This is a genomic window from Stenotrophomonas sp. GD03877 (assembly GCF_029840555.1).
Classification (GTDB): Bacteria; Pseudomonadota; Gammaproteobacteria; order Xanthomonadales; family Xanthomonadaceae; genus Stenotrophomonas; species Stenotrophomonas geniculata.
In genome coordinates, this window is the sequence record NZ_JAOCCT010000002.1 from 171,315 (window position 1) to 226,340 (window position 55,026).

Annotated in this window: 56 protein-coding genes and 4 tRNA genes (1 of these 60 cut by a window edge); 47 read left to right on the forward strand and 13 right to left on the reverse strand. The window is 65.7% G+C overall.

Annotated features, from left to right (window positions below; genetic code table 11):
• From trpB to glmM, 5 genes are all read left to right on the forward strand, one after another.
• Positions 1-71, forward strand: the 3' portion of a protein-coding gene (trpB, locus tag N5D20_RS01980; protein WP_019336660.1) for a tryptophan synthase subunit beta. 1,147 nt of this gene lie to the left of the window's left edge; 71 of the gene's 1,218 nt are visible here — the last part of the coding sequence; its start codon lies off the left edge, out of view; the stop codon is at positions 69-71.
• On the forward strand, positions 68-745 hold the full coding sequence (locus tag N5D20_RS01985; protein ID WP_279914706.1) for a hypothetical protein: 678 nt from the start codon (positions 68-70) through the stop codon (positions 743-745). The genes trpB and N5D20_RS01985 overlap by 4 nt, the downstream gene beginning before the upstream one ends.
• A 1-nt stretch (position 746) precedes the next feature.
• The gene (gene trpA / locus N5D20_RS01990; protein ID WP_197578328.1) at positions 747-1,556 is read left to right on the forward strand and encodes a tryptophan synthase subunit alpha; all 810 of its coding nucleotides are present in this window, start codon (positions 747-749) and stop codon (positions 1,554-1,556) included.
• Positions 1,557-1,772: 216 nt separating this feature from the next.
• Positions 1,773-2,648, forward strand: coding sequence for an acetyl-CoA carboxylase, carboxyltransferase subunit beta (gene accD / locus N5D20_RS01995; RefSeq protein WP_005410473.1), 876 nt, complete (start codon positions 1,773-1,775; stop codon positions 2,646-2,648).
• On the forward strand, positions 2,648-4,009 hold the full coding sequence (gene glmM / locus N5D20_RS02000) for a phosphoglucosamine mutase (RefSeq protein WP_010483073.1): 1,362 nt from the start codon (positions 2,648-2,650) through the stop codon (positions 4,007-4,009). The genes accD and glmM overlap by 1 nt, the downstream gene beginning before the upstream one ends.
• Positions 4,010-4,087: 78 nt before the next feature.
• Here glmM and N5D20_RS02005 read toward each other — a convergent pair whose 3' ends face one another.
• Genes N5D20_RS02005 through N5D20_RS02015 form a run of 3 tightly spaced genes read right to left on the reverse strand, consistent with a single transcriptional unit; the run spans position 4,088 to position 7,990 of the window.
• On the reverse strand, positions 4,088-4,945 hold the full coding sequence (locus N5D20_RS02005; RefSeq protein WP_197578329.1) for a polysaccharide deacetylase family protein: 858 nt from the start codon (positions 4,943-4,945) through the stop codon (positions 4,088-4,090).
• Positions 4,938-6,083 carry a glycosyltransferase family 4 protein gene (locus N5D20_RS02010; RefSeq protein ID WP_049436782.1) on the reverse strand — a complete coding sequence of 382 codons (1,146 nt, stop codon included), beginning with the start codon at positions 6,081-6,083 and terminating at the stop codon, positions 4,938-4,940. Before N5D20_RS02010 ends, N5D20_RS02005 begins: the two co-directional genes overlap by 8 nt.
• A 20-nt stretch (positions 6,084-6,103) precedes the next feature.
• Positions 6,104-7,990: a sulfatase-like hydrolase/transferase gene (locus N5D20_RS02015; RefSeq protein WP_197578330.1), complete on the reverse strand. Its 1,887-nt coding sequence runs from the start codon at positions 7,988-7,990 to the stop codon at positions 6,104-6,106.
• A 194-nt stretch (positions 7,991-8,184) separates the two neighbouring features.
• Here N5D20_RS02015 and N5D20_RS02020 point away from each other — a divergent pair, with 194 nt between their 5' ends.
• From N5D20_RS02020 to pnp, 27 genes are all read left to right on the forward strand, one after another.
• Positions 8,185-9,120 carry a 2-oxoglutarate and iron-dependent oxygenase domain-containing protein gene (locus tag N5D20_RS02020; RefSeq protein WP_010483082.1) on the forward strand — a complete coding sequence of 312 codons (936 nt, stop codon included), beginning with the start codon at positions 8,185-8,187 and terminating at the stop codon, positions 9,118-9,120.
• Between the two features lie 701 nt (positions 9,121-9,821).
• Positions 9,822-10,577 (forward strand): triose-phosphate isomerase, encoded by a 756-nt coding sequence (gene tpiA, locus N5D20_RS02025; protein WP_197578331.1) that lies wholly within the window; start codon positions 9,822-9,824, stop codon positions 10,575-10,577.
• A gap of 31 nt (positions 10,578-10,608) precedes the next feature.
• Positions 10,609-11,046, forward strand: coding sequence for a preprotein translocase subunit SecG (gene secG / locus N5D20_RS02030; RefSeq protein ID WP_010486424.1), 438 nt, complete (start codon positions 10,609-10,611; stop codon positions 11,044-11,046).
• A 51-nt stretch (positions 11,047-11,097) separates the two neighbouring features.
• Positions 11,098-11,182: transfer RNA gene (locus N5D20_RS02035), tRNA-Leu, on the forward strand.
• A 111-nt stretch (positions 11,183-11,293) separates the two neighbouring features.
• Positions 11,294-11,650, forward strand: coding sequence for an NADH-quinone oxidoreductase subunit A (locus tag N5D20_RS02040; protein WP_010486426.1), 357 nt, complete (start codon positions 11,294-11,296; stop codon positions 11,648-11,650).
• Complete coding sequence (locus tag N5D20_RS02045) at positions 11,641-12,195, forward strand: NADH-quinone oxidoreductase subunit B (protein ID WP_005410463.1); 555 nt, start codon at positions 11,641-11,643, stop codon at positions 12,193-12,195. The genes N5D20_RS02040 and N5D20_RS02045 overlap by 10 nt, the downstream gene beginning before the upstream one ends.
• A gap of 33 nt (positions 12,196-12,228) precedes the next feature.
• Positions 12,229-12,978, forward strand: coding sequence for an NADH-quinone oxidoreductase subunit C (locus N5D20_RS02050; protein WP_010486428.1), 750 nt, complete (start codon positions 12,229-12,231; stop codon positions 12,976-12,978).
• Positions 12,975-14,282: an NADH-quinone oxidoreductase subunit D gene (locus N5D20_RS02055; protein WP_006458796.1), complete on the forward strand. Its 1,308-nt coding sequence runs from the start codon at positions 12,975-12,977 to the stop codon at positions 14,280-14,282. The genes N5D20_RS02050 and N5D20_RS02055 overlap by 4 nt, the downstream gene beginning before the upstream one ends.
• A 97-nt stretch (positions 14,283-14,379) precedes the next feature.
• A complete protein-coding gene (gene nuoE, locus N5D20_RS02060) occupies positions 14,380-14,907 on the forward strand; it encodes an NADH-quinone oxidoreductase subunit NuoE (protein ID WP_006381132.1) in 528 nt (175 codons plus the stop codon).
• A gap of 4 nt (positions 14,908-14,911) precedes the next feature.
• Positions 14,912-16,252 (forward strand): NADH-quinone oxidoreductase subunit NuoF, encoded by a 1,341-nt coding sequence (nuoF, locus tag N5D20_RS02065; RefSeq protein WP_005410459.1) that lies wholly within the window; start codon positions 14,912-14,914, stop codon positions 16,250-16,252.
• Entirely contained in the window at positions 16,249-18,483 is a 2,235-nt protein-coding gene (nuoG, locus tag N5D20_RS02070; RefSeq protein WP_197578332.1) for an NADH-quinone oxidoreductase subunit NuoG, read from the forward strand. Before nuoF ends, nuoG begins: the two co-directional genes overlap by 4 nt.
• Complete coding sequence (nuoH, locus tag N5D20_RS02075) at positions 18,480-19,574, forward strand: NADH-quinone oxidoreductase subunit NuoH (RefSeq protein WP_005410457.1); 1,095 nt, start codon at positions 18,480-18,482, stop codon at positions 19,572-19,574. Before nuoG ends, nuoH begins: the two co-directional genes overlap by 4 nt.
• A 3-nt stretch (positions 19,575-19,577) precedes the next feature.
• Positions 19,578-20,066: an NADH-quinone oxidoreductase subunit NuoI gene (nuoI, locus tag N5D20_RS02080; protein WP_005410456.1), complete on the forward strand. Its 489-nt coding sequence runs from the start codon at positions 19,578-19,580 to the stop codon at positions 20,064-20,066.
• Between the two features lie 9 nt (positions 20,067-20,075).
• Entirely contained in the window at positions 20,076-20,732 is a 657-nt protein-coding gene (locus N5D20_RS02085) for an NADH-quinone oxidoreductase subunit J (RefSeq protein ID WP_049437083.1), read from the forward strand.
• Positions 20,729-21,034 carry an NADH-quinone oxidoreductase subunit NuoK gene (gene nuoK / locus N5D20_RS02090; RefSeq protein WP_006381125.1) on the forward strand — a complete coding sequence of 102 codons (306 nt, stop codon included), beginning with the start codon at positions 20,729-20,731 and terminating at the stop codon, positions 21,032-21,034. The genes N5D20_RS02085 and nuoK overlap by 4 nt, the downstream gene beginning before the upstream one ends.
• 7 nt (positions 21,035-21,041) lie before the next feature.
• Entirely contained in the window at positions 21,042-23,201 is a 2,160-nt protein-coding gene (gene nuoL / locus N5D20_RS02095; protein WP_197578333.1) for an NADH-quinone oxidoreductase subunit L, read from the forward strand.
• 23 nt (positions 23,202-23,224) lie between these two features.
• A complete protein-coding gene (locus tag N5D20_RS02100) occupies positions 23,225-24,733 on the forward strand; it encodes an NADH-quinone oxidoreductase subunit M (protein WP_049437087.1) in 1,509 nt (502 codons plus the stop codon).
• A gap of 15 nt (positions 24,734-24,748) precedes the next feature.
• Positions 24,749-26,209, forward strand: coding sequence for an NADH-quinone oxidoreductase subunit NuoN (gene nuoN / locus N5D20_RS02105; RefSeq protein ID WP_054172230.1), 1,461 nt, complete (start codon positions 24,749-24,751; stop codon positions 26,207-26,209).
• 127 nt (positions 26,210-26,336) lie between these two features.
• Positions 26,337-26,413, forward strand: a tRNA-Met gene (locus tag N5D20_RS02110).
• An 82-nt stretch (positions 26,414-26,495) separates the two neighbouring features.
• Positions 26,496-26,572: transfer RNA gene (locus N5D20_RS02115), tRNA-Met, on the forward strand.
• A 367-nt stretch (positions 26,573-26,939) separates the two neighbouring features.
• On the forward strand, positions 26,940-27,530 hold the full coding sequence (gene rimP / locus N5D20_RS02120) for a ribosome maturation factor RimP (protein WP_019660578.1): 591 nt from the start codon (positions 26,940-26,942) through the stop codon (positions 27,528-27,530).
• A 4-nt stretch (positions 27,531-27,534) separates the two neighbouring features.
• Positions 27,535-29,046: a transcription termination factor NusA gene (nusA, locus tag N5D20_RS02125; protein WP_006458580.1), complete on the forward strand. Its 1,512-nt coding sequence runs from the start codon at positions 27,535-27,537 to the stop codon at positions 29,044-29,046.
• Between the two features lie 92 nt (positions 29,047-29,138).
• A complete protein-coding gene (infB, locus tag N5D20_RS02130) occupies positions 29,139-31,784 on the forward strand; it encodes a translation initiation factor IF-2 (protein ID WP_171955236.1) in 2,646 nt (881 codons plus the stop codon).
• Positions 31,785-31,876: 92 nt separating this feature from the next.
• Positions 31,877-32,260, forward strand: a complete 384-nt coding sequence (rbfA, locus tag N5D20_RS02135) for a 30S ribosome-binding factor RbfA (RefSeq protein WP_005410447.1) — start codon at positions 31,877-31,879, stop codon at positions 32,258-32,260.
• Positions 32,261-32,365: 105 nt separating this feature from the next.
• Positions 32,366-33,274 (forward strand): tRNA pseudouridine(55) synthase TruB, encoded by a 909-nt coding sequence (gene truB / locus N5D20_RS02140; RefSeq protein WP_010486453.1) that lies wholly within the window; start codon positions 32,366-32,368, stop codon positions 33,272-33,274.
• A 173-nt stretch (positions 33,275-33,447) separates the two neighbouring features.
• Positions 33,448-33,708, forward strand: a complete 261-nt coding sequence (rpsO, locus tag N5D20_RS02145) for a 30S ribosomal protein S15 (RefSeq protein WP_005410445.1) — start codon at positions 33,448-33,450, stop codon at positions 33,706-33,708.
• Between the two features lie 151 nt (positions 33,709-33,859).
• Positions 33,860-35,968 carry a polyribonucleotide nucleotidyltransferase gene (gene pnp / locus N5D20_RS02150; RefSeq protein WP_032128652.1) on the forward strand — a complete coding sequence of 703 codons (2,109 nt, stop codon included), beginning with the start codon at positions 33,860-33,862 and terminating at the stop codon, positions 35,966-35,968.
• Between the two features lie 114 nt (positions 35,969-36,082).
• Here the strand turns inward: pnp and N5D20_RS02155 are convergent, their stop codons facing one another.
• Positions 36,083-37,081 carry a hypothetical protein gene (locus N5D20_RS02155; RefSeq protein WP_235304012.1) on the reverse strand — a complete coding sequence of 333 codons (999 nt, stop codon included), beginning with the start codon at positions 37,079-37,081 and terminating at the stop codon, positions 36,083-36,085.
• A gap of 222 nt (positions 37,082-37,303) precedes the next feature.
• Here N5D20_RS02155 and N5D20_RS02160 point away from each other — a divergent pair, with 222 nt between their 5' ends.
• A complete protein-coding gene (locus N5D20_RS02160; RefSeq protein WP_197578334.1) occupies positions 37,304-38,494 on the forward strand; it encodes a glycoside hydrolase family 18 protein in 1,191 nt (396 codons plus the stop codon).
• A gap of 93 nt (positions 38,495-38,587) precedes the next feature.
• The gene (locus N5D20_RS02165; protein WP_343239055.1) at positions 38,588-38,989 is read left to right on the forward strand and encodes a VOC family protein; all 402 of its coding nucleotides are present in this window, start codon (positions 38,588-38,590) and stop codon (positions 38,987-38,989) included.
• A 24-nt stretch (positions 38,990-39,013) separates the two neighbouring features.
• Here N5D20_RS02165 and N5D20_RS02170 read toward each other — a convergent pair whose 3' ends face one another.
• Genes N5D20_RS02170 through N5D20_RS02180 form a run of 3 tightly spaced genes read right to left on the reverse strand, consistent with a single transcriptional unit; the run spans position 39,014 to position 41,143 of the window.
• Positions 39,014-40,573 (reverse strand): PepSY-associated TM helix domain-containing protein, encoded by a 1,560-nt coding sequence (locus tag N5D20_RS02170; protein WP_197578335.1) that lies wholly within the window; start codon positions 40,571-40,573, stop codon positions 39,014-39,016.
• Between the two features lie 10 nt (positions 40,574-40,583).
• Positions 40,584-40,847, reverse strand: a complete 264-nt coding sequence (locus tag N5D20_RS02175; protein WP_197578336.1) for a hypothetical protein — start codon at positions 40,845-40,847, stop codon at positions 40,584-40,586.
• Positions 40,847-41,143 (reverse strand): hypothetical protein, encoded by a 297-nt coding sequence (locus N5D20_RS02180; protein ID WP_197578337.1) that lies wholly within the window; start codon positions 41,141-41,143, stop codon positions 40,847-40,849. The genes N5D20_RS02175 and N5D20_RS02180 overlap by 1 nt, the downstream gene beginning before the upstream one ends.
• 430 nt (positions 41,144-41,573) lie before the next feature.
• Between N5D20_RS02180 and thrS the strand changes: the two genes are divergently transcribed.
• The 9 genes from thrS (at position 41,574) to N5D20_RS02225 (ending at position 49,402) form a co-directional block, all read left to right on the forward strand.
• Positions 41,574-43,475: a threonine--tRNA ligase gene (thrS, locus tag N5D20_RS02185; protein WP_197578338.1), complete on the forward strand. Its 1,902-nt coding sequence runs from the start codon at positions 41,574-41,576 to the stop codon at positions 43,473-43,475.
• Between the two features lie 63 nt (positions 43,476-43,538).
• Positions 43,539-44,066 (forward strand): translation initiation factor IF-3, encoded by a 528-nt coding sequence (infC, locus tag N5D20_RS02190; protein WP_075076340.1) that lies wholly within the window; start codon positions 43,539-43,541, stop codon positions 44,064-44,066.
• A 266-nt stretch (positions 44,067-44,332) separates the two neighbouring features.
• Positions 44,333-44,530, forward strand: coding sequence for a 50S ribosomal protein L35 (gene rpmI, locus N5D20_RS02195; protein WP_005410436.1), 198 nt, complete (start codon positions 44,333-44,335; stop codon positions 44,528-44,530).
• A gap of 11 nt (positions 44,531-44,541) precedes the next feature.
• A complete protein-coding gene (gene rplT / locus N5D20_RS02200; protein WP_005410435.1) occupies positions 44,542-44,901 on the forward strand; it encodes a 50S ribosomal protein L20 in 360 nt (119 codons plus the stop codon).
• A gap of 193 nt (positions 44,902-45,094) precedes the next feature.
• Positions 45,095-46,090, forward strand: a complete 996-nt coding sequence (locus tag N5D20_RS02205) for a phenylalanine--tRNA ligase subunit alpha (RefSeq protein WP_005417865.1) — start codon at positions 45,095-45,097, stop codon at positions 46,088-46,090.
• A gap of 121 nt (positions 46,091-46,211) precedes the next feature.
• Positions 46,212-48,593 (forward strand): phenylalanine--tRNA ligase subunit beta, encoded by a 2,382-nt coding sequence (gene pheT / locus N5D20_RS02210; protein WP_197578339.1) that lies wholly within the window; start codon positions 46,212-46,214, stop codon positions 48,591-48,593.
• Positions 48,594-48,620: 27 nt separating this feature from the next.
• Complete coding sequence (locus N5D20_RS02215) at positions 48,621-48,920, forward strand: integration host factor subunit alpha (RefSeq protein WP_005410432.1); 300 nt, start codon at positions 48,621-48,623, stop codon at positions 48,918-48,920.
• Positions 48,901-49,257, forward strand: coding sequence for a MerR family transcriptional regulator (locus tag N5D20_RS02220; protein ID WP_005410431.1), 357 nt, complete (start codon positions 48,901-48,903; stop codon positions 49,255-49,257). The genes N5D20_RS02215 and N5D20_RS02220 overlap by 20 nt, the downstream gene beginning before the upstream one ends.
• Positions 49,258-49,325: 68 nt before the next feature.
• Positions 49,326-49,402, forward strand: a tRNA-Pro gene (locus N5D20_RS02225).
• Positions 49,403-49,470: 68 nt separating this feature from the next.
• Here the strand turns inward: N5D20_RS02225 and N5D20_RS02230 are convergent.
• The 3 genes from N5D20_RS02230 to N5D20_RS02240 are packed head-to-tail and all read right to left on the reverse strand — an operon-like array spanning position 49,471 to position 50,857.
• Entirely contained in the window at positions 49,471-49,911 is a 441-nt protein-coding gene (locus N5D20_RS02230) for a GNAT family N-acetyltransferase (RefSeq protein WP_100446306.1), read from the reverse strand.
• A complete protein-coding gene (locus N5D20_RS02235) occupies positions 49,908-50,351 on the reverse strand; it encodes a DUF6713 family protein (RefSeq protein WP_279915004.1) in 444 nt (147 codons plus the stop codon). Before N5D20_RS02235 ends, N5D20_RS02230 begins: the two co-directional genes overlap by 4 nt.
• Positions 50,348-50,857 carry a DUF3011 domain-containing protein gene (locus N5D20_RS02240; RefSeq protein ID WP_197578340.1) on the reverse strand — a complete coding sequence of 170 codons (510 nt, stop codon included), beginning with the start codon at positions 50,855-50,857 and terminating at the stop codon, positions 50,348-50,350. The genes N5D20_RS02235 and N5D20_RS02240 overlap by 4 nt, the downstream gene beginning before the upstream one ends.
• A gap of 242 nt (positions 50,858-51,099) precedes the next feature.
• Here N5D20_RS02240 and N5D20_RS02245 point away from each other — a divergent pair, with 242 nt between their 5' ends.
• The gene (locus N5D20_RS02245; protein WP_012511691.1) at positions 51,100-51,495 is read left to right on the forward strand and encodes a hypothetical protein; all 396 of its coding nucleotides are present in this window, start codon (positions 51,100-51,102) and stop codon (positions 51,493-51,495) included.
• Positions 51,496-51,519: 24 nt separating this feature from the next.
• Here N5D20_RS02245 and N5D20_RS02250 read toward each other — a convergent pair whose 3' ends face one another.
• Positions 51,520-52,212, reverse strand: coding sequence for an aspartate/glutamate racemase family protein (locus tag N5D20_RS02250; protein ID WP_049434133.1), 693 nt, complete (start codon positions 52,210-52,212; stop codon positions 51,520-51,522).
• A gap of 150 nt (positions 52,213-52,362) precedes the next feature.
• Here N5D20_RS02250 and N5D20_RS02255 point away from each other — a divergent pair, with 150 nt between their 5' ends.
• From N5D20_RS02255 to N5D20_RS02265, 3 genes are all read left to right on the forward strand, one after another.
• A complete protein-coding gene (locus N5D20_RS02255; RefSeq protein ID WP_049434135.1) occupies positions 52,363-52,995 on the forward strand; it encodes a cation transporter in 633 nt (210 codons plus the stop codon).
• 97 nt (positions 52,996-53,092) lie between these two features.
• Positions 53,093-53,734 carry a LysE family translocator gene (locus tag N5D20_RS02260; protein ID WP_191849710.1) on the forward strand — a complete coding sequence of 214 codons (642 nt, stop codon included), beginning with the start codon at positions 53,093-53,095 and terminating at the stop codon, positions 53,732-53,734.
• A gap of 94 nt (positions 53,735-53,828) precedes the next feature.
• Positions 53,829-54,002, forward strand: coding sequence for a DUF1328 domain-containing protein (locus tag N5D20_RS02265; protein WP_006380555.1), 174 nt, complete (start codon positions 53,829-53,831; stop codon positions 54,000-54,002).
• Positions 54,003-54,024: 22 nt separating this feature from the next.
• Here N5D20_RS02265 and N5D20_RS02270 read toward each other — a convergent pair whose 3' ends face one another.
• Complete coding sequence (locus N5D20_RS02270) at positions 54,025-54,357, reverse strand: SMR family transporter (RefSeq protein WP_049434138.1); 333 nt, start codon at positions 54,355-54,357, stop codon at positions 54,025-54,027.
• 13 nt (positions 54,358-54,370) lie between these two features.
• Positions 54,371-54,943: a TetR/AcrR family transcriptional regulator gene (locus N5D20_RS02275; RefSeq protein ID WP_049434141.1), complete on the reverse strand. Its 573-nt coding sequence runs from the start codon at positions 54,941-54,943 to the stop codon at positions 54,371-54,373.
• Positions 54,944-55,026 lie beyond the last annotated feature (83 nt).

The window sequence follows — 55,026 nt, forward strand, 5'->3', positions numbered from 1 at the left end:
TCTGCAATCTGTCCGGCCGTGGCGACAAGGACGTGCATACCATCGCCGCGCGCGAAGGGCTGGTGCTGTGAGCGCGCTGCTGCGGAACAGTGGCGTGCTGCTGCTGGCACTGGGGTTGGCCGCGTGCCAGCAGCCGGAGCCGCCGGTGCTGGCACCGGCCGCCAAGGCCACCACGCAGCCTGTGCAGCAGGCCGCCAACGATGATCTTGACCCGATGGCGCGTACGCCCATTGTCGATGCCCCCTCCGAAGAAGGGACCAGCGGCGATGACACGCCCGCGGTGGCTTCGGTGGCGCTGGATCATGCCGGTGACGTGCTGGTTGGCCAGCACATGAGTGACCTGAAGGCACAGGGTCCCTGGAAGGCGCAGGGTGCGAGGGAATTCTTCGAAGGCGACTGCGAGTACTACGACGGCAAGGGGCTGCCGCCGGGCGTGTCGATGATGACCGACGACGACCGCGTGGTCCGTTTTGATCTGAAGCCGGGTGATGAGCCGGAACTGCCGGTTGAACAGCCGGGGCCGTTCGGACTGCGCATCGGCATGACCCGTGCCCAGGCCATGGCCCAGTTCCCGAAACCGCCGGTGTCCAGCCCGCATGCCTACGACGGTGACCAGGGCGAGTACCTCACCTGGCAGGACCCGGGTTCGGACCTGGGCATCCGCCTGGAACTGTTTGAAGGGAAGGTTACCCGGATGTACTGGGGGACCAGCGATGCGATTGAACTGATTGAAGGATGTGCCTGAGATGCCTGTATCCCGACTCGATGCCTGTTTCCAGCGACTGCGCGAGCAGCAGCGCAAGGCGCTGATTCCCTTCATCACTGCCGGTGATCCCTCGCTGGAGGCCACCGTGCCGGTGATGCACGCGCTGGTCGATGCCGGTGCCGACGTGATTGAACTGGGCGTGCCGTTCTCCGACCCGATGGCCGACGGCCCGACCATCCAGCGCAGCTCCGAGCGTGCGCTGGCACGCGGGGCGGGCAGCCGCTACGTGCTGCAGGCCGTGGCGCAGTTCCGCGAGCGTGACGCGCAGACGCCGGTGGTGCTGATGGGCTACCTGAACCCGGTGGAGATCCACGGCTACGCGGCCTTCGCCAAGGCGGCCGTGGAGGCCGGTGTGGATGGTGTGCTGCTGGTCGACCTGCCACCGGAAGAAGCCGGTGAAGCGCAGCAGGCCTTTGATGCAGCGGGCCTGGCACTGGTCCTGCTGGCCTCGCCGACCACCAGCGAAGCGCGGGCCGACAAGCTGTTGGCACTGGCCCGTGGCTACCTCTACTACGTCAGCTTTGCCGGTGTCACCGGCGCGTCCGAGCGGCTGGACAGTGATGCTGCCAGCGCCCGCCTGCAGGCCCTGCGTGCGCGCGCGTCGGTGCCGGTGGTGGCTGGCTTCGGCATCAAGGATGCCGCCAGTGCGGCGGCGATGGCGCGCCAGGCCGATGGCGTGGTGGTCGGCAGCGCTCTGGTGGCGGTGCTGGCCGAAGCGGGCTCGGCTGAAGAGGCCGCGCAGCGCGCGGGAGCCTTCCTGTCCCCGCTGCGGCAGGCGCTGGACGCGTAACGGTGGTGCCGGCCGCTGGCCGGCATCCGCCTGACGGCTCACATGCAAGGGCTGCCGGCCAGCGGCCGGCACGACCCAGCATCTAAACGTACGTCCCAGCATGGTTTTTTTCAGGCTGCCCCGTGGCCGGCAAGGGGGTGCACGGGCGGGGAAAGCGGAGCTAGACTGTCCGCCTTTGCGGCCCTTGGGCCGCCCTGAACGGAAGTGTCCTCCCGCATGAGTTGGCTCAGCAAGTTGATGCCGTCCGGCATCCGCACCGACAACACCCCCAGCAAGAAGCGCAGTGTCCCCGAGGGCCTGTGGGAAAAGTGCAGCAACTGCGGCAGCGCGTTGTACCGTCCGGAACTGGAAGAGAATCTGGAGGTCTGCCCGAAGTGCGGCCACCACATGGCGATCCGCGCGCGTGCGCGCCTGGCCGCCCTGTTCGACGCCGACAGCACCACCGAGATCGGTGCGCGCCTGGGGCCGACCGACCTGCTCAAGTTCAAGGACCAGAAGAAGTACAGCGAGCGCATCAAGATCGCGCAGAAGAACACCGGCGAATATGACGCGCTGATCGCCATGCGCGGCCTGCTCAAGGGCCGTGCGCTGGTGGCCTCGTCGTTCGACTTCGCCTTCATGGGGGGCTCGATGGGCTCGGTGGTGGGTGAGCGTTTCGCGCTGGCCGCCGAAACCGCAGTCGAGATCGGTGCCCCGTACGTGTGCTTCTCGCAGAGTGGCGGCGCGCGCATGCAGGAAGGCCTGTTCTCGCTGATGCAGATGGCCAAGACCTCGGCCGCGCTGGGCAAGCTGCGTGAGGCCGGTCTGCCGTACATCTCGGTGCTGACCCACCCGACCACTGGTGGCGTGTCGGCCTCCTTCGCGATGCTGGGCGACATCAACATCGCCGAGCCGCAGGCGCTGATCGGCTTCGCTGGCCCGCGCGTGATCGAGCAGACCGTGCGCGAAAAGCTGCCGGAAGGCTTCCAGCGTTCGGAGTTCCTGCTGGAGCACGGTGCCATCGACCAGATCTGTGACCGCCGCGAGATGCGTGACCGCCTGTCCGACCTGCTGGCGATGCTGGGCCGTCAGCCGGCGCCGGAGGTGGCTTGATGGGAGGCCGCAAGTACTTCGGTACTGATGGCATCCGTGGGCGGGTCGGCCAGGGCGTGATCTCGGCTGACTTCGTGTTGCGCCTGGGCAACGCCCTGGGCCGTGTCCTGGTCGCCCAGCGCGGCCAGGACGGGCGCAGGCCGATCGTGGTGATCGGCAAGGACACCCGCATTTCCGGTTACATGTTCGAAGCGGCTCTGGAAGCAGGCCTGGTGGCCGCCGGTGCCGACGTGCAGCTGCTCGGCCCGATGCCGACCCCGGCGGTGGCGTTCCTGACCCGCACGCTGGGTGTGGACGCCGGCATCGTCATCAGCGCCTCGCACAACCCGCATTACGACAACGGCATCAAGTTCTTCTCCGCCCAGGGCGAGAAACTCGACGACGCCACCGAACTGGCCCTGGAAGCGGCGCTGGACATTCCGTTCACCACCGCCGAATCGGAGAAGCTGGGCAAGGCGTCGCGCGCGCGCGAAGCGGTCGGCCGCTACATCGAGTTCTGCAAGGCCAGCGTGCCGCGCGCGTTCGACCTGCGTGGCGTGCGCCTGGTACTGGATTGCGCACACGGCGCCACCTACCAGATCGCACCGTTGCTGTTCCGCGAACTGGGTGCCGAAGTGATCGGCATCGGGGCCGAGCCCAATGGCGTCAACATCAACGCCGGCGTGGGCTCCACCCATATCGACAACCTGGCGGCCAAGGTCCGCGAGACCCGCGCCGATCTCGGCATCGCCTTCGATGGTGATGGCGACCGTGTGCTGATGGCCGACGACCAGGGCAACCCGGTCGACGGCGATGACCTGCTGTACATCCTGGCCCGCGCCTGGAAGGACGAAGGCCGCCTGCGCGGCCCGGTGGTCGGCACGCTGATGAGCAACTACGGTGTAGAGAAGGCCTTCGCCGATCTGCAGATCCCGTTCGTGCGCAGCAACGTCGGTGACCGCTACGTGCACCAGGCATTGGTCGAGGGCGGTGGTGTACTCGGTGGCGAAGCCTCGGGCCACTTGCTGTGCCTGGACCGGGCCACCACCGGCGATGGCATAGTCAGCGCCCTGCAGGTGCTGGTCGCGCTGCGCAACAGTGGGCAGACCCTGCGCCAGGCACTGAAGGGCCTGGTACGGGTGCCGCAGAAGACCGTCAACGTGCGCCTGGGCAATGTCTCGGCCAAGGCCACGGTGCAGTCTGAAAGCGTGCAGTCTGCGCTGGCTGTGGCGCAGCAGGCCGTAGCCGGCCGTGGCCGCGCGTTCCTGCGTCCGTCCGGTACCGAGCCGGTGGTGCGGGTCACCGTGGAGGCCGATGACGCCACGCTGATGCAGCAGACGCTGGACCGCTTGTCCGCTGCGGTGCGTGAAGCCGCCAGTTGAGGCGCCTGCCCGTCGGTACAGGAAAAACGCCCCGGAATTCCGGGGCGTTTTCTTTTTGCGGGCAGGGCTGTGTCGCGCCTACGGCCCCGGCACCATCTTTTTCTGGCGTGCCTTGAACCCATTGAACAGCGGCGCGATCAGCGGGTTGTAACTCAGGCGGATGCGCTTGCGCAGCCAGTTGGCCGGCCGGTTGCGGATCGCGAAACGGTAGATGCGTTCCGGGTCGCCGCCGATCACGTTGCGGCCGAACGGGTGGGTGGTGTGCAGGTAGCGGAAGCCCTGCTCGCGCGCCACTTCGATGTGATCCTGGTCGAAATCACCGTACGGCCAGCACAGCGTATCGGACACGTCGCCGAGCTTGTCCTGCAGGACTTCGCGCGAGATCGCCAGATCCCGGCTGAGGCCTGCGCGGCGCTGCGCACGGTCCAGATCGTCGCGGCGCAGCCAGCGGGTATGGGTATGGGTGTGGCAATGCACTTCGAAGGTGCCGGCGGCGATGGCCGCACGTGCTTCGCTCCAGCGCATCATCACATCGTCACTGCGGTCCTGCTCGTAGATCGCCGCTTCGCAGCCACGATGGTCCGGCGTCGGCGGCAGCGTCGCGCCAGCAATGCCGGCGTGCGGACGTTCCGGGCCTTCGCCCATCCAGCCGGTGACCACGAACACCACCGCATGCATGCCGTACTTCTGCAGGATCGGATGGGCATACACCCAGTTGTCGAGGTAGCCATCGTCGAAGGTGATGACGATCGACCTGCGCGGCACCGGCTTGCCGGCCATGAAGCCTGCGTACTGGTCCAGCGTCAGTGAGGTCCAGCCATTGCCTGCCAGCCACGCGATCTGGCTTTCGAAGTTTTCCGGCGACACGGTGATCATGCCCGGCGAGGGGCTGACATGGTGGTGCATCAGCACCGGAACGGTTCGCGCATCAGCCATGTCCCAGCTCCTTCAGCCACTGGTGGTAGTAATGTTCGGTGGCTTCACCGTGGCCGTCCGGCGTGAAGCGATGTGCGCCGTGCATCCAGTCCCAGCCAGCGCGTCCCATCTGCCGCCGCCGTTCCGGGTCGTCCACCAGCAGGCGCAATGCACCTGTCAGGGCGGCATTGTCACCCAAACGGGTGAGGATCGCATTGCTGCCATCGACCACCATCTCCGGCACGCCACCCACTCGCGTGGCTACGATCGGTACGCCCACGTAAGCCGCTTCCAGGAACACGGTGCCGGCTGCTTCTTTGTGCGAGGCCAGTGCGAAGATGTCGAAGCCGGCCATCAGCCGGCAGGCTCCATCGCGGTAGCCGAGCAGGTGCACCTGGCGCTGCAGCCCGTGCTCGGCGCACATCGCCTGCAGTCGTTCCGTCACGGCCTGGCCATCGCCGACGATCACCAGGTGCAGGTTCGGGTTGGCCTTGCACAGCGGCACCATCGCCTGCATCAGGTCGACATGGCCCTTGGGCTCGCGCAGCACCGCCACGCAGCCGACCACGATGTCCTGTTCACCGAAGCCGAGCTCGGCACGTACTTGCGCGCGCACCTCCTGCAGGCACTGCCAGGGATCGGCCTTGCGGATCTCGCTCCAGCGCGGCGGAACTGCGATCGGCGGCACGATGCCGATGCGCTCGGTCGGAATGCCGCGGTCGGCCAGCAGCTGCTTGACGAAGCTGCTGACGGTCAATACCCGGTGTGGAAGGCCGGTATAGGTCAGCAGCGAATTGACCGGGCTCATCAGATGGCGCGAGCGCACCACCAGCGGCGTGCCGCCCAGGCGTGCACCGGCGGCGGCGATCAGTGCATCGCGGCGGCTGGTGGTGTTGACCACGTCGTAATGTTCGCGGCGCACCAGTCGCGATACCCACCACACGCCACGCAGCAGGCGCGCCAGGCCTCCCATGCGCAGCGTATGCACGGTGAAGCCGTCGTCGCGTGCCAGTGTGGCCAGGCGCGCATCGGGCTGGCACAGCAACGACACCTCATGGCCACGCGCGCGCATCACCTGCATGTGCCGGAAGATGTAGATCTCCTGCCCGCCCATTCCCTTGGCGGCTTCGGTATGTAGGATGCGCAGCGGACGGTTCATGCAGGATCGGCCCTTGAAAATCAGCGGTTGCGGAAGCGGGTCAGCGCTTCCCATGCGGAGCGGATGGCGGCGGCGTCCGGAGCCTGCTGCGGCAGCGGGCGGTAGTGCCGGTCGAGCGCGGTGGCGTTGCCGAACTTGTCGAACACGTAGATGGCATCGCCATGGCGTACCGCGCGCTGCGACCAGCTCTCCACCACCAGCGCACGTTTGCTGGTGGTGGGTGCCGCCAGCAGGTCCTGGCCAGTACTGAAGTCGCTCAATGCGTTCTCGCAGCCCAGTGCGTGGCGCATCAACGTCGGCACCCAGTCCTCATGCGAACTGGTGCGCGTCTCATGGCCGCTGGCCTGGCCGGGCCAATGCAGCACAAACGGCACCTGCAGCTGGTAGTCGGAGAAGTTGCCGTTGTGGCCCCAGTAGTTCAGCTTGAGGTCGTTGAACTCTTCGGCATGGTCACCGGTGACCAGCACGATGGTGTCGTCGGCCAGGCCTTGCGCGCGAAGGTCGTCCAGCAGCGAGCCGATCAGGCTGTCGGCGTAGTGCACGGCGGTGTGGTAGCGGTTGAGCTCCGGCGTCGGGTCGTGGTCCGGTCCGAAGGACAGGAAGTCGATCTCCTTGGCCATCGGTGTGGCCACCGGCGGGTAGCCGGTGGGCAGGTGGTAGCCGGCGTGGGTGGAGTCGAGGAACACGAAGCCGAACCACGGGTGCTGCGCGGCCTGGCTGGTGCGGATGCCGGTCTGCAGTGCGGCGACGATGGCTGCGTCACGCTTGTCGGGCGTCAGGGCGGAGGGGCCCTGGTGCAGCTGGTCGCGCACGTCGGCGAAGGCCGTGCGATCGAACTCCGGACTGTACAGCGGTGCACTGCCGTACAGGTGCAGGTCGTAGCCCTGCTGGCCCAGCACCTGGAACAGCTGCGAGCCGCGCTGTTCGTCCAGCATGCTCTGCCAGTAGCCGCCGGGGAGGCCGTAGAGCAGGCCGAACAGGCCGTAGCGGGTGGCATTGCCGGTGCTGAAATGCTGGTCGTACACGCGCGCGGTCTGGGCCAGTGCCGTCGTGTAGGGCATCAACTCGGGGGTCATGGCGTCCTGACGCAGCGACTCCAGCACCACCATCAGCACATTCGGCCGGTGTGGGTTCTGGCAGCGCAGGGGCTGCAGCGGATACAGCAGCTGCGCATGGCGCGGGTCGGGCAGGCCGGCCTGCTGTTCGCTGATGACCCCGAGCCTGCGCATGAAGCTCTTGGCGGTGATCGGTTGTGCCCAGGGCAGGTAGTTCCACTGCGCGATGACGTCGCGGTCGCCGCGGGCATCGTAGTAGACCGTGGCGGCCTGGCCGCCGGCCATCAGCAGTGCAACCACGGCCCAGGCCTGCAGGACCCGGCGGCGGCGCGGCAGGGCAGGCAGCAGCTTCCAGCAGGCCCAGGCCAACAAGCCTTCGGCAGCGAAGATGGCGGCCACCAGCAGTCCGGCCTGCAGCCAGGTTTTCCACGACAGCGCGACCTGGTCCTGCAGCGCGCCGCCGAACACCATGTTCACCACCATCGCATTGAGGTGGAACCGATACAGAGTGAAAACCTTCGCATCAACCAGCAACAGGCACAGCCACAGGCCCTGCAGCAGCACGGCGCTGATGCTCAGCGTGCGTGCGCTGCGCGGCCACACGCCCAGCAGCAGTGGCAGCAGGCCGGCAAGGGCGCCGAAGGCCAGCAGGTGGCCGGGCAGGGCGACGGCCAGATAGGCCAGGCCCACGCTGCCACCAGGGTTGTCGGCCAGCGGCACGTTGCCGAGCGTGATCGCCATGGCCAGCAATGCGTTGCCGGCCACGAACAGCGACCACCAGGCCAGTCGTTGCCAATGGCGTGCCGGGCCGGAGAGCAGGGAGGTGGCGGCAGAAGGAGCAGCAGGGCGCATGAAGGACGGAGGCGGCAGGTGGAACAGGGCGGGAGTCCCGGTTGTGACGGAATCGTTAATCCGCGCGCGGGTTGCGCATTGTATCGGTTTGTTTCTTCGTATCGAGTGGCGTCCCCGGGGCGATCTGTCACAATGTTCAGGTGGGCCATGAATGCGCTGGCCCTCCCAGACCCAACGACAAGCCAGGAACCGCTGTGAGCCAGATCCCCACCCTCGACATCACCCGTTTCGACAGCGACCGCGAGGCCTTCGTGGCCGAGCTGGGCGCGGCCTACCGCCAATGGGGATTCGCGGGCATCCGCAACCACGGCATCCCGCAGGCCGACATCGACGCGGCCTACGATGCCTTCAAGGCCTTCTTCGCCCTGCCGGAGGAGGTCAAGCGCAAGTACCACGTGGCCGGCAGTGGCGGCGCTCGCGGCTATACCCCGTTCGGGGTGGAAACCGCCAAGGGTTCCAAGCACTTCGACCTGAAGGAGTTCTGGCACATCGGTCGTGAGATCGCCGACGACTCCAAGTACCGTGACGTGATGGCGCCGAACCTGTGGCCGACCGAGGTCGAGGGCTTCCGTGAGCGCGGTTACGGCCTGTACCAGGCGCTGGACAACCTGGGTTCGCGCGTGCTGTCGGCGCTGGCCCTGCACATCGGCCTGCCGGAAGACTTCTTCGCCGACAAGACCAACTTCGGCAATTCGATCCTGCGCCCGATCCACTACCCGCCGATCACCACCGACGACATCCCGAACGTGCGTGCCGGTGCCCATGGCGACATCAACTTCATCACCCTGCTGGTCGGTGCCAGCGCCGCGGGCCTGGAAGTGCAGTCGCATGAGGGCGAGTGGGTGCCGTTTACGTCAGACGCGGACACGATCGTGGTCAACATCGGCGACATGCTGCAGCGCCTGACCAACCACGTGTATCCGTCGACGATCCACCGTGTGGTCAATCCTCCGGGTGAGCTGGCGCGCCAGCCGCGCTACTCGGTGCCGTTCTTCCTGCACCCGAACCCGGACTTCCTGATCGACGTGCTGCCGTCCTGCATTACCCCGGAGAACCCGAGCCGGTACCCGGAGGCGATCACCGCCCACGGCTTCCTCGAAGAGCGCCTGCGCGAGATCAAGCTGAAGTAAAGAGAAGTAAGGCCGCCGAAAGGCGGCCTTCTTCTTTGCAGGGTTGCACCCTGCACCCGCAGAGGCCGAAGCCAAAGCCAAGGCCCAAAGCCAAATCGGCTCTGGGTTTCTGCGTGTTGGGCGGGGCGGTGTGGGTTGGCAGGACACGCCGTGAACCCGTCCCTGGGGGCTCGATGGCGCCATCCATGGCGCCAACGGTCCTGCCAACCCACACCGCCCCGCCTTCGACAGTCTCCCGGTGACGGTGGGTAGGTGTCGACCTTGGTCGACACGGTAGATCCACGCCATGCGTGGAGGAGATCTGTCAGATCGAAGTGGGTAAGGGGGTTGGTCCAGCCGGCAGCAACCCGGAATGCAGCTTTTGCCATTGCTCCTGCTCTTCTTTTTTTTTCCGTGGCGGGCGGAGCCGCCGGAATGTGTCAAAGGCCGGGCGGGTGGGGCTGCGCAGGGGCGTGAGCCGCATGGATGCGGCGATCGAGCTTACATGGACGTACTTGCAGCGCCCCCTGCGCAGTCCCACCCGGCCGGCCAAACCCCAGATCTAGCCGGGCTCTCCGCGACCAACCAAACCCCCCCCCCCCCCCCCCCGCCACGAGGGGCTGCGCCGTTGGCTGAAAATCCATGTAACCGCTTACAAGGAAACGGATTTTTGCCGCAACAGGTATCATGACCGGCTGACTTCACACAGGAGCCACCCGCTCATGCGCCGCAAGATCGTCGCCGGAAACTGGAAGCTGCATGGCAGCCGTCAATTCGCCAATGAACTGCTGGGGCAGGTGGCCGCCGGGCTGCCGCTGCAGGGGGTGGATGTAGTGATCCTGCCGCCGCTGCCCTACCTGGGGGAGCTGGTCGAGGACTTCGGCGAGACCGGCCTGGCCTTTGGCGCACAGGACGTGAGCAGCAACGAGAAGGGCGCCTACACCGGCGAAGTCTGCGCGGCCATGCTGGTCGAGGTCGGGGCCCGCTATGGCCTGGTCGGCCATTCCGAGCGTCGCCAGTACCACCATGAAAGCAGCGAGCTGGTCGCACGCAAGTTCGCCGCCGCCCAGCACGCCGGCCTGGTGCCGGTGCTGTGCGTGGGCGAGACCCTGGAGCAGCGCGAGGCCGGGCAGACTGAAGCGGTCATCGCCAGCCAGCTGGCGCCGGTGCTTGAGCTGGTCGGCGCGGCCGGTTTCGCCAAGGCCGTGGTCGCCTACGAGCCGGTCTGGGCCATCGGTACCGGCCGTACCGCCACCAAGGAGCAGGCGCAGCAGGTGCACGCGTTCATCCGTGGCGAAGTCGCGCGCATCGATGCTAGAATCGCTGATTCACTGCCCATTGTTTACGGCGGTAGCGTGAAGCCCGACAATGCCGGGGAACTGTTCGCGCAGCCGGATGTCGATGGTGGGCTGGTCGGCGGCGCCTCCCTGGTGGCCGCGGACTTCCTGGCCATCGCAAGGGCGGCGGCCGCGAACTAATCCTAGAAGTTTTGTCCGAGGGCGGTTTCCAATGCTGATGTTGATCCTCAATGTCGTCTACGTGCTGGTCGCTGTGGCCATGATCGCGCTGATCCTGATGCAGCGTGGTTCGGGTGCGGCGGCGGGTTCGGGCTTTGGTGCCGGTGCCTCGGGTACGGTGTTCGGTGCGCGTGGCGCCTCGAACTTCCTGTCCAAATCGACCAAGTGGCTGGCTGTCGTGTTCTTCGGCATCAGCCTCTTCATGGCCTGGTATGCCGGTCATGGCAGCCGCCCGGCGGCCGACCAGGATCTGGGCCTGATGTCCGCTCCGGCGGCCGTCGCTCCGGCGGCTCCGGCGGGCGAGCTGCCGGCCGTTCCGAAGGCCGATGCGGTCCCGGCCGCCCCGGTTCCGGCCGCGAATGTGCCGGCTCAGGCGGAATCTTCGGTTTCTGGTGAAGAAAAGCCTTCGGAAGGCTCCCAGAAAGACTGAAGCCGGTTACAATACGCGGCGCATCGGGAAGATAGTCTGATGTGATCGTTTGCCCAGGTGGCGGAATTGGTAGACGCACTACCTTGAGGTGGTAGCGACGCAAGTCGTAGGGGTTCGAGTCCCCTCTTGGGCACCATTTGTAAGTAAAGCGGGTTCGTCTGGCGCGCAAGGCGCCAGGCAGATTCCCGTCCACTCCCCCATGCCAAAGCGCCTGCAGGCGCGGCGGCAGAGGCAAGAGAGAATCGCTGTGCTGGCCGAATATTTGCCGTCTCTGCTGTTTCTGATCGTTGCCACCGGTATCGGCGTTACGCTGATGCTGGTTGGTCGATTCCTCGGTCCCCGCCGCCCCGATCTGGAAAAGCTGTCGCCGTACGAGTGCGGCTTCGAGGCCTTCGAAGACGCGCGCATGAAGTTCGACGTGCGCTACTACCTGATCGCGATCCAGTTCATCGTCTTCGACCTGGAAATCATCTTCATCGTGCCGTGGACCCAGGTCTTCATGGAGCTGGGTGCCCGTTCGCTCATCACCATGGGCCTGTTCGTCGGCATGCTGTTCCTCGGTTTCATTTACGTCTGGAAGAAGGGAGCGCTGGAATGGGAGTGATTCAGACTCTCGATGGCCTCATGAACAACCCCACGCCGGAAGGCCGGGTTGATGACATCCTGCGGCCGGAAGGCGACAACCCGCTGCTGGAAAAGGGCTTCGTCACCACCAGCGTCGATGCACTGCTGAACTGGGCGCGCACCGGCTCGATGTGGCCGATGACCTTCGGTCTGGCCTGCTGCGCGGTCGAGATGATGCACGCCGGCGCCGCGCGCCTGGACCTTGACCGCTACGGCGTGGTGTTCCGCCCGTCGCCGCGTCAGTCCGACGTGATGATCGTGGCCGGTACCCTGGTCAACAAGATGGCCCCGGCGCTGCGCAAGGTCTACGACCAGATGCCGGACCCGAAGTGGGTCATCTCGATGGGTAGCTGCGCCAACGGTGGCGGCTATTACCACTACTCCTATTCTGTGGTGCGCGGCTGTGATCGCGTGGTGCCGGTGGACGTCTACGTCCCGGGCTGCCCGCCGACCGCCGAGGCGCTGGTGTACGGGATCCTGCAGCTGCAGAAGAAGATCTGGCGTACACAGACCATCGCCCGCTGACCCCTTCACCTGACAAGAGCGCGCCAAGCCCCCATGGCAGAGCAAGCATCCTTCATCGACCGACTCTCCGCACGTTTCGCTGGTGCGAAAGTCATCGTGGTCGAACCCCGCGGCGAAGTGACGCTGGAAGTGCCTGCCGCCGAGTGGCACGCCACCGCCCTGGCGCTGCGTGACGAGTTTGGTTTCGAACAGGCCGTGGATCTCTGCGGCGTCGACTACCTTGGTTATGGCTCCGACGAATGGGACACCGCCGACGTGTCTTCTCAGGGCTTCAGCCGCGGCGTCGAAGGCAAGGCCCAGGGCCGCTTCGCGTGGGGCGAGTTCCCCACCGAGGAAAACGGCGCCGACGGTGCCCGCCCTCAGCACATGCCGACCCAGCGCTTCGCCGTGGTCGCCCAGCTGCGCTCGTACCAGCACAACCTGATGATGCACCTGCGGTGCTTCGCCCCTGACGAAGCGCTGCCGGTGGTGTCCTCGCTGACCAGCATCTGGCCGGGCCTGAACTGGTTCGAGCGCGAAGCGTTCGACCTGTACGGCGTGATCTTCGAAGGCCACCCGGACCTGCGCCGGATCCTGACCGACTACGGTTTCGTCGGCCATCCGTTCCGCAAGGACTTCCCGCTGATCGGCAATGTCGAAGTCCGCTACGACGAAGAAAAGAAGCGCGTGATCTACGAACCGGTCACCTCGGTGGAGCCGCGCGTCGGCGTGCCGCGCGTGATCCGCGACGACGCCCGTCTGCAGACCGCAGAAGGTGAGCGCGCGCAGGAGGCAGTGAAGTGAGCCACGTACACCAGGCCGGCGAAGCATTCGCCAGCAACGCCGCCGAAAGCCGGCAGGAAATCCGCAACTACACCATGAACTTCGGCCCGCAGCATCCGGCCGCGCACGGTGTGCTGCGCCTGATCCTGGAGATGGACGGCGAAACCATCATGCGCGCCGACCCGCACGTGGGTCTGCTGCACCGTGGTACCGAAAAGCTGGCCGAGTCCAAGCCGTTCAACCAGTCGATCGGCTACATGGATCGCCTGGATTACGTGTCGATGATGTGCAACGAGCACGCCTACGTGCGCGCGATCGAGACCCTGATGGGCATCGAGGCGCCGGAGCGTGCGCAGTACATCCGCACCATGTACGACGAAATCACCCGCATCCTCAACCACCTGATGTGGCTGGGCTCCAATGCGCTCGATCTGGGTGCGATGGCGGTGATGCTGTACGCCTTCCGCGAGCGCGAAGAGCTGATGGACTGCTATGAAGCGGTCTCCGGCGCGCGCATGCACGCGGCGTACTACCGTCCGGGCGGTGTCTACCGCGACCTGCCGGACCACATGCCGAAGTACAAGGAATCGCGCTGGCACAAGGGCAAGGCGCTGAAGCAGCTCAATGCTTCGCGCGAAGGCTCGCTGCTCGACTTCCTGGAGAACTTCACCGTCGAGTTCCCCAAGCGCATCGACGAATACGAAACCCTGCTGACCGACAACCGCATCTGGAAGCAGCGTACCGTCGGCATCGGCGTGGTCACTCCGGAACTGGCCCACCAGTGGGGCATGACCGGCGTGATGCTGCGCGGCTCGGGCATTGCCTGGGACCTGCGCAAGAAGCGTCCATACGCCAAGTACGATGCCGTCGATTTCGACATCCCGCTGGGCAAGGAAGGCGACTGCTACGATCGCTACCTGGTCCGCGTTGCCGAAATGCGCGAGTCCAACCGCATCATCAAGCAGTGCGTGGCGTGGCTGAAGGCCAACCCGGGCCCGGTGATGGTGAAGAACTTCAAGGTCGCTCCGCCCAAGCGCGAGGACATGAAGGACGACATGGAAGCGCTGATCCATCACTTCAAGCTGTTCAGTGAAGGCTATTGCGTGCCGGCCGGCGAGACCTATGCGGCAGTGGAAGCGCCCAAGGGCGAGTTCGGCTGCTATCTGGTCTCCGACGGCGCCAACAAGCCGTTCCGCGTGCACCTGCGCGCACCGGGCTTCGCCCACCTGTCCTCGATCGATTCGATCGTGCGCGGCCACATGCTGGCCGACGTGGTGGCGATGATCGGTACCTACGACCTGGTGTTCGGCGAGGTTGACCGGTAATGCCGTCCGCCACGCCAACGCCCGCTGCAGGCAGCCGGCGCAAGCCGGCGCCGCAGTTTCTGGAATTTCACGTTATGCATTTCGCTGAGGTCGGCCGATGAAGGCGACAGGTAATTTCGAGGCGGCGCGCGACGTCGACCCGATGGTGGTGCTGAGCGACAAGACCCGCGCTCACATCGATCACTGGCTGTCCAAGTTCCCGCCGGACCGCAAGCGCTCTGCCGTGCTGCAGGGCCTGCATGCGGCCCAGGAGCAGAACGAGGGTTGGCTGACCGACGAGCTGATCGCCGGCGTGGCCAAGTACCTTGATCTGCCGCCGGTGTGGGCCTACGAGGTCGCCAGCTTCTACTCGATGTTCGAGACCGAGAAGGTGGGCCGCAACAACGTGGCCATCTGCACCAACATCAGCTGCTGGCTCAATGGCGCCGAGGACATCGTCCGCCATTGCGAGAAGAAGCTGGGCATCAAGCACGGTGAATCGACCCCGGACGGCCGCGTCTACCTCAAGCGCGAGGAAGAGTGCCTGGCCGGCTGCGGTGGCGCGCCGATGATGGTCATCAACGGTCACTACCATGAGCGTCTGACCCTGGAAAAGGTCGACGAGCTGCTGGACGGGCTGGAGTAAGGGCATGGCACATCACCACGAATCCAAGGGTCCGGTCGGCCCCGCGCCGCTGCCGCACCAGGTGGTCTACACCACCCTGCATTACGACACCCCGTGGTCGTACGAAAGCTACCTGAAGACCGGTGGCTACGCCGCCCTGCGCAAGATCCTCGAAGAGAAGATCCCGCCGGAGCAGGTCATCGAGATGGTCAAGGCCTCGGGCCTGCGCGGCCGCGGTGGCGCAGGCTTCCCGACCGGCCTGAAGTGGTCCTTCATGCCCAAGGGCAACATGCAGAAGTACATCCTCTGCAACTCGGACGAATCCGAGCCGGGCACCTGCAAGGATCGCGACATCCTGCGCTACAACCCGCATTCGGTGGTGGAAGGCATGGCGATTGCCTGCTACGCCACCGGTTCGACCGTGGGCTACAACTACCTGCGCGGTGAGTTCCACCACGAGCCGTTCGAGCACTTCGAGCAGGCCCTGGCTGACGCCTATGCGAACGGCTGGCTGGGCAAGAACGTGATGGGCTCGGGCGTGGACATTGACATCTACGGCGCGCTGGGCGCCGGCGCGTACATCTGCGGTGAGGAAACCGCGCTGATGGAATCGCTGGAAGGCAAGAAGGGCCAGCCGCGTTACAAGCCGCCGTTCCCGGCCAATTTTGGCCTGTACGGCAAGCCGTCGACGATCAACAACACCGAAACCTATGGTTCGGTGCCGGCGATCATCCGCAACGGACCGGAGTGGTTCAAGGGCCTGAGCCTGACCGCCAACGGCGGCCCGAAGTGCTTCTCGGTGTCCGGCTGCGTTCAGAACGGCGGCAACTTCGAAGTGCCGCTGGGCACCAAATTCCACGATCTGCTGGAAATGGCCGGTGGCCTGCGTCCGGGCCGCACCCTGAAGGGCGCGATCCCGGGCGGCGTGTCGATGCCGGTGCTGACCGCGGCCGAGCTGAAGGACCTGCCGATGGACTACGACACCATCCGTGCGCTGGGCTCCGGCCTGGGTTCGGGTGCGATCGTGGTGCTCGACGACAGCGTGTGCTGCGTCAAGTTCGCCTGCCGCATCAGCCAGTTCTTCCACAAGGAATCCTGTGGCCAGTGCACCCCGTGCCGTGAAGGTACCGGCTGGATGCACCGCGTGCTGGAGCGCATCGTCGCCGGCAAGGCCACGATGGAAGACCTGCACCAGCTGAAGGCGGTGGCAGGCCAGATCGAAGGCCACACCATCTGTGCGTTCGGTGAAGCGGCTGCATGGCCCATCCAGGGCTTCCTGCGCCAGTTCTGGGACGAATTCGAGTACTACATCGTCAACGGTCATTCGATGGTTGACGGCAAGAAGGTGGAGGCAGCCGCCGCATGAGCGCGCAACCCGTAAACCCGAACGTGCCACCGGATCACGTGACCATCGAAATCGATGGCAAGTCCTTGGTCGTGCCCAAGGGTTCGATGATCATCCAGGCGGCCGACAAGGCCGGCATTTCGATTCCGCGCTTCTGCTACCACGAGAAGCTGCCGATCGCCGCCAACTGCCGCATGTGCCTGGTGGACGTGGAGAAGTCGCCGAAGCCGGCGCCGGCCTGCGCCACCCCGGTGATGGATGGCATGAAGGTCGCCACCCGCAGCGAGAAGGCACTGAAGTTCCAGCGCTCGGTGATGGAGTTCCTGCTCATCAACCACCCGCTGGACTGCCCGATCTGCGATCAGGGCGGCGAGTGCGAACTGCAGGACGTTTCGCTGGGCTATGGCCGTTCGGTCAGCCGCTTCAACGAGCGCAAGCGCGTGGTGCCGGACGAGGACATGGGCCCGCTGGTCGCCACCGAGATGACCCGCTGCATCCAGTGCACCCGCTGCGTCCGCTTCACCGCCGACGTTGCCGGTACCTACGAACTGGGCGGCATGTATCGCGGTGAGAACCTGCAGATCGGTACCTTCGACGGCAAGCCGCTGACCACCGAGCTGTCGGGCAACGTCGTCGACGTGTGCCCGGTCGGTGCGCTGACCAACAAGGTGTTCCAGTTCCGCGCCCGCCCGTGGGAACTGACCGCGCGCGAATCGCTGGGCTACCACGACGCGATGGGTTCGAACCTGTTCCTGCACGTGCGTCGCGGCGAAGTGCTGCGCACCGTGCCGCGCGACAACGAAGCGGTGAACGAGTGCTGGCTGTCCGACCGTGATCGCTACTCGCACCAGGGCCTGTACAGCGAAGACCGTGCGGTCAAGCCGCTGCGCAAGGTCAATGGCGAGTGGAAGGAAGTGAGCTGGGCCGAAGGCCTGGCCGCGGCCGCCGAGATCCTCAAGGCGAACCAGGGCGACAACCTGGGCGTGCTGGTGCATCCCTCCACCTCGAACGAGGAAGGCGCGCTGCTTGCCCGCCTGGCCAAGGGGCTGGGTTCGAGCAACATCGACCACCGCATCAACAACCGCGATTTCTCCGACGCTGCCACCGCCGAAGTGTTCGGCCTGCCGTTGGCCGAGATCGAGGGCGCCGACCGCATCGTCGTTCTGGGCAGCAACATCCGCCACGAACTGCCGCTGCTGCACGCCCGCCTGCGCAAGGCGCAGACCACCAAGGGCGCGAAGATCCACGTCGTCAACCCGGTGGACTTCGACTTTGCTTTCAGTGTCGCCGGCAAGCAGATCGTCGCCCCGTCGAAGTTCGTCGACGCGCTGGCCAGCGCCGAGCTGCGTTCGGCCGTGCAGGGCGGCAACAACACCGTGCTGATCGTCGGTGGCATCGCCGAGAACCACCCGCAGGCTGCCGCGACCCGCGCCGCTGCGCGTGAGTTCGCCGCCGCCACCGGTGCCAAGCTGTGCCGCATCCCGCAGGGCGCCAATGCCGTGGGTCTGACCCGCGCCGGCGTGCTGCCGGCAGGCAAGGACGTGGCCGCGATGCTGGCGCAGCCGCGCCAGGCCTACGTGGTCTACGGCCTGGAGCCGGGCCTGGACTTCGCTGATGCCCCGGCCGCGCGCAAGGCACTGGTCGGTGCCAAGGTGGTGGCCTTCAGCCAGTTCGCCTGCGTGTCCACCCGAGACGTTGCCGACGTCATCCTGCCGATCGGTGCGCTGCCGGAAATCGACGCCACCCTGACCAACCTCGATGGTCGCGAGCAGTCGGCCCGTGCCGGCGGCAAGCTGCCGGGCGAGGCCCGTGAAGGCTGGCGCGTGCTGCGTGCACTGGGCGGCGAAATGGCGCTGACCGGTTTCGACTTCACCGACCTGGCCGGCCTGCGTGCCAGCCTGGCCCCGGTGTCGGTCACCGTCGCGGCTTCGGCGCAGCCGGCGGTTGCCGGTGAAGGCCTGGAAGTGGCTTCGACCGCCGCGATCTACCGCACCGATGCGGTGGTCCGTCGCGCGCCGGCGCTGCAGTCGCATCCGCTGAACAACGCCCCGCGCATCGTGCTGAACGCTGAAGATGCCGCTCGCCTGCAGCTGCAGGAAGGGCAGATGGCCAAGGTCGGCACCGATGCCGGCAAGGCCACCCTGCCGGTGGTGGTCGACGCCCGCGTCGCTGCGGGTTCGGTCTGGATTGAATCGGGCCACGGCGCGACTGCGCCGCTGGGTGCCGCTCGCGTAACGGTGGTGGCTGCATGAACGAATTGCTGTTGAACGCGGTCGACCCGCTGCACCAGTGGCTGCTTGGCCTCGGTGATATCGGCGCGCTGATCTGGATCATCCTGAAGATCCTGGTGATCACCGTTCCGGTGATCATCTCGGTGGCCTTCTACGTGGTCTGGGAACGCAAGCTGATCGGCTGGATGCACGTCCGCCATGGCCCGATGTACGTGGGCATGGGCATCTTCCAGGCCTTCGCCGACGTCTTCAAGCTGCTGTTCAAGGAAGTGGTCCAGCCGAGCAGCGCCAACAAGGCGATCTACCTGCTGGCGCCGCTGATCACCCTGGCCCCGGCCTTCGCGGCCTGGTCGGTGGTGCCCTTCGATTCGCAGATCGTGCTGTCCAACGCCAACGCTGGCCTGCTGTACCTGCTGGCGATGACCTCGCTGGGCATCTACGGCATCATCCTGGCCGGTTGGGCATCCAACTCGAAGTACGCGTTCCTGGGTGCGATGCGCGCCTCGGCGCAGATGATCAGCTACGAAATCGCCATGGGCTTTGCCCTGGTCGGCGTGATGATCGCCGCTGGCAGCCTGAACCTGAGCAACATCGTGATGGCGCAGGCCGGCAGCTCCGGCTTCTTCGACTGGTTCCTGCTGCCGCTGTTCCCGCTGTTCGTCATCTACTGGGTGTCGGGCGTGGCGGAAACCAACCGCGCGCCGTTCGACGTGGTGGAAGGCGAGTCGGAAATCGTTGCCGGCCACATGGTCGAATACTCCGGCGGTGCCTTCGCCCTGTTCTTCCTGGCCGAATACGCGAACATGATCCTGATCAGCTTCCTGATCTCGATCTTCTTCCTCGGCGGCTGGCTGAGCCCGGTCCAGGGCTGGGTCAACTTCGGCGATGTCTCGCCGCTGGTCGACTGGATCTGGAAGGGCGGTGCACCGTGGCTGTTCGTCAAGGTGTTCTTCTTCGCCAGTGCCTACATCTGGTTCCGTGCCAGCTTCCCGCGCTTCCGCTATGACCAGATCATGCGCCTGGGCTGGAAGGTCTTCATCCCGCTGGCCATTCTGTGGATCGCGGTTACCGCCGTCATGGTGTTCTTCGGCGTGATTCAAAAGGGCGTTTAAGTGATGAACAGGATTACCCATTACTTCAAGAGCCTGCTGCTGCTCGAACTGCTGGCCGGTCTTTGGCTGACGCTGAAGTACAGCTTCAAGCCGAAGTACACGATGATGTACCCGATGGAGAAGTTCCCGCAGTCGCCGCGCTTCCGTGGCCTGCACGCACTGCGCCGTTATCCCAACGGCGAAGAGCGCTGCATTGCCTGCAAGCTGTGCGAAGCGGTGTGCCCGGCCCTGGCCATCACCATCGACTCGGCCAAGCGCGAGGACGGCACCCGCCGTACCACCCGCTACGACATCGACCTGTTCAAGTGCATCTTCTGCGGCTTCTGCGAAGAAAGCTGCCCGGTGGACTCGATCGTCGAAACCCACATCCTCGAGTACCACTTCGAGAACCGTGGCGAAAACATCGTTACCAAGCCGCAGCTGCTGGCCCTTGGCGATCGTCTCGAAAACGAGATCGCCGAGCGTCGTGCCGCCGATGCCGCTTACCGCTGAGGTCGAGAGATGGATTGGGTAAATATCGCTTTCTGGGTGTTCGCCATCGCGGCAACGGTTTCGGCCGGTGCGGTGATCAGCGTGCGCAACCCGGTGCATGCAGTGCTGTGCCTGGTGCTGACCTTCTTCTCCATTGCCTGCGTGTGGCTGCTGGTGGGCGCCGAGTTCCTCGGCGTGGCGCTGGTGCTGGTCTACGTCGGCGCGGTGATGGTGCTGTTCCTGTTCGTGGTGATGATGCTGGACATCGACCCCACCAAGATGCGTGAGGGTTGGGTGCGCTACCTGCCGGTCGGCCTGATCGTTGCCGTGGCCATGCTGGTGCAGATGCTGATCCTGATCGGCGTGAAGGGCAGGGCGGTCACCCCGTTCCCGGCCGACAACGCCGCTGCGCTCGCCGCCGACAGCTCCAACGTCACCTGGCTGGCCCGCACGCTGTTCACCGAATACCTGCTGCCGTTCGAGTTTGCTGCGGTCATCCTGACCGTGGCCGTGGTTGCCGCCGTGATGCTGACCCTGCGTCGCCGTACCGGCGTGAAGAGCCAGAACCCGGGCGAGCAGACCATGGTCAAGGCCGGCCAGCGCCTGCGCATGGTCAAGATGGGCGCCGAGGCACCGGTCGTGCACAGCAACAGCAAGCCGGCCGCCGGCGAGGAGACCCAGCCGTGATTACCCTTGGCCACATGCTTGCGCTGGGCGCGGTGCTGTTCGCCATCAGCCTGGCCGGCATCTTCCTCAACCGGAAGAACGTCATCGTCCTGCTGATGTCAATCGAGCTGATGCTGCTGTCGGTGAACGTCAATTTCGTCGCGTTCTCGCGTCAGCTGGGCGATCCGTCCGGCCAGCTGTTCGTGTTCTTCATCCTGACCGTCGCCGCCGCGGAAGCCGCCATCGGCCTGGCGATCCTGGTGACCCTGTTCCGTACCCGCCGCACGATCAATGTCGGCGAAGTCGATTCGTTGAAGGGCTGATCCACAGATGGAAATCACTCTCTCCAAGAGTCTGTTGATCGCAGTGGTGCTTGCACCGCTGTTCGGCAGCATCATCGCCGGCCTGTTCGGTCGCCAGGTCAAGCGCTTCGGCGCGCAGACCATCACCATCCTCGGCGTTGCGGTTGCCTGCGGCCTGTCGATGTACACGCTCTACCAGCTGCTCTGGGGCGGTGCGCAGCCGTTCAACCAGAACATCTACACGTTCTTTGAAGTCGGCCAGTACTCGGCCCACGTCGGCTTCATGGTCGACAAGCTGACCGCGATGATGATGGTGGTGGTGACCTTCGTGTCGCTGCTGGTCCACATCTACACGATCGGCTACATGCAGGACGATCCGGGCTACCAGCGGTTCTTCAGCTACATCTCGCTGTTCACCTTCTCGATGCTCACCCTGGTGATGAGCAACAACTTCCTGCAGCTGTTCTTCGGCTGGGAAGCGGTGGGCCTGGTGTCGTACCTGCTGATCGGCTTCTGGTTCAAGCGTCCGACCGCGATCTTCGCCAACATGAAGGCGTTCCTGGTCAACCGCGTCGGTGACTTCGGCTTCCTGCTGGGCATCGCCGGCGTGCTGTGGGTGTTCGGCACCCTGGACTACTCGCAGGTGTTCTCGCAGGCCGGCATGCTGGCTGACCCGCGTGCCCAGCTGCAGATCTGGGACGGCACGATCCTGGGCATGCAGCTGCTGAACGAGCCGGTGATCTGGTCGATCGCCACCGTCATCTGCATCTGCCTGTTCATCGGTGCCATGGGCAAGTCGGCCCAGGTCCCGCTGCACGTGTGGCTGCCGGACTCGATGGAAGGCCCGACCCCGATCTCGGCACTGATCCACGCCGCGACGATGGTGACCGCCGGTATCTTCATGGTCACCCGCATGTCGCCGCTGTTCGAGCTGTCGCAGACCGCGCTGAACTTCATCCTCTTCATCGGTGCCACCACCGCGTTCTTCACCGGCCTGATCGGCATCGTGCAGAACGACATCAAGCGCGTCGTCGCGTACTCCACGCTGTCGCAGTTGGGCTACATGACCGTGGCGCTGGGCGTGTCGGCCTACTCGGCCGCCGTGTTCCACCTGATGACCCACGCCTTCTTCAAGGCGCTGCTGTTCCTGGGTGCCGGCTCGGTCATCATCGCGATGCACCACGAGCAGGACATGCGCAAGATGGGCGGCCTGCGCAAGTACATGCCGATCACCTTCATCACCATGTGGATCGGTACGCTGGCCCTGGTCGGTACGCCGTTCTTCTCCGGCTTCTATTCGAAGGACACCATCATCGAGGCGGCCGAGATCCACGCCCACATGCAGAGCAGCTGGGTGGCCACCTATGGCTACTGGGCGGTGCTGGGTGGCGTGCTGGTGACCAGCTTCTACAGCTTCCGCCTGCTGTTCATGACCTTCCATGGCAAGGAACGCTTCCGCGACGCGCACGACGATCATGGCCATGGCCATGACGATCACCACGCCGCTGACGCCCACCACGGCGATGCCCATGACGACCACGGCCATGGCCACGGTCCGCATGAGCCGCATGAAACCCCGTGGGTGGTGACCCTGCCGCTGATCCTGCTGGCCATCCCGTCGATCGCCATCGGTTTCTTCAGCATCGGTCCGATGCTGCACGGTACCGACTGGGCCGGCCACCATGCGCACGAGGCGATCAAGGGCCAGGCACAGACGTTCTTCACCGGCATCGTCGACTTCTACGATCCGGCCAAGAACACCGTTGCCTTCCTGGGCGAAGAGTTCCACGGGCCAGTGGCGTTCGCGCTGCACGGCATGATGCTGCCGCCGTTCTGGCTGACCCTGGCGGGCTTCCTGCTGGCCGCGCTGTTCTACCTGTGGAAGCCGGACCTGTCGGGCAAGGCACGCAAGACCTTCGCCCCGATCGTTTCGGTGCTGGAAAACAAGTACGGCTTCGACAAGCTGTGGATCGATGGCTTTGCCGGCGGCAGCGTCAAGCTGGGCAAGGTCTCGCGCTGGATCGACAGCAACATCGTCGACGGCGTGGTCAATCTCTCGGCACGTGTTGTGGACGTTGCAGCCGGCGTGCTGCGTCGTACCCAATCCGGTTTCCTCTATCACTACGCCTTCGCGATGATCATCGGCCTGATTGCCCTGTTGGGCGTGCTGATGCATTACCTGCGTTGATGACCTGTACGGAATAAGAAGACGTGTCGAACTGGCCTCTACTCAGTGTCCTCATCTGGCTGCCGATCATCGGTGGCGCCCTGATCCTTGCGATCCGTGATGCACAGACCGCCCGCTGGGCGTCGCTGGGCGTCGCGGTACTCACCTTCGTTGCAAGCCTCTCGCTGCTGAGCGGCTACAACGCGGGCATCGACGGTCTGCAGTTCGTCGAGACCCATGCCTGGATCCCGGCGTACAAGATCGGCTACAACCTGGGCGTGGACGGCATTGCCGTGGCGCTGATCCTGCTGACCACCCTGGTCAGCGTGCTTGCCCTGATCGGCGCCTGGAGCGCCATCGACAAGCGCGTGAACCAGTATGTGGCGGCCTTCCTGATCCTGGAAGGCGTCACCGTCGGTATCTTCTCGGCCACGGACGCGATGCTGTTCTACGTGTTCTTCGAGGCGATGCTGATCCCGATGTTCCTGATCATCGGTGTCTGGGGTGGTCCGCGCCGCATCTACGCCGCGCTGAAGTTCTTCCTGTACACCTTCCTCGGCTCGGTGCTGATGCTGGTGGCGCTGATCTACCTGTACATGAAGGGCGGCAGCTTCCAGCTGGCCGACCTGTATGCGCTGCCGCTGTCGGCCAAGGAACAGACCTGGATCTTCTTCGCCTTCCTGATCGCCTTCGCGGTCAAGGTGCCGATGTTCCCGGTACACACCTGGCTGCCGGACGCCCACGTGGAAGCGCCGACCGCCGGTTCGGTGATCCTGGCCGCCATCGCGCTGAAGATCGGTGGCTACGGCTTCCTGCGCTTCAACCTGCCGATCGTCCCGGACGCGTCGCAGGAATGGGCCTGGCTGGTGATCGCGCTGTCGCTGATCGCGGTGATCTACGTCGGCCTGGTCGCCCTGGTGCAGGACGACATGAAGAAGCTGATCGCCTATTCGTCGATCGCGCACATGGGCTTCGTCACCCTGGGAACCTTCATCGCCCTGTGGCTGGTGCGTGAGGCCGGCAACGCCGATGCCGCCCGCCTGGGCCTGCAGGGCGCCATGGTGCAGATGATCTCGCACGGCTTCGTGTCCGGTGCGATGTTCTCCTGCGTCGGCGTGCTGTACGACCGCATGCACAGCCGCCGCATCGCCGATTACGGCGGCGTGGTCAACGTGATGCCGTGGTTCGCCACCTTCGCCATGCTGTTCTTCATGGCCAATGCGGGCCTGCCGGGCACCAGCGGTTTCGTCGGCGAGTTCATGGTCATTCTGTCGGCCTTCCAGCGTAATCCGTGGATCGCACTGGGCGCGGCCACCACCCTGATCATCGGCGCCGCCTACACCCTGTGGCTGTACAAGCGCATCTTCTTCGGCGAAGTGGCCAACAGCCACGTGGCCGAACTGAAGGACATCAACGGCCGCGAATGGCTGGTGCTGGGCGTGTTCGCCATCGGCGTGCTGGCCCTGGGCATCTACCCCAAGCCGCTGACCGACCTGATGGAGCCCTCGATCGCGAAGCTGGCGATGCAGATCGCATCCAGCAAGCTGCTGTAATTCCAGGATTTGATGATGACCACCTCGCCGCTGCTGCCATTGACCGCCGCTGACCTGCCACCGCTCGCTCCCGAGCTGGTGCTGATCGGCAGCGCCTTCGCCCTGATGATCCTCGACCTGTTCGTCAGCAACCGGAACAAGATCGTCACCCACCTGTTCTCGCTCGCTGCGCTGGCCGTGGTGCTGTTCATGCTGGCCACCGGCGTGGGCGGGCAGGGGGAGGTCTTCCATGGCATGTTCGTGCGCGATACCGCCGCGGACGTGATGAAGACCGGGATCGTGCTGCTCAGCGGCCTGACCCTGGTCTACGGCTGGCGCTACCTGCGTGACCGCAACCTGTTCCAGGGCGAGATCCCGGTGCTTATCCTGTTCGGCACCGCCGGCATGATGATCCTGGTGTCGGCCGGCAGCCTGCTGATGGTCTACCTGGGCCTGGAACTGCTGGCGCTGTGCTCCTACGCCCTGGTCGCCAGCAACCGCGAGAACGGCCTGGCCTCGGAAGCGGCGATGAAGTACATCGTGCTGGGCTCGCTGGCCTCGGGCCTGCTGCTGTACGGCATGTCGCTGATCTACGGCGCCACCGGCAGCCTGCACCTGGACGTCATCCGCGACGCCATCCCGCACTCGGAAGAGCGCGTGCTGCTGATCACCGGTGCGGTGTTCATGATCGCTGGCGTCGCCTTCAAGCTGGGTGCCGCGCCGTTCCACATGTGGCTGCCGGACGTTTACCAGGGTGCCCCGGCGCCGATCGCGCTGTTCATCAGCTCGGCACCGAAGCTGGCCGCATTCGGCATGGCCTACCGCCTGCTGGAAATGGGCGTGGGCCCGCTGTCGACCGAACTGCAGCTGCTGATTGCTGGCCTGGCCGCCGTCTCGCTGGTGATCGGCAACCTGATGGCCATCGCGCAGAGCAACCTCAAGCGCATGCTGGCGTTCTCCACCGTCTCGCACATCGGCTTCCTGCTGATGGGTATTGCCGGTGGCGGTTCGCAGGGCTATGCCGCCGCGCTGTTCTATGCACTGGCCTACGCCATCATGTCCACCGCCGCCTTCGGTGCGATCATCGCGCTGTCGCGTGCCGGCTTTGAAGCCGAGAACATCGAGGACTTCAAGGGCCTGAACGCCCGCAACCCGTGGATGGCCGGCCTGGTGCTGTGCATCATGGCGTCGCTGGCCGGCATCCCGCCGTTCCTGGGCTTCTGGACCAAGCTGGCGGTGCTGGGCGCGGCCGTCAACGGTGGCCTGCTGTGGCTGGCCATCCTCGGCGTGCTGTGTGCCGTGGTCGGCTGCTTCTACTACCTGCGCGTCATCAAGGTCATGTACTTCGATGAGCCGGTGGGCGAGGCCATGCCGCGCAGCAACGACCGCGTCCTGGGCCTGGTGCTGGGCGTGAACGCGCTGGCACTGCTGGCGCTGGGCCTGGCCTGGAACCCGATCATGGTCTGGTGCCAGCAGGCATTTGCGCATCTTGCATAAAAGTTGACACAAAGCTGCGCGATTCGTGTAATATGCGCAGCCTGAGTTGTCACTGCAGCGGTTCAGTCAGAACATCGTTGCGGTAGCCCTCCTCGAAAGAGCAGGGCAGCAGTTCAAACACTTCCGGTGCGGGGTGGAGCAGTCTGGCAGCTCGTCGGGCTCATAACCCGAAGGTCGCAGGTTCAAATCCTGCCCCCGCTACCAACATCGAACCGGCGCCAACCGGTCTGATGAATGAGGGAAAGCTTGCATGTTTTGAAGTTATCGCTCATAATTCCGCTTCTGATGCGGGGTGGAGCAGTCTGGCAGCTCGTCGGGCTCATAACCCGAAGGTCGCAGGTTCAAATCCTGCCCCCGCTACCAAGTAAAGAGATCGCCTTCGAAGTCCTGCTTCGAAGGCGTTTTTCTTTGCAGTTTGCGTCGTTTCCGTCCGATTGGGGTCAGATCCCTTTTCCTGCGGAAATGGGATCTGACCCCAGGCCTCGCACCTTGCACCAGCGCGGTGCAGCCGCTATCATCAGCGGCCTAGCAATACCCCTGAAGGTGGCCTCCCAGCGGGAGTCCAGACCCGGAAGGAGGGCCGCAACCGGCAGGCAATGCAGGTTGCAACCGGAATCCAGTCACCGGAGTCTTTCCGGAAAAGGGGCCCAGCGGGCCCTTTGTCGTTTCCGGGGCGTCATGTTTTCACGCCGGCCAAGGCCGGCACCCAACCAAGAGATCAAGGCAGGCTGTGAGCGACAAGGCAACCGACATCGCGAATCTGCTCGCCCCGACCGTTGTGTCGCTGGGCCTGGAGCTGCTGGGCGTTGAGTATCTGCCGGCCCCCGGCGGTGCGACCCTGCGCCTTTACATCGACGTGCCGCTGGCTGAACAGCCCGAGCGCATCATCAATGTCGACGACTGCGAGCGGGTCAGCCGTGAAGTGTCGGCGCAGCTGGACGTCGAAGACCCGATCAGCGGCAATTACACGCTGGAAGTGTCCTCGCCGGGCGTGGATCGCCCGCTGTTCAACCTGGAGCAGTTCGCCCGCCACCAGGGTGAATCGGCCAAGGTCACGCTGAAACTACCGCAGGACAACCGTCGTCGCCTGCAGGGCCGCATCGAAGCGACCGACGAGGCCGCAGGCACCATCACCTTCATTGTCGACAAGGCTGAAGTGGTGGTGTCGGCCGACAACATCGACAAGGCACGGATCATGCCCGACTGGGTGGCGCTGGGGCTGGCCCCGAGCAAGCCGACCGGTCCGGCACCGAAGCGTCCGAAGCCGAACACGAATTCTTCTTCCAACGAGCCGGCGGCAAAGAAGCCGCGCGCGGAGTGAGCCAATGAGCAAGGAACTGTTGCTGGTAGTCGACGCAGTCGCCAACGAGAAGGGCGTGCCGCGTGAAGTGATCTTCGATGCCATCGAGGCCGCCCTGGCCTCGGCAGCGAAGAAGCGCTATCCCGACGAGGAAGTGCTGACCCGCGTGGTCATCGACCACAAGGATGGCAGCTACGAAACCTACCGCCGCTGGGAAGTGGTGGCCGATGACGTGGTCATGGAATCGCCGGATCGCCAGATCCGCCTGATGGACGCCGTCGATGAAGCCGAAGGCGTGGACGTCGGCGACTACATCGAAGAGCAGATCGAGAACCCGGACTTCGGCCGCATCGCTGCCCAGGCTGCCAAGCAGGTCATCGTCCAGCGCGTGCGCGAAGCCGAGCGCCAGCAGGTCGTGGATGCGTGGAAGGATCGCGTCGGCGAACTGATCACCGGTGTGGTCAAGCGAGCAGAGCGCGGCAACATCTATGTCGACCTCGGTGGCAACGCCGAAGGTTTCATTCCGAAGGACAAGGGCATTCCGCGCGACGTGCTGCGCGCCGGCGACCGCGTGCGCGGCTACCTGGCCGAAGTCCGTTCGGAACCGCGTGGCCCGCAGCTGTTCATCAGCCGCGCCGCCCCGGAATTCATGATCGAGCTGTTCAAGCTGGAAGTGCCGGAAGTCGGCCAGGGCCTGGTGGAAATCAAGGCCTGTGCCCGCGATCCGGGCGACCGCGCCAAGATCGCCGTGCTCGCCCACGACCAGCGCACCGATCCGATCGGAGCCTGCATCGGCATGCGCGGTTCGCGCGTGCAGGCCGTGTCCAACGAGCTCAATGGCGAGCGCGTGGACATCGTGCTGTGGAACGACAACCCGGCCAACTTCGTCATCAACGCGATGGCGCCGGCCGAAGTGCAGTCGATCATCGTTGATGAAGACAAGCACTCGATGGACCTGGCTGTCGCTGAAGACCGCCTGGCCCAGGCGATCGGCAAGGGCGGCCAGAACGTGCGCCTGGCCAGCCGCCTGACCGGCTGGCAGCTCAACGTGATGACCCAGGACCAGGTCACCGCCAAGTCGGAAGCCGAGCAGGCTTCGGCCCGCCAGCTGTTCATGGACAAGCTGGAAGTGGACGAAGAGATCGCCGGCATCCTGGTCAGCGAAGGCTTCGGCACCGTCGAGGAAATCGCTTATGTCCCGGTCGGCGAACTGCTGGCCGTGGAAGGTTTCGACGAAGACATCGTCGAAGAGCTGCGCGCTCGTGCCCGCGATGCGCTGCTCAATGAGGCCCTGGCAGTCGAAGAAGGCCTTGAAGACGGCCAGCCGGCGCAGGACCTGCTGTCCCTGAAGGGCATGGACGAAGCCACCGCATATGCGCTGGCCGGCCACGGCGTGCGTACCAGCGAGGACCTGTCCGATCTGGCCGCCGACGAGGTCATGGACTTCGGCATCGAAGGACTGGATCAGGCGCGCGCCGCTGCGCTGATCCTGGCCGCCCGTGCCGAAGAGATCGCCCGACTGGAACGCGGCGAATGAGCCGGCAATGAACAGGGCCCTGAGCCGCTCAGGGCGTAGAATCCGCGCCACCTCCAGATGCGGGGGGGCGCCCACAAGATCATAGGATCCGAATGTCGCAGCAAACCACCATCCGCAAGCTTGCCGAACTGGTCAACACGCCGGTCGAAAAACTGCTGGAACAGCTGGCCGGTGCCGGCATGAAGTTCAGCGGTCCCGACCAGGTCGTGACCAGCTCCGAGAAGGTGAAGCTCCTGGGCTTCCTTCGTCGTTCGCACGGCAAGCCCGAGCAGGCCCCGGAAGAGACCGATCAGTCTGCAAAGAAGATCACGCTCAACCGCCGGAAGCAGCAGGAAGTGACGGTCAATTCCGGTCGCAGCAAGACGACCGTGAATGTCGAGGTGCGCCAGAAGCGCACCTACGTCAAGGATGGTGCGCGCGCCATGACGCCGGACGAAGAGCGCGCCGACATCCTGCGCAAGCTGGAAGAGTCGCGCGCGCGCAATCTCGCCGAACAGCAGGCGCTGGCCGAAAAGGATCGTCTGCGCGACGAAGCCATCGTCCGCGCCCGTGAGGAAGAGATTGCGGCCAAGGAACGCGCAGAGGCCGAGAAGAAGGCGGCCGAGGAAGCTGCGGCCGCCGCCAAGGCTGCCGAGGCGCTGGCTGCCACCAAGCCCAAGCGCGCTCCGATCGATGAAACCGCGCCGCGCCCGCCGCGTGCTCCGGCCGCCGCGCCGGCTGCGCCGCGCAGTGCGCCGCCGCCGCCGCGCAGCGACGACCGCAACAACCGCAGCGCTCCGCGCAACGAGCGTGGTCCGGGCGACCGTTTCGCCGGCCAGATGCACCTGTCGGCGGCCGACCGCGCGCGTCGTGGCAACAGCAACAACAGCAACACCCGGGGTCGTCCGGGCGGGCGTAACCAGGCCGGTGGCCGTCGCGACATGTCGCGCGGTGGCAACAATGCCGGTCCGCACGCCTTCGAGCGTCCGACCGCGCCGGTGGTGCGTGAAGTGGCGATCGGCGACACGATCACCGTGGCCGACCTGGCGCAGAAGCTCGCGCTGAAGGGCGGCGAGGTGGTCAAGGCGCTGTTCAAGATGGGCGTGATGGCCACCATCACCCAGTCCATCGACCATGACACCGCCGCGCTGGTGACCGAAGAGCTCGGCCACAAGGCGATCCGTGCCAATGACAACGACGCCGAAGACGCACTGCTGGCCTCGACCGGTGAAAACCAGGGCGAAGCCACCCAGCGTCCGCCGGTGGTCACCATCATGGGCCACGTCGACCACGGCAAGACCTCGCTGCTGGATTACATCCGCCGCACCAAGGTCGCCACCGGCGAAGCCGGCGGCATCACCCAGCACATCGGTGCCTACCACGTGGATACGCCGAAGGGCGTGATCAGCTTCCTGGATACCCCGGGCCATGCTGCCTTCACCTCGATGCGTGCCCGCGGTGCCAAGCTGACCGACATCGTGGTGCTGGTCGTGGCCGCCGATGACGGCGTCATGCCGCAGACCAAGGAAGCGATCCAGCACGCCCGTTCGGCGGGTGTGCCGCTGATCGTGGCGATCAACAAGATCGACAAGTCCGACGCCGACCCGATGCGGGTCAAGAACGAACTGCTGTCCGAGCAGGTCGTGGCCGAAGACTTCGGTGGTGACACCCAGATGGTGGAGATCTCGGCCAAGACCGGCCTGGGCATCGACGACCTGCTGGACGCCATCTCGATCCAGGCTGAACTGCTGGAACTGAAGGCCGTCGACGAAGGCCGCGCCGCGGGCGTGGTGATCGAATCGTCGCTGGACAAGGGCCGTGGCCCGGTCGCGACCGTGCTGGTGCAGCAGGGCCGCCTGAAGAAGGGCGACTACCTGGTGTGCGGCATCCAGTACGGCCGCGTGCGTGCGCTGTTCGACGAAACCGGCAAGCAGCCGGAGTTCGCCGGCCCGTCCATCCCGGTGCAGGTCCTGGGCCTGTCCGGCGTGCCGGAAGCCGGTGACGACTTCGTGGTCGTCGAGGACGAGCGCCTGGCCAAGGACGTTGCCCAGCAGCGTGAGACCAAGCGCCGTGAATCGCGCCTGGTGGCCACCGCGGGCAGCCGCATGGAAGACATCATGGCGACCCTGGGCAAGGGCGAGGGCCAGCAGGTCCTCAACCTGGTCATCAAGGCCGACGTGCAGGGTTCGGTGCAGGCCCTCAGCCAGGCATTGGTCGCGCTGTCCAACGAAGACATCCGCATCAACGTGATCCACTCCGGCGTGGGCGGCATCACCGAATCGGACGCCAACTCGGCGGCCGCTTCGAAGGCTACCGTCATCGGCTTCAACGTGCGTGCGGATGCTTCGGCCCGTCGCATCATCGAATCCAACGGCGTGGACCTGCGCTACTTCTCGATCATCTATGACGTGATCGATCAGGTGAAGCAGGTGGCCTCCGGTCTGCTGGGCGTGGAGATCCGCGAAGAGATCATCGGTATCGCCGAGGTCCGCGACGTGTTCCGCAGCTCCAAGCTGGGCGCCGTTGCCGGCTCGATGGTCATCGAGGGCGTGGTCAAGCGCAACAAGCCGATCCGCGTGCTGCGCGACAGCGTGGTGATCTTCGAAGGCGAACTGGAATCGCTGCGCCGCTTCAAGGAAAACGTCGAGGAAGTCCGCAACGGTACCGAATGCGGTATCGCGGTGAAGGCCTACAACGACGTCAAGCCGGGTGACCAGATCGAGTGCTTCGAGCGTATCGAAGTGCCGCGCACCCTGTAATGCTGCAAGGCGGCCCGACCAACGGTCGGGCCCCACCATGTACCTGTAGCGCCCGACCGTTGGTCGGGCGACAACTGAACCAAGAGCTCCTCGTGCCCAAGACTTTCCATCGAACCGACCGTGTCTCCGCCCAGCTGCGCCGTGAACTCGGCACCCTGGTGCACAACGCCGTGCGCGAGCATGGGTTGCCCTCGGTGAGCGTGTCCGACGTGGAAATCACCCGCGACATGGCCCATGCCAAGGTATTCGTCACCGCGCTGATGCCGGAGCGTTCGGCCGAAGCCGTGGCCGGCCTGAAGGAGCTGGGCTACCGCCTGCGCATGGACCTGGCCCGTGCGATGAAGTTGCGCCACGTGCCGGAGCTGCATTTCCACTACGACGACTCGGTCGACCGTGGTGAGCACATCGACAACATCCTGCGCGACCTGCCCGATACGCTGGCCGCGGAGAAGCGTCGCGAGAGCGACGAAGAATAAGCCAGCGCCGGGCCCATGCCCGGCGTCTTTTCATTCCGGCAACGCGATGCCTGTGCCGGCCGCGCTGCGGCAGCCGAGCATGGCTCGGCTCTACACAATCCTGTCATGACCCGAATTCAGTTCCGCCGCCTGGATGGCATCCTGCTGCTCGACAAGTCGACCGGCATGAGTTCCAACGCCGCCCTGCAGGTGGCTCGTCGCCTGTTCCGTGCCGAAAAGGGCGGCCACACCGGCAGCCTCGACCCGCTGGCCACCGGCCTGTTGCCGCTGTGCTTCGGCGAGGCGACCAAGATTGCCGGCCTGCTGCTCGGCTCGGCCAAGGCGTACGACGCCGAGATCATGCTGGGCCAGACCACCGACACCGACGATGCCGAAGGCCAGGTGCTGCTGCAGCGCCCGGTGCCTTCGATCAGTGCCGAGACCCTGCAGGCGGCGCTGGCGCCGCTGACCGGCAGCATCCGCCAGCGCGCCCCGATCTATTCGGCTCTGAAGCAGGGTGGGGAGCCGCTGTATGTGAAGGCCCGCCGCGGTGACGTCATTGAAGCGCCGGAGCGTGAGGTGCAGGTGCACGCCATCGAGGTGCTCGAGCAGCAGCCGGAGCGGTTGCGGCTGCGTGTGACCTGCGGCTCGGGCACCTACATCCGCAGCCTGGCCCGCGATCTGGGCGAGGCGCTGGGCTGTGGCGCGCATATCAGCGCGCTGCGCCGGCTCTGGGTCGAGCCGTTCCGTGAACCGGCGATGGTCACCCTGGATCAGCTGCGGGCGATGGTCGAGGCGGGTGACGAGGCGGGCATGGACGCGCTGCTGCTGCCGCTGGCGGCCGGCCTGGCTGAATACCCGCGGGTCGACCTCGATGCCGACCAGGCCCACCGCTTCTGCGTCGGCCAGCGCCAGCGCGATCTGTCGTGGCCCCGTGGTCTGGTGGCCGTGTTCGGTCCGGACGATGCTGTCCAGGGGTTGGGCCAGGTCGATGACAGTGGCCTGCTGGCTCCGCAGCGTCGTTTCAACCTCTGACCGGGCCCGGGCGGTTCAGCCCCGGTCCTTGTCCCGGAAGCCCCCGACCGTTACAATTTCGCGGCCGTTTTCCGGCAGCCTGCCTCGCGCAGGTTTCATCCTCGTAGTCCACGGCGAGCCTGGCGGTGCGCGAAGCGCGTTCCTGCCGGCCACGCATCACAGAGAAAAAAGAAATGTCGATCGACACCCAGAAGGTCATTGAAGACAACAAGCGCAGCTCGGCTGACACCGGCTCCCCGGAAGTCCAGGTTGCACTGCTGACCGCCCGCATCGAACTGCTGACCGGCCACTTCAAGACCCACAAGAAGGACCACCACAGCCGCCGCGGCCTGCTGCAGATGGTCAACCGCCGTCGCAGCCTGCTCGACTACCTGAAGAAGAAGGACGTCGAGCGTTACAAGGCCCTGATCGAGAAGCTTGGCCTGCGTCGCTAAGCAACGAATCCCCCGCGGCGCAGCGATGCGCCGCGGTTTTGTTTTGTAGCACCGCAATCCCCGATTCAGGCCGGAACGATCCGGCCACCCGCTGGCGGCAAGGGTCGCCGACGGTCCAAATTCGCAGACAGCATCCCCAAGGACACCCTCCGTGGCAAAAATCACCAAAACCTTCCAGTACGGCAAGCACACCGTCACGCTCGAGACCGGCGAAGTCGCCCGTCAGGCCAGCGGTGCCGTCATCGTCAAGATGGACGACACCGTACTGCTGGTCACCGCCGTCGCCGCCAAGAGCGCGCGCGAAGGCCAGGACTTCTTCCCGCTGACCGTCGATTATCAGGAAAAGTTCTACGCCGGCGGCCGTATCCCGGGTGGTTTCTTCAAGCGTGAAGGCCGTGCGACCGAGAAGGAAACCCTGATCTCGCGTCTGATCGACCGTCCGATCCGCCCGCTGTTCCCGGAAGACTACAAGAACGAAGTGCAGATCATCGCCACGGTCATGTCGCTGAACCCGGACGTGGACGGCGACATTCCGGCCCTGATCGGCGCCTCGGCTGCGCTGGCGCTGGCCGGCACCCCGTTCATGGGTCCGATCGGCGCTGCCAAGGTCGGTTACAAGAACGGCGAGTACATCCTGAACCCGACCGTCAGCGAACTGGCTGACTCGCAGCTGGAACTGGTCGTCGCCGGTACCTCCAACGCCGTGCTGATGGTCGAATCCGAAGCCGCGCTGCTGTCCGAAGAAGTGATGCTGGGCGCTGTGACCTTCGGTCACCGCGAAATGCAGAAGGTCATCAACGCGATCAACGAGCTGACCGTCGAAGCCGGCACCAAGCCGTCGACCTGGGAAGCCCCGGCCAAGAACGACGCGCTGATCTCTGCCCTGAAGGAAGCCATCGGCCCGCGCCTGGGCGAAGCCTTCCAGGTGCGCGACAAGCTGCAGCGCCGCGACGCCATCTCGGCGATCAAGAAGGACGTGGTCGAAACCCTGGCTGGCCGCGTGGCCGCTGAAGGCTGGAACCCGGCCGAGCTGTCGAAGGAATTCGGCGAGCTGGAATACCGCACCATGCGTGACTCGGTGCTGGACACCAAGGTCCGCATCGACGGCCGTGCGCTGGACACCGTCCGCCCGATCGCGGTGAAGACCGGCGTGCTGCCGCGTACTCACGGTTCCTCGCTGTTCACCCGCGGCGAAACCCAGGCCATCGTGACCATCACCCTGGGCACCGCCCGTGACGGCCAGGTCATCGACGCCGTTGCCGGTGAGTACAAGGAAAACTTCCTGTTCCACTACAACTTCCCTCCGTTCTCGGTGGGTGAGTGCGGCCGCATGATGGGCCCGAAGCGCCGCGAAATCGGCCACGGTCGCCTGGCCAAGCGCGGCGTGCTGGCTGTCATGCCGTCGCTGGAAGCCTTCCCGTACACCATCCGTGTCGTCTCGGAAATCACCGAGTCGAACGGTTCCTCGTCGATGGCCTCGGTCTGCGGCTCGTCGCTGGCCCTGATGGACGCCGGCGTGCCGGTGAAGGCGCCGGTTGCCGGTATCGCCATGGGTCTGGTCAAGGAAGGCGAGCGCTTCGTCGTCCTGTCCGACATCCTGGGTGACGAAGATCACCTGGGCGACATGGACTTCAAGGTGGCCGGTACCGCTGAGGGCATCTCCGCCCTGCAGATGGACATCAAGATCGAAGGCATCACCGAAGAGATCATGAAGCAGGCCCTGCAGCAGGCCAAGGCTGGCCGTCTGCACATCCTGGGCGAAATGGCCCACGGCCTGACCGCTCCGCGTGAAGAGCTGTCGGACTACGCGCCGCGCCTGCTGACCATCAAGATCCACCCGGACAAGATCCGCGAAGTGATCGGCAAGGGTGGTTCGACCATCCAGGCCATCACCAAGGAAACCGGCACCCAGATCGACATCCAGGACGACGGCACCATCGTCATCGCGTCGGTCAACGCCATCGCTGCCCAGGCCGCCAAGGCCCGCATCGAGCAGATCACCTCGGACGTCGAGCCGGGCCGCATCTACGAAGGCAAGGTCGCCAAGATCATGGACTTCGGTGCGTTCGTCACGATCCTGCCGGGCAAGGACGGTCTGGTCCACGTGTCGCAGATCTCCAGCGATCGCGTCGAGAAGGTCGGCGACGTGCTGAAGGAAGGCGATGTGGTCAAGGTCAAGGTGCTGGAAGTCGACAAGCAGGGCCGTATCCGCCTGTCGATGAAGGCCGTGGAAGAAGGCGACGCCGTCAGCGCCGAGTAATCGGCGGTGGGTGTCAACCTTGGTTGACACGCTCCTGGAATCGCTGAAATGAAAAAGCGGGCTTCGGCCCGCTTTTTCTTTGCCTTCAATCCTGTGGGTGAGAACCGTTGGTCCTTACACCTGCGCGCCTTCTTCCTCTTCCCCCAGCCACCACACCTGGCCCGGAGCGGGGTCACTCAGCGGATGCTCGCGCTGTTCGATGGCCTCCAGCACGCGTCCCGGGGCCGCAGCGGCCCACGTCGCCAGCAGCGTCTCCACCGCAGCCCGGCCCTGAGCGGCAATGCCCAGATCGCGCTGGCGCGCCCAAGTGCCTTCCTCAGTGACTTCTGCCTCGTCGCCATGCTGATGCGGGGTGCCATAGCTGCAGCGGCGGCACAGCCGGCGCACGGTCGCGGTCCAGTCCTCGACCATGCCGATGCCGGGCAGGTTCATGGCCCCCAGGGCAGCGATGTCATCGGCTGAATCGCACTGCACGAACACGGTGAAGGTCGCCATGTCCGATGGCTGCAGGCGCTGCATGGCATTGAACACCGGTACCTCGCGTTCGCCGTATGTACGGCGGCCGGTCGATGCACCGTCATGCAGCACGATGTCGCCGAAGCGGAAGCCACTTTCGGGCAGCGGTACGTTGTCGATGCGTGCACGCACCGGATCAATGCGGCTCATGTACACCACCTCGGCATCGGACCATGGCGCCAGGCGCACGCAGGCCACGCCGAAGTTGCCCTCGATCGGGCCTTCGCCCTCGGGCAGGGTGATGCCACAGCGGGTCCACTGGCGCCGTGCTTCGGCCCAGTCCGCCATGCCGGTGGCGGCGATGCCGGCATTCCAGGCCGTGGCGACATCGAATTCCTCGCGCAGCTGCTCCGATCGCAGGTTGTCCTGCAACGAGGCCGGCCAGTCGCGCAGGTACTTGTGCGCCAGCCCGCGCATGTAATGCAGGTACGGCACTTCGGGAGCGAGTGCGATCAGCTCGGCAAACAGCGCCACCGCCTGGGGCAGGTCGCCTTCGTGGAACGCGTCGTAGGCGCGCGCTTCCAGTGACTGGCGTTCATCGAGGGATGCGTCGTCCAGCAGGTCGCCGTCGGGGTTGGTGTCGTGATCGATGCTCATGTCCATGTGCGGTTGAAGATCCGCGGCCACCTTAGCCGATGCAGGAGGCCGGGTGCGCCGCGTCGGCGCGTGTCCTGCTGCAATGCATGATGGCAGCGGCATGACTGCCCCATTGTCGCCCTCTGGCGGATCGTTGCTGTCCACTGGACGACATGTGGCGACATCGGTCCCACAGCCTCATCGGTTTGCTAACGTGGCGGCGCCTTCGAACCGGGAGATTCCATGTTCCGCCAGACCGTGGCCGTCCTTGCCGTGCTGATTGCCGGCGCCCTGCCCATTGCCGCGCCCGCCGCGCCCGCACAGCCGCCGATCTTCGGTGCCTACTACCCCGGTGGTTCGGCCGAGCGCTATCCAGTCTCGAGCATTCCCGCCGAGCGCTTGACCCATCTGTTCTATGCGTTCTCCACCATCGAGGACGGCCGCTGCACGGTCGGTGCCGAAGCGCCGAAGAACTTCGCCGCGCTGGCTGAACTCAAGAAGGCGCATCCGCACCTGCACACGCTGATTTCGATCGGTGGCTGGGGCGCGGGTGGGTTCTCCGATGCAGCGTTGACCGAGGCCAGCCGCAAGCGCCTGGTGGACTCATGCATGGCACTGTTCTTTGATCGCCATGCCGGCAGCTTCGATGGCGTGGATATCGACTGGGAATTCCCGGTCAGTGGCGGCCCGAAGGAGCTGGCGCACCGTCCGCAGGATCGCACCAATCTGACCAAGCTCGCGCAGGCGTTCCGCGTGGCACTTGATGCGCGCGGTCGCAAGGCGGGGCAGCCGATGCTGCTGACCGCCGCGCTGGCCGCCGGTCGCCTGCAGACCGATGGCCCCTACGATCCGGCCGCCAGCTACGACCTGCCGGCGCTGGCCAAGGTGTTCGATTTCATCAACCTGATGAGCTACGACATGGGCACTGGCTTCTCGACGGTGTCGACCTTCAACGCACCGCTGCATGAGGTACCGGCCGACCCACTGGCGCCGGAGCTGCGGCGCTGGAACAACGTGGCCGGCGCGGTGCAGTACTACCGCGAGCACGGTGTGCCGGCCGGCAAGCTGGTGCTGGGCGTGCCGTTCTACGGGCGCGGCTTCAAGGTCACCGGCGATGCCCCGGATGGGTTGTACCAGCCCTACAGCGCACCGGCCGATGCAGGCGACTGGCGGGTGATCAAGGCGCGCTATCTCGACCAGCCGGGCTGGACCAAGCACTGGCAGCCGCAGGCACAGAGCCCATGGCTGTACAACGCCGCGCAGAAGATCTTCATCAGCTATGAGGACCCGCGCTCGATCGGCCTGCGTGCGCAGTTCGCCCGCGAGCAGGGCCTGGCCGGCGTGTTCATGTGGGAGCTGACCGGCGACGACGAGCAGGCCAGCCTGCTCAACGCCATGCTGGGCCCCTGGCAGAAGGCGCGCATCGGCGATTGAGCTGCATCAGGCGATGCCCGGCGCAATGCCGCAACGCCATCGGCCCAACCCCGCACAGCATGTCCATGCCCGCAGCGTTACGCTGCGGGCATGATCCATCTCGAACGCTTGGACCATCTGGTCCTCACCGTCGCCGACATCGACCGCAGTTGTGATTTCTACCAGCGCGTGCTCGGCATGCAGGTCGTGCGCTTCGGCGCGGGCCGTACCGCGTTGCAGTTCGGCCAGCAGAAGATCAATCTGCATCCGGCCAGTGCCCCGCTGCAGCCGCATGCGTTACGACCCACGCCGGGCAGTGCCGACCTGTGTCTGGTCACGTTTACGGCGACAGTCGATGTGCTGGCCCACCTGCAGGCGCAGGCCGTCGCGGTGGAGGAGGGGCCGGTGGCCCGCACCGGCGCACTGGGGCCGATCGAATCGGTGTACTTCCGCGACCCGGATGGCAACCTGATCGAAGTCAGCCGTTACCCGGACCCAGCGCACCTGCTCCGGTAGCGCCGTGCCATGCCCGGCGAAGGCTCAGTTCGCCCAGACGCTGTTCGGATCGCCGTTGCGGGCGCGGCGTTGACCGGCCACTGCCAGGCGGGCGAAGCCGAAGGCCATGGCCAGCGCGATGGCATCGACCCAGAACAGCGGCCAGTGGCCACGCGCCGCAGCACGCCACAGCCAGTCACCATTGAGTGCGCCGTGCAGGATCGGCACCAGCGCGGTACTGATTGCCGCCGCCCACAGCAGCTCGCGTGCGGCCTGTGCCGGGCGGCGCAGCGCGGCCCACAGCGCACAGGCCGCCCAGCTGCCGAAGCAGGCCCAGCGGATGCCGTGGTCGACCGCCGCCGGCGCCAGCCGTTCCAGCACCAGCGCGGTGACGAACGCGACCGAGATCGCCACGCACAGGCCGATGCACACGCCGACCGTGGCCCGTGCCATGTTCACTCCGGCGCGCGGTTGCTGCGGCTGGCGACGCTTGCGCCGCGACTCGATCCACAGCAGGTTGCCCGAGTAGAACAGGAACGCACCGCCCAGGCCGAGCAGGAAGTACAGCCAGACCACCACGCCGTTGCCGAACTCGCCGAAGTGCAGCGCATAGGCGGCGCTGAGCGTGGCGTGGTTGGCGTCGCGCTGGCCTGGCAGCTGTGTGGCCAGTACCTGGCCGGTGGCGACATCCAGCGCCACGGCGCCGAGCGGGCCGAGCGTGCCGGTGGATTCGCCGGTGATCTCGATGGTGGCGTTGGTGTCGCCCGCGTTGGCCAGCTTCAGGTAGGCCGGCTCGAAGCTGGTCACGCCCTGCGCGCGCGCCACCTCCAGCGCCCGCGCATGCAGCACGCGCAGGCTGCCCGGCGGCGAGGGGATGCCGGTCGCTTCCCGCACCGGTGCGGTGTCCATCGCTGTTGGCACGGCCTGCAGGGCCTTGCCGTCGAAGATCAGCGGGTTGAGCAGGGCCATCTGCACGAACACCAGGCAGAGCAGGGCGCCGGTCACCGCGAACATCAGGTGGAAGGGCAGGCTCAGTACGCCGATCACGTTGTGCGCGTCCTGCCACAGCTGTTTCAGGTTGCGCCCCGGACGCAGCGCGAACAGGTCGCCGAGCAGCTTCGGCAGATGGATCACAAGGCCGCTCAGCAGCGCCATGCCGTACAGCAGGCTGACAATGCCCATCACGTAGATGCCGGCCACGGGCAGGCCCAGGCTGTAGTGCAGCTCGTTGACCAGCTCGGCCAGCCCGGTCTGCGGCGGCGTCGGGCTGCCGCCAATCTGCCCCGGCCAGGCATAACGCCAGCTGCCATCATCGGCCTGCCAGTACGCAAGTGGCTGCGGGTGGTCGGCGCCGGGGAAGGTCATGCCGACGTGGCGGCGGGCTTCCGCGTGTGTCGCCAGTACGTCTTCCAGCAGGTACTGCGCATCATCCAGCCCGGCTGGCAGTGCGGTGGCAGCGCCCGGGGTCTGCCACAGCGGCAGGTCGTGATGGAACAGGGTCAGCGCACCGGCGTAGAAGGCCACGAACAGGCCGAACCCGGCGACCAGGCCGACCCAGGTGTGCAGGGTGGTGAACGTGCGCAGGGTCTGCGAACTGAACTTCATGGGAGGGGTCTCATTGCACCGCGCCGGTCAGGCGCAGCAGCCCGAGCACGGCGAAGCCGGTGGCGGCGCTGCCGGCCAGCACCAGCCAGGCGCGCAGCGCACTGCGGAAACTGAACGCCCACAGGGCGGCCAGCATCCACAGCGGGATGAAGGCGATCAGGGTCGGCACCAGCGCCCGCTGCCAGGGGCCGGGCGGCAGCCATGCCAGCAGGCCGGTCGCGGCCGCGGCCAGGAAAAAGCCGGCGACGATGCCAGCGAAGGCGCGCGGCCACATCAGGGCGACTCCGGGCCGGGGCGGTGCCAGGCGGCCAGCGCCGGCAGCAGCATCGCCGCCAGCATCCAGGTGCACAGCATCGCCACCAGGCCGGCGGCAAAGCCGAGCTCGGCCATCCACAGCCACAGCGCAGCGGCGGCCGCGACCAGGCCGATCTGGCGGCCGAGGCGGCCGGCGCGGCGCAGGCGCGGCCAGCGGCAGTGCGGCGAGGCGGCATAGAAGGCCAGTGCCGAGAGCATCGCCGCCAGCATGCCCAGGCTGCAGAAGCCGAGCGTGGAAAGGCCGACGGTGATCATTGCGGGCGGCCGGCGCGGCGGCGGGCCGACGAACGCGGGGCACGGGCGGGGCCGGCGGGAGCCGGTCGGAGCGGGTGGCGCATCACGAGGTCCTGGGGGAAAGCAGGCAGGCTGGCACGGGGCGGGCTGCGCGGACATGGTAATCATTGCGTTTTCACGCCGCCAGCGAGGGCCATTCAGCGTACCGTACGGTAGCCCTTGGGCTTTCCGGTGCACTGGTTTAAGATCATCGCAGAACCCCTGACTGGAACAAGGTGGCCCGCGCCCAGCGCCGGCCGAGCGTGCGACATGAGCACTACCACCGCCCACTGTTGACCTGCCCCCGAAGGCCCTGTGTTCCAGGCGCCCTCGCGGCGCTTTTTTATTGCCCGGGCAACGGCCCGGGAACGCTTTCCAGCCCGCCCCGCGGGCCCCGCACGAAGCCACTGCGATGATCAACATTACCCTTCCCGACGGCAGCCGCCGCGAGTTCGAAAACCCCGTCAGCGTCATGGACGTTGCCCAGTCGATCGGTGCCGGCCTGGCCAAGGCCACCATCGCCGGTTCGGTCGATGGCGTGCTGGTCGATGCCAGCGACGTCATCGATCACGATGCCAGCCTGCGCATCATCACTGCCAAGGACGAGGAGGGCGTGGAGATCATCCGCCACTCCTGCGCCCACCTGGTCGGCCACGCCGTCAAGCAGCTGTACCCGGACGTGAAGATGGTGATCGGCCCGGTGATCGCCGAGGGCTTCTACTACGACATCTACTCCGAGCGCCCGTTCACCCCGGAAGACATGGCGGCGATCGAGAAGCGCATGGGTGAACTGATCGCCCAGGACTACGACGTCATCAAGAAGGTGACGCCGCGCGCCGAAGTAATCGAGATCTTCAAGGCCCGTGGCGAGGACTACAAGCTGCGCCTGATCGAGGACATGTCCGACGACATCCAGGCGATGGGCATGTACTACCACCAGGAATACGTGGACATGTGCCGTGGCCCGCACGTGCCGAACACGCGCTTCCTGAAGGCATTCAAGCTGACCCGCATCTCCGGCGCCTACTGGCGCGGCGACGCGCAGAACGAGCAGCTGCAGCGTATCTACGGCACCGCCTGGGCCGACAAGAAGCAGCTCGAGGCGTACATCAAGCGCATCGAGGAAGCCGAGATGCGCGACCACCGCCGCATCGGCAAGCAGCAGGACCTGTTCCACCTGCAGGAAGAGGCGCCGGGCCTGGTGTTCTGGCACCCGAAGGGCTGGGCCCTGTGGCAGGTGGTCGAGCAGTACATGCGCAAGGTCTATCGCAACAGCGGCTACGGCGAAGTGCGTTGCCCGCAGATCCTGGACGTGAGCCTGTGGAAGAAGTCAGGCCACTGGGACAACTACCAGGACAACATGTTCTTCACCGAGTCGGAGAAGCGCACCTACGCGGTCAAGCCGATGAACTGCCCGGGCCACATCCAGGTGTTCAACCAGGGCCTGCATAGCTACCGCGACCTGCCGATCCGCTACGGTGAGTTCGGTTCCTGCCACCGCAACGAGCCGTCCGGCGCGCTGCATGGCATCCTGCGCGTGCGTGGCTTCACCCAGGACGACGGCCACGTGTTCTGCACCGAGAGCCAGATCGAATCGGAAGTGACCGCGTTCCACCAGCAGGCGCTGGCGGTCTACCAGCACTTCGGCTTCGACGAGATCCAGATCAAGATCGCGCTGCGTCCGGAATCGCGCCTGGGCGACGACGCCACCTGGGACAAGGCCGAGGGCGCACTGCGTTCGGCGCTGTCCGCCTGTGGCGTGGAATGGCAGGAGCTGCCGGGCGAGGGCGCCTTCTATGGCCCGAAGATCGAGTACCACCTGAAGGACGCCATCGGCCGTACCTGGCAGCTGGGTACCATGCAGGTCGACTTCATGATGCCGGGCCGCTTGGGCGCCGAGTACGTGGACGAGAACAGCCAGAAGAAGCACCCGGTTATGCTGCACCGCGCCATCGTCGGCTCGATGGAGCGCTTCCTGGGCATCCTGATCGAGCACCATGCCGGCCAGTTCCCGGCCTGGCTGGCCCCGACCCAGGTGGTGGTGGCCAACATCACCGACGCCCAGGCCGAGTACGTCTCGGGCGTGACCAAAACCCTTGCGGAGCAAGGCTTCCGCGTCAGCTCGGATTTGCGTAACGAGAAGATCGGCTATAAAATCCGCGAGCATACGTTGCAGCGCGTGCCCTACCTGCTGGTCATCGGTGACCGCGAGAAGGAAAATGGGGCTGTAGCGGTGCGTACGCGTTCTGGCGAAGATCTGGGCAGCATGAGCCTGCAGGCCTTCATCGAGCGGCTCCACGCCGAGGGCGCGTAAGCAAAGGTCCGGTCCGGGCGCACAGGCACCCGGACCGGTTCGATACCCTTGGGAGAACGTAATATCAGCACCCCTGACAACAAACAGAACCGCAAGAATCAGGAAATCCGTGTGCCGCGCGTCCGCGTGATCGGCAGTGACGGAGAAATGATCGGCGTGTTGTCGCGCGACGAAGCGCTGTCCATGGCCGAAGATGAAGGCCTGGACCTGGTCGAAATCCAGCCGCAGGCCGATCCGCCGGTCTGCAAGATCATGGACTTCGGCAAGTTCAAGTTCGAAGCGCAGAAGAAGGCCAGCGAGGCCAAGAAGAAGACCAAGCAGGTCGAGATCAAGGAAGTGAAGTTCCGTCCGGTCACGGACGAGGGCGACTACCAGATCAAGCTGCGCAAGATGCGCGGGTTCCTCGAAGAAGGCGACAAGATCAAGGTCAACATCCGTTTCCGTGGCCGTGAAATGAGCCACCAGGAACTGGGTCGTGAAATGGCCAACCGGATCGAGACCGATCTGGGCGAGGACATCGTCATTGAATCCCGTCCGCGCCTGGAAGGGCGTCAGATGGTCATGATGATCGCGCCGAAGAAGAAGACCTGAGGCCTGACGGGCCGCCTTCCGGGGCGCCTGGCTGAATGGTTCAGGGTAAAGGGGCGCCATTGGCGTCCCTTTGCTTTTGCAGGAAGCCGGTGAATTGTCGGCAAAAGGGTTGCAGGGGCTGGTGACAGGGCGGTTTTGCCTGTATCATGCCCGGCTCGACCCACCCAGGACGGGTCGTACGCCGATCATGGCAGGACGGAAAGAGCGGCCTAGGCCGCCGCCAGATCAGTCAGAAACCAGGGTCATATCCCATCAAGGACATTGCAATGCCCAAGATCAAGACCAACCGGGCAGCGGCCAAGCGTTTCCGCAAGACCGCCTCGGGCAAGTACAAGTGCGGCCACGCCAACCGTAGCCACATCCTCACGAAGAAAGCGACCAAGCGTAAGCGTAATCTGCGTCAGACGGGCCATGTCCGTGCAGAAGACGCAGGCCGTCTGGACCGCATGCTCCCTTACCTCTGAGGAACTGAAAAATGGCACGAGTTAAGCGTGGCGTACAGGCGCGTCGCCGCCACAAGAAAATTCTGGATCTCGCCAAGGGCTATTACAACGCCCGTCGCAAGGTCTTCCGCGTCGCCAAGCAGGCGGTCATCAAGGCACAGCAGTACGCCTACATCGGCCGTAAGCAGAAGAAGCGCAACTTCCGTTCGCTGTGGATCACCCGTATCAATGCGGCTGCCCGCATCAACGGCCTGAGCTACAGCCGCTTCATGAACGGTCTGCTGAAGGCCGGCATTACCCTGGATCGCAAGGTCCTGGCTGACATCGCCGTGCACGACGCAGCCGGTTTTGCTGCGCTGGCTGAAAAGGCCAAGGGCGCGCTGGCGGCATAAGTCCTTCCCGATGCCGTAACCGTTCACTCGGAACGGTGTCAGGTCAAGGCAATGCATGGGGAAGGGCGCAAGTCCTTCCCCATTCTTTTTTGGGTCCCGGCGAGGCCACGACGGCAGCGCGGGGACGGCGGTGGCGACAGGGGTCGGCCCTTCGCGCATCGCGATGGCAGATCGACTGGAGTTCCGGCCCCCCATGAGCGACATCCAATCCCTCACCACCCAGGCGCTGGCCGATGTGGCCGCCGCACAGAGCCCCGACGTGCTGGAACAGCTGCGCGTGGCCCTGCTTGGCAAAAGTGGCAGCATCACTTCGCAGCTCAAGCAGCTCGGCGCCCTGCCGGCCGACGAGCGCAAGGCCGCCGGTGAAGCGATCAACCAGGCCCGCGATGCGCTGACCCGCGCACTGGGCGAGCGCAAGGCGCTGCTGGAAGACGCGGCACTGGATGCGCGCCTGGCCGCCGAAGCCATCGACATCACCCTGCCGGGCCGCAATGGCGACCGTGCCGGCCTGCATCCGATCACCCGCACCCTGGAGCGCATCACCGGCATCTTCGGCCGGCTGGGCTACGAGCTCTCGGAAGGGCCGGAGATCGAGGATGACTGGCACAACTTCGAGGCGCTGAACTTCCCGCCGCACCACCCGGCGCGCGCCATGCACGACACCTTCTACTTCGGCGACGGCCGCCTGCTGCGCACGCATACCTCTGGTGTGCAGGTGCGCTACATGGGCGACCACGCGCCGCCGCTGCGCATGATCGCCGCCGGCAAGGTGTACCGCAGCGACAGCGACCAGACCCATTCGCCGATGTTCCACCAGGTCGAAGGCCTGCTGGTCGACGAGCATTCGACCTTCGCCGACCTGAAGGGCACGCTGGCCGAATTCGTGCGCGCGTTCTTCGAGCGCGATTTCGAAATGCGTTTCCGTCCCAGCTACTTCCCGTTCGTTGAGCCGGGCGCGGAGGTGGACATCGCCTGGCAGCAGCCTGATGGCAGCACCCGCTGGCTGGAAGTGCTCGGCTGCGGCATGGTCCATCCGAACGTGCTGCGCAATGTCGGCATCGATCCGGAGCGTTACACCGGCTTCGCTTTCGGCATGGGCGTGGAGCGTTTCGCGATGCTGCGCTACGGCGTCAACGACCTGCGCGCGTTCTTCGAGAACGACGTGCGGTTCCTGAAGCAGTTCGCGTAAGCCGCAACAGTGTAGAGCCGAGCCATGCTCGGCTGCTTTTCTGGATGGACGCCTCCTTGCGCATGCGCTGGGCGACCACAAAAACCGCAACGGGAGGCACACCTCCCACCAGGGTGACACCATGAAATTCTCCGAAAACTGGCTGCGCAGCCACGTCCCGACCTCCGCCTCGCGCGATGAGCTCAGCGCGGTGCTGACCGCCATCGGCCTGGAAGTGGAAGAGGTGACCGCGCTCGGCGACGGCCTCGACCACGTGGTCGTGGCGCGCATCGTGGAAGCCGTGCGCCATCCGGAAGCGGATCGCCTGCAGGTGTGCAAGGTCGATGCCGGGCAGGGCGAGCTGCTGCAGATCGTGTGCGGCGCGCCGAACGCGCGCCCGGGCCTGGTCGCGCCGCTGGCGATGGTCGGTGCGCAGATCGGCGAGTTGAAGATCAAGCCGGCCAAGCTGCGTGGCGTCGAGTCCAACGGCATGCTGTGCTCGGCCAAGGAGCTGGGCCTGGACAACGATGCCTCCGGCCTGCTGGAACTGCCGGACGACGCACCGGTCGGCCAGTCCCTGGTCGAGTATCTGGGGCTGCCGGACGCCAGCATCGAGATCAAGCTGACCCCGAACCGTGCCGACTGCTTCAGCCTGCGCGGCATCGCCTACGACGTCGCCGCCGCCACCCGCAGTGAAGTGCTGGACTTCGCGGCCGACGCCATTGCGCCGGTCGGCAGCCGCGAACTGTCGATCCAGCTCGATGCCGGCGCCGAAGCACCGCGTTACCTGGGCCGCGTCATCGAAGGCGTCAACGCCGCTGCCAAGACCCCGCTGTGGATGGCCGAGCGCCTGCGCCGCAGCGGTGTGCGTCCGGTCTCGCTGCTGGTCGACATCACCCAGTACGTGATGCTGGAGCTGGGCCAGCCGATGCATGCCTACGACCTCGGTACCCTGCAGGGCAGCATCGCCGTGCGCCGTTCGCGCGCGGGCGAGAGCCTGAAGCTGCTGGACGGCCGCGATACCGCACTGGACGACAGCTTCCTGGTGGTTACCGATGCTGACCGTGCGGTCGGCCTGGCCGGCCTGATGGGCGGCTTCGACACCCGCGTCACCGACGCCACCTCCGCCGTGTTCCTGGAAGCTGCGCACTTCGCGCCGGCCGCGATCATGGGCCGTGGCCGCAAGTTGGGCCTGCATACCGATGCAGGCCATCGCTTCGAGCGTGGCGTCGACCCGGCATTGCCGCGCACCGCCATCGAATACGCCACCCGCATGGTGCTGGACCTGGCCGGCGGTACCCCGGCGCCGGTCACCGAGGCCGTGCGCGCCGATGACCTGCCGCAGCCGGCGACGATCGTGCTGCGCCGCGCGCGCATCACCCGCGTACTCGGCATCACCATCGACGACGCCGAAGTCGAGCGCATCCTGCGCGCGCTGGGCATGGACGTGGCCGCCACTGCCGAGGGCTGGCAGGTCGCTGCGCCGAGCCGCCGTTTCGACATCGCCATCGAAGAAGACCTGATCGAAGAGCTGGCCCGTATCCACGGTTACGAGCAGATTCCGACCACGCTGCCGGGCGGCGCCGCCCGCGTGGCGATGCCGAGCGAGACCCAGCTGGACGCACTGAGCGTGCGCCGCCAGCTGATCGCCCGCGACCAGCAGGAAACCGTCAACTTCGCCTTCGTCGACGACGCGCTGCTGACCCAGTGGCAGCTGCGCGACGGCCTGGTGCCGCTGGCCAACCCGCTGTCGGCCGAACTGGCGGTGATGCGCCCGTCGCTGCTGCCGGGCCTGGTCGCCACCCTCGGCCGCAATGCCGCCCGCCAGCTCGGTCGCGTGCGCCTGTTCGAACTCGGCCGCGTGTTCGCCCAGCAGGCCGGAGACGGCCAACCGGCGCCGCTGGAAACCCCGCGCGTGGCCGCTGCGGTCTGCGGTGACGCGCAGGCGGTGCAGTGGGGTCTGCCGACCCGCAAGGTCGATTTCCATGACCTGAAGGGCGACCTGGAATCGCTGGCGGCTGCCAGTGGCGCGCAGCTGGAGTTCCGCCCGTCGGCCCGTCCCTGCGGCCACCCGGCGCGCTCGGCCGAGGTGTTCCGCGATGGCGTGGCGATCGGCTGGATCGGTCAGGTCCATCCGCGCCTGGTCAAGGCGATGGACATCGAATCCGACGTCTACGCCTTCGAACTGGATCTGGAACCGCTGACCGCCCGCCGCCTGCCGCGTGCGGGCGAGCTGTCGCGCTTCCCGGCCGTGCGCCGCGACCTGGCGTTCCTGGTGCCTGAACAGGTGGCCTGGGCCGATCTGGCGGCGACCGTCCGCCAGGCCGCCGGCCCGCTGCTGCGCGACCTGAACCTGTTCGACCGCTATGTCGGCCAGGGCGTCGAGCCGGGATTCAAGAGTCTCGCTATGGGCTTGATTTTGCAGGACAAGTCGCGCACTCTGACGGACCGCGACGTGGATGCGGTGGTGGCCGAGGCGGTCACTGCCATCGAGCGTGAACACCACGCCCGGATCCGCGGCTGAGCGGGCAGCACTCGGGGGTAGCAGGCAATGGCATTGACCAAGGCGGAGATGGCGGAAAAGCTGTTCGACGAAGTCGGTCTGAACAAGCGGGAAGCCAAGGAATTCGTCGACGCGTTTTTCGATGTGCTGCGCGAAGCATTGGAACAGGGACGTCAGGTGAAGCTGTCGGGCTTCGGTAATTTCGATCTGCGGCGCAAGAACCAGCGCCCGGGTCGCAACCCCAAGACCGGCGAGGAAATTCCGATTTCCGCCCGTACGGTGGTCACCTTCCGTCCGGGCCAGAAGCTCAAGGAGAGGGTGGAAGCTTATGCTGGATCCGGGCAGTAACCGCGAACTACCGCCGATCCCGGCCAAGCGCTACTTCACCATCGGTGAAGTCAGCGAGCTGTGCGACGTCAAGCCGCACGTCCTGCGCTACTGGGAAACCGAGTTTCCCAGCCTTGAGCCGGCCAAGCGCCGAGGCAACCGCCGCTACTACCAGCGCCACGACGTGCTGATGGTGCGGCAGATCCGCAGCCTGCTGTACGAACAGGGCTACACCATCGGTGGCGCACGCCTGCGTCTGGATGGGCCCGATGCCCGCGAGGAATCGGCGCTGAGCAACCAGATCATCAAGCAGGTGCGCATGGAGCTGGAAGAAGTGCTGCAGTTGTTGCGCCGCTGATCCCATTTCCATCGTAATCCGCTATACTTCACGGCCCGCTGCACTGGCGGGCACATCGCAGCATCAGTCGGGGCGTAGCGCAGCCTGGTAGCGCATCTGCCTGGGGGGCAGAGGGTCGTCGGTTCGAATCCGGCCGTCCCGACCACTGTGATGAATCAAGAAGCCTGCGCAGCAATGCGTGGGCTTTTTTGTGCGGGCTGCTGATGCCGATGATCAGTCTTCAGCGAAGCGGTAGATCAGCTCCGGGTCGCCGTCATCCAATCCATGCACGATGCCGCTGTCGATGAAGCCCGACGCAACGAGCAGGCGCTGCATGCCGATGTTGGAGGCATTGGTCGAGGTGAACAGCTTGCCGCGACCGCGCCGTGCAATGGCGTGTCGCAGCAGTGCGGTACCGATGCCCTGGCCGCGCCGTTCGCGCGCCACCATCAGCATCTCGACGAAGGCCTCGCCGAAGAAGTGGTGATGCATGGCCAGGTAGCCAACGACCCTGCCGTCCTGCTCGGCGACCTGCAGGCCGCCGTGTGCCAGCCAGTTGCCAATCTGCATGATCCGCTCTGGATCAATGGCTGCCACGCTGTCGAGCGCGATCAAGGCATCCGCGTCCTGGGGGCTGCCGTTACGCAGGCGCGGAGAACGCGACGTCCGGCTCATCGCGGGCGGAGCTGCAGCAACAGGCCGCCACCCGATACAAAACAGGCGAGCAGGACGATGATCGACAACGGCAGGTGGAATTCATTGCGACCGAGCAAGGCAAACGCCAGGTGGATCAGCGCCGTGCCAATGCCGAGCGCGCCACAAACCAGTGCATAGCCGCGCGCCTTGGATGTGCCCAGCAGGGTATGGCGATAACCCCAAAGCACGGCGCCGACTGCGAACAGGTTGAACAGCAGGAAGCCCTGGATGCCGCCGGGCACTTGGAACATGGTCCATTCCTGCCAGAACGCAGCGTCGATCTGATGCAGGATCAACGCCAGCAGCGTCGCCAGATACCATCGTTCCATGTCGTGCTCCCTGCCATGCGGGCCATAGTCTATCGACTCCGCCTTGCACGCACGCCTACTCGTTGCAGCCAGCGCGTGGCTGGCAGTCAATACACCCGGAACTCGGCACGGCAGCCGTCGCTGACCCACACGCCGCGACGGTCCCAGCCCCAGTTGCGGTCCTCGATGCAGGTCGTCACCGATTTCTGCTTGACCAGCCGTACCCCGTGGCGGACGCGGACGCGGCACTCCTTGTCCTTGTTTTCGTAGGACTCGCAGACCAGGCGTTCACCCTCGTTGTCGCGGTCACGGCCGCGGCCACGTCCCGGCCAGCGCCCGTATCCGTCGGCGACGAAGTCGGCACGGCAGCCATCGGTCACCCACAGCATGCGGCGGCTCTGGCCCCAGTTCTGGTTCTCCACGCAGCGGGTGACCGACAGTTGCCTGGCCAGGCGCATCGGGCCCTGGATGGGGCATTGCTCGGTCTTGTTGAACTGGGATTCGCAGCGCAGCGCTGGAATGTGATCAGTGTCGTAGTCCTGGGCGGCCACGGCGGTGGCGGCCAGCAGCAGGGCAAGGGCGGCGCCGGTGATCGGCAGCAGCGGGCGAAGGGTCATTGGGAGCCTCGAGCGGGGATTCGGGCGGCAAGAATGACCCAGCACGGGGCCGTCGGAACGCATCGTTCCGGAAGTGGCTCAGTAAGGATTTAGTAGTGCGCACGGGCCCATGCAGAGGCTTACATCCCGTATCATCGCTGCACATCCGATCGCATCGGTTTACACCTTCTTACATGTCTTCCACGCCTGTCGGCGCAGCCTGTGGCTGCCGTCACTGGTGTGCGGGCGGCCTGTGGGGGAGGATGCGCGGACCACGACGACCACAGGGGGTTGCGTTGATCAGCAGTACCGTCATTCATCGCTCGGCCGACGCAGGCGGCGCCGAGGTGCGGGTCCTGGACACCACGTTCAAGGGCAAGCATGTGTTCATTGCCTGGGGCCTGCGCGGGCCGGAACTGACCCGCAGCGCGGACCCGGCTGCGACCGTGGCCGCACGCAAGGCGCTGCACGCGGTTGCCGGCCACAGCGAAGGGCCGCGCAGCCCGGAAGTGTTCATCGCCAACCAGTCGGCGGTGGCGATCACGGTCTATCGCCTGCTTACCGAAGCGCGCTCCGGCGATGCCATCTTCTTCCTCTGCGATTCCCAGGCGGTGGTCGAGTGGCTGATCACCGCGCTGGAAGTGCAGGGCGCGGACTGATTCCGCGCTGCATCGAAGGCAGGATCAGGCCAGTGCTGCGTCCACCGCAGCCCGCGCATGCAGGGCAGTGGTATCGAACAACGGCACTGCACTGTCCTCCGGGCGTACCAGCAGCATGATCTCGGTGCAGCCAAGAATGATCGCTTCGGCACCGCGCGCCACCAGTCGCGCGATCACGCCGGCATAGACCTGCCGTGAGTGCTCGCTGACCACGCCGGCAATCAGCTCCTGGTAGATGATGTCGTGCACGCTGCGCCGGTCATCGGCATCGGGCACCAGCACTTCCAGATCGAAGCGATCCTGCAGCCGGCCGCGGTAGAAGTCCTGCTCCATGGTGAAGGCGGTGCCGAGCAGGCCCACCTTGCGTGCGCCTGCCTGCACGATGGCCTGGGCGGTGGGATCGACGATATGCAGCAGCGGCAGTGGGCAGGCCGCCTCGATGCGGTCGGCCAGCGTGTGCATGGTGTTGGTGCAGACCAGCAGCAGATCGGCACCACCGGCCTGCAGGCGCCGTGCGGCGTCGACCATGTGGTCGCCCAGTGCATCCCAGTCGCCGTCGTGCTGCAGCTGCTTGATCGGGGCGAAGTCCACCGACCACAGCAGCAGCTGCGCGGAGTGCGCGCCACCGAGGCGCTGCCGCACGTCCTCGTTGATGAGCCGGTAGTACTGGGCCGAGCTTTCCCAGCTCATGCCGCCGATCAGGCCGAGAGTCTTCATGCATTGCTCCAGGGAAGAGGCGGTCATTGCAGCACAATGAGGAAGGGCATTGCGCAATACGTGGGCGTTGGGCAGGTCCGCGAGCGGGGTCTGATCGACCCCGGTGCTGCTGCGGCGCGATAATGTCGCTACCAATGGGAGGGCGGGGCGATGGGCGAGTGTTGCGGCTGTGGCAAGACCCTGGACGTGGCGGCGATGCAGGCGCGGCACCGGCGCGTGCTGTGGATCGTGCTGCTGGTCAATCTGGCCACCTTTGCGTTGATGGTCGCTGCTGCCGGGTACAGCCATTCGTCCTCGCTGTTGTCTGGCGCCCTGGACAACCTGGGTGACGCGGCGACCTATGCATTGAGCCTGGCCGTGGTCGGCGCAGGCCTCGTGGCCAAGGCGCGGGTTGCCCTGTTCAAGGGGCTACTGATCCTGGTGGCAGCGCTCGCGGTGGCTGCGCAGATCGGATGGCGGTTGCTGCATCCGGAGGTGCCCTTGTTTGCCAGCATGGGCCTGGCGGCGCTGCTCAACCTGGCCGCCAACGCGGCGTGCCTGTGGTTGCTGACCCCTTATCGCAACGACGACATCAACCTGGCGTCCGCCTGGGAATGCTCGCGCAATGATCTGTATGAGGGCGTATCGGTGCTGCTGGCCGCGGGCCTGGTAGCGCTGTTCGGTGCGGGTTGGCCGGATCTGCTGGTAGCGGTCGCACTGCTGGTATTGTTCCTGCGCTCGGCGTTGAGGGTCCTGCGCTCGGCCTGGGTAGAGCTGCGCAGCGCGCGTCTGCTGACGTCGTGAGTACGCGTCTGTAACCGTCGCATCCGCGTCAGGCTGTATGTGACGCAGGCCATGGTCACGCTCTAAGCTTGCTGGGTTTTCCTGCGTGGATGTTGAAATGGCCCTGCATACCTGGTGGTGGTTCCTGGCCACGGTGTTCGTTCTGTGTGGCACGCCGGGGCCGAACATGCTGCATATCCTGGGGCGCAGCGTCGGGCTGGGTTTCCGCGGCAGCGTTCCGGCCATGGCGGGCTGCCTGCTGGCGATGCTGCTGGTGCTGGCGGCCTCCGCAGCGGGCCTGAGTGCGCTGCTGCATTCCTCGCCGATGCTGTTCGAGGTGCTGCGCTATCTGGGCGTGGCCTATCTGGCCTGGCTGGGCCTGAAGGCATGGCGTGACAGCTGCCGTCCCGCGCCACCGGTGACGGTGGATGCCGCACTGCCGATGACGCCGACGCTTGGTGCCTGGACCGTGTTCCGTGGTGGCCTTCTGGTGGGCCTGAGCAATCCCAAGCTGCTGCTGTTCGCGGCGGCGTTCCTGCCGCAGTTCGTCGATCCGTCACGCGGCCAGGCGTTGCAGTACAGCGTGCTGGTGGCCACCTTCGCCGCCTGCGAACTGTTCTGGTACGTGATGTATGCAGCCGGTGGCCATGGCCTGCGCCGCTGGCTGGCCAAGCCGTTTGCACGACGCTGGTTCGAGCGGCTGGTGGGCAGCGTGTTCCTGGCGTTTGCCGTCGCGCTGCTGCGCTTCCGTCCGCGCTGATTCACGCCGCGCACGCGGCCTGTTCACGACTGCCGCATCGGCCACGGCCTAGCCTGATCATCCAGTACGCAGTCCCCGCGGGGAAAGGTTTGACATGATCAAGTGGGCCATCATCTTCGCCATCATCGGCGTCATTGCGGGCGTGCTCGGCTTCGGCGGCATTGCCGGTGCCGCGGTCGGCATCGCCAAGTTCCTGTTCTGGGCCGGCATCATCATTGCCGTGGTGCTGTTCCTGCTCGGCATGACCGTAGCGAAGAAGGTCAGCTAGCGTTGATCGCGCAGCAGCGTGCTCAGTGTGCGCTGCTGCGCGAGAACAGGTTGATCACCAGCACGCCGGCGCAGATCAGGCCGATGCCGATCAACGCCGGTGCATCCAGGCGCTGCTTGAACACCACCAGCCCGATCAGCGAGATCAGCACGATTCCGACGCCGGACCAGATCGCGTAGGCGATGCCGGTCGGGATCGACTTCATGGTCATCGACAACAAGTAGAAGCACAGCCCGTAGCCGACCAGCGCGCCCAGCGTCGGCGCCAGCCGGCTCATGCCGTCGGAGGCCTTCAACAGTGATGTGGCAATCACTTCCAGCATGATGGCTGCAGCAAGGTAGAGGTAGGGATTCATTGCGCGCTCCGGCTCACTGCGGGTCGCACAGTTTCAGGGCCTGTTCGGCCATGGCCAGTGCGTTGATGCGTTCCTCCTCGTCCAGCGGCCGGCCGTAGGCCGTGGCCCAGTAGCCATCGGCCGCGCAGCGCGCCGCATACAGTCGGGGATCGTTGGCTTCGCCGGCGAATTCGGCCAGCATTGCACGCTTCCAGGTGCGCCAATGCGCGAGCAGGGCCGGTTCCATCAGGTTGCCCAAGGTCAGGCCGATGTCGTTGTCCTGCTCCTGCTGCAGCAGATGCTCGAAATTGGCCTGCACATAGGCGCGGCTGAAACGGCCATGGCCTTCGGGATTTTCCTGCAGCAGGGCGCGTACCCGCGCTTCGAACTCGCCGATAAGCGCGCCGACGGCTTCATCCACCAGTGCCTGCTTGCTGCTGAAATGATGGAACAACGCACCCTTGCTGACACCAGCGGCCTGCGCGACGTCCTGCACGGTCAGCGCGGCCAGGCCGTTACGGCCGATCACTTCAATGGTGGCCTGCAGCAGTGACTGGCGCACGCTGTCGGGCGCCTTGCGGCGCGAACGGGAGGGGGATGCGGACATGGTGGGAAGAAACCGACTGGACGGTACGATTGTAGCGCAGGCCCGCTGTGTTGCCGCGCGCTGCCGGCCTGGACCGGCAGCGG

What these genes read in the sequence shown, in the direction of transcription:
- trpA (WP_197578328.1), top strand. Translation starts at nt 747, where the DNA reads ATGCCTGTATCCCGACTCGATGCCTGTTTCCAGCGACTGCGCGAGCAG.
- accD (WP_005410473.1), top strand. Translation starts at nt 1,773, where the DNA reads ATGAGTTGGCTCAGCAAGTTGATGCCGTCCGGCATCCGCACCGACAAC.
- glmM (WP_010483073.1), top strand. Translation starts at nt 2,648, where the DNA reads ATGGGAGGCCGCAAGTACTTCGGTACTGATGGCATCCGTGGGCGGGTC.
- N5D20_RS02005 (WP_197578329.1), bottom strand. Translation starts at nt 4,945, where the DNA reads ATGGCTGATGCGCGAACCGTTCCGGTGCTGATGCACCACCATGTCAGC.
- N5D20_RS02010 (WP_049436782.1), bottom strand. Translation starts at nt 6,083, where the DNA reads ATGAACCGTCCGCTGCGCATCCTACATACCGAAGCCGCCAAGGGAATG.
- N5D20_RS02015 (WP_197578330.1), bottom strand. Translation starts at nt 7,990, where the DNA reads ATGCGCCCTGCTGCTCCTTCTGCCGCCACCTCCCTGCTCTCCGGCCCG.
- tpiA (WP_197578331.1), top strand. Translation starts at nt 9,822, where the DNA reads ATGCGCCGCAAGATCGTCGCCGGAAACTGGAAGCTGCATGGCAGCCGT.
- secG (WP_010486424.1), top strand. Translation starts at nt 10,609, where the DNA reads ATGCTGATGTTGATCCTCAATGTCGTCTACGTGCTGGTCGCTGTGGCC.
- N5D20_RS02045 (WP_005410463.1), top strand. Translation starts at nt 11,641, where the DNA reads ATGGGAGTGATTCAGACTCTCGATGGCCTCATGAACAACCCCACGCCG.
- N5D20_RS02050 (WP_010486428.1), top strand. Translation starts at nt 12,229, where the DNA reads ATGGCAGAGCAAGCATCCTTCATCGACCGACTCTCCGCACGTTTCGCT.
- nuoE (WP_006381132.1), top strand. Translation starts at nt 14,380, where the DNA reads ATGAAGGCGACAGGTAATTTCGAGGCGGCGCGCGACGTCGACCCGATG.
- nuoF (WP_005410459.1), top strand. Translation starts at nt 14,912, where the DNA reads ATGGCACATCACCACGAATCCAAGGGTCCGGTCGGCCCCGCGCCGCTG.
- nuoG (WP_197578332.1), top strand. Translation starts at nt 16,249, where the DNA reads ATGAGCGCGCAACCCGTAAACCCGAACGTGCCACCGGATCACGTGACC.
- nuoH (WP_005410457.1), top strand. Translation starts at nt 18,480, where the DNA reads ATGAACGAATTGCTGTTGAACGCGGTCGACCCGCTGCACCAGTGGCTG.
- nuoI (WP_005410456.1), top strand. Translation starts at nt 19,578, where the DNA reads ATGAACAGGATTACCCATTACTTCAAGAGCCTGCTGCTGCTCGAACTG.
- N5D20_RS02085 (WP_049437083.1), top strand. Translation starts at nt 20,076, where the DNA reads ATGGATTGGGTAAATATCGCTTTCTGGGTGTTCGCCATCGCGGCAACG.
- nuoL (WP_197578333.1), top strand. Translation starts at nt 21,042, where the DNA reads ATGGAAATCACTCTCTCCAAGAGTCTGTTGATCGCAGTGGTGCTTGCA.
- nuoN (WP_054172230.1), top strand. Translation starts at nt 24,749, where the DNA reads ATGACCACCTCGCCGCTGCTGCCATTGACCGCCGCTGACCTGCCACCG.
- nusA (WP_006458580.1), top strand. Translation starts at nt 27,535, where the DNA reads ATGAGCAAGGAACTGTTGCTGGTAGTCGACGCAGTCGCCAACGAGAAG.
- infB (WP_171955236.1), top strand. Translation starts at nt 29,139, where the DNA reads ATGTCGCAGCAAACCACCATCCGCAAGCTTGCCGAACTGGTCAACACG.
- truB (WP_010486453.1), top strand. Translation starts at nt 32,366, where the DNA reads ATGACCCGAATTCAGTTCCGCCGCCTGGATGGCATCCTGCTGCTCGAC.
- rpsO (WP_005410445.1), top strand. Translation starts at nt 33,448, where the DNA reads ATGTCGATCGACACCCAGAAGGTCATTGAAGACAACAAGCGCAGCTCG.
- N5D20_RS02155 (WP_235304012.1), bottom strand. Translation starts at nt 37,081, where the DNA reads ATGAGCATCGATCACGACACCAACCCCGACGGCGACCTGCTGGACGAC.
- N5D20_RS02160 (WP_197578334.1), top strand. Translation starts at nt 37,304, where the DNA reads ATGTTCCGCCAGACCGTGGCCGTCCTTGCCGTGCTGATTGCCGGCGCC.
- N5D20_RS02170 (WP_197578335.1), bottom strand. Translation starts at nt 40,573, where the DNA reads ATGAAGTTCAGTTCGCAGACCCTGCGCACGTTCACCACCCTGCACACC.
- N5D20_RS02175 (WP_197578336.1), bottom strand. Translation starts at nt 40,847, where the DNA reads ATGTGGCCGCGCGCCTTCGCTGGCATCGTCGCCGGCTTTTTCCTGGCC.
- N5D20_RS02180 (WP_197578337.1), bottom strand. Translation starts at nt 41,143, where the DNA reads ATGATCACCGTCGGCCTTTCCACGCTCGGCTTCTGCAGCCTGGGCATG.
- thrS (WP_197578338.1), top strand. Translation starts at nt 41,574, where the DNA reads ATGATCAACATTACCCTTCCCGACGGCAGCCGCCGCGAGTTCGAAAAC.
- rpmI (WP_005410436.1), top strand. Translation starts at nt 44,333, where the DNA reads ATGCCCAAGATCAAGACCAACCGGGCAGCGGCCAAGCGTTTCCGCAAG.
- rplT (WP_005410435.1), top strand. Translation starts at nt 44,542, where the DNA reads ATGGCACGAGTTAAGCGTGGCGTACAGGCGCGTCGCCGCCACAAGAAA.
- N5D20_RS02205 (WP_005417865.1), top strand. Translation starts at nt 45,095, where the DNA reads ATGAGCGACATCCAATCCCTCACCACCCAGGCGCTGGCCGATGTGGCC.
- pheT (WP_197578339.1), top strand. Translation starts at nt 46,212, where the DNA reads ATGAAATTCTCCGAAAACTGGCTGCGCAGCCACGTCCCGACCTCCGCC.
- N5D20_RS02215 (WP_005410432.1), top strand. Translation starts at nt 48,621, where the DNA reads ATGGCATTGACCAAGGCGGAGATGGCGGAAAAGCTGTTCGACGAAGTC.
- N5D20_RS02220 (WP_005410431.1), top strand. Translation starts at nt 48,901, where the DNA reads ATGCTGGATCCGGGCAGTAACCGCGAACTACCGCCGATCCCGGCCAAG.
- N5D20_RS02230 (WP_100446306.1), bottom strand. Translation starts at nt 49,911, where the DNA reads ATGAGCCGGACGTCGCGTTCTCCGCGCCTGCGTAACGGCAGCCCCCAG.
- N5D20_RS02240 (WP_197578340.1), bottom strand. Translation starts at nt 50,857, where the DNA reads ATGACCCTTCGCCCGCTGCTGCCGATCACCGGCGCCGCCCTTGCCCTG.
- N5D20_RS02245 (WP_012511691.1), top strand. Translation starts at nt 51,100, where the DNA reads ATGCGCGGACCACGACGACCACAGGGGGTTGCGTTGATCAGCAGTACC.
- N5D20_RS02250 (WP_049434133.1), bottom strand. Translation starts at nt 52,212, where the DNA reads ATGAAGACTCTCGGCCTGATCGGCGGCATGAGCTGGGAAAGCTCGGCC.
- N5D20_RS02255 (WP_049434135.1), top strand. Translation starts at nt 52,363, where the DNA reads ATGGGCGAGTGTTGCGGCTGTGGCAAGACCCTGGACGTGGCGGCGATG.
- N5D20_RS02260 (WP_191849710.1), top strand. Translation starts at nt 53,093, where the DNA reads ATGGCCCTGCATACCTGGTGGTGGTTCCTGGCCACGGTGTTCGTTCTG.
- N5D20_RS02265 (WP_006380555.1), top strand. Translation starts at nt 53,829, where the DNA reads ATGATCAAGTGGGCCATCATCTTCGCCATCATCGGCGTCATTGCGGGC.
- N5D20_RS02270 (WP_049434138.1), bottom strand. Translation starts at nt 54,357, where the DNA reads ATGAATCCCTACCTCTACCTTGCTGCAGCCATCATGCTGGAAGTGATT.
- N5D20_RS02275 (WP_049434141.1), bottom strand. Translation starts at nt 54,943, where the DNA reads ATGTCCGCATCCCCCTCCCGTTCGCGCCGCAAGGCGCCCGACAGCGTG.